The sequence below is a fragment of the Listeria sp. ILCC792 genome (genome assembly GCF_900186135.1).
GTDB lineage: Bacteria > Bacillota > Bacilli > Lactobacillales > Listeriaceae > Listeria > Listeria goaensis.
The window spans coordinates 173,015-230,685 of the sequence record NZ_FYBO01000002.1 but is presented as its reverse complement, the minus strand read 5'-3'; the positions used below and the strand labels follow the sequence as shown (position 1 = coordinate 230,685).

At 40.6% G+C, this 57,671-nt stretch carries 55 protein-coding genes and 1 riboswitch (2 of these 56 running past the window's edge); of the genes, 36 read left to right on the top strand and 19 right to left on the bottom strand.

Going from position 1 to position 57,671, the window contains the following annotated elements; genetic code table 11:
• The 9 genes from CFS60_RS03730 to CFS60_RS03690 all read left to right on the top strand — a co-directional run.
• A protein-coding gene (locus CFS60_RS03730; protein WP_088838845.1) for a VOC family protein crosses the window boundary here: on the top strand, positions 1 to 124 show its 3' end. It extends 728 nt beyond the left edge of the window; 124 of the gene's 852 nt are visible here — the last part of the coding sequence; its start codon lies off the left edge, out of view; the stop codon is at positions 122 to 124.
• Entirely contained in the window at positions 124 to 1,083 is a 960-nt protein-coding gene (locus tag CFS60_RS03725) for a ring-cleaving dioxygenase (RefSeq protein WP_088815388.1), read from the top strand. Before CFS60_RS03730 ends, CFS60_RS03725 begins: the two co-directional genes overlap by 1 nt.
• A gap of 4 nt (positions 1,084 to 1,087) precedes the next feature.
• Positions 1,088 to 1,699, top strand: coding sequence for an alpha/beta hydrolase (locus CFS60_RS03720; RefSeq protein ID WP_088809267.1), 612 nt, complete (start codon positions 1,088 to 1,090; stop codon positions 1,697 to 1,699).
• On the top strand, positions 1,696 to 2,310 hold the full coding sequence (locus CFS60_RS03715; RefSeq protein WP_088809266.1) for a flavin reductase family protein: 615 nt from the start codon (positions 1,696 to 1,698) through the stop codon (positions 2,308 to 2,310). The genes CFS60_RS03720 and CFS60_RS03715 overlap by 4 nt, the downstream gene beginning before the upstream one ends.
• A gap of 407 nt (positions 2,311 to 2,717) precedes the next feature.
• Positions 2,718 to 3,971 carry a GTPase HflX gene (hflX, locus tag CFS60_RS03710; protein ID WP_088809265.1) on the top strand — a complete coding sequence of 418 codons (1,254 nt, stop codon included), beginning with the start codon at positions 2,718 to 2,720 and terminating at the stop codon, positions 3,969 to 3,971.
• A gap of 65 nt (positions 3,972 to 4,036) precedes the next feature.
• Entirely contained in the window at positions 4,037 to 4,903 is an 867-nt protein-coding gene (locus tag CFS60_RS03705; protein ID WP_088825534.1) for a metallophosphoesterase, read from the top strand.
• An 80-nt stretch (positions 4,904 to 4,983) separates the two neighbouring features.
• On the top strand, positions 4,984 to 5,586 hold the full coding sequence (locus CFS60_RS03700; protein WP_088825535.1) for a PepSY domain-containing protein: 603 nt from the start codon (positions 4,984 to 4,986) through the stop codon (positions 5,584 to 5,586).
• A 159-nt stretch (positions 5,587 to 5,745) separates the two neighbouring features.
• A complete protein-coding gene (locus tag CFS60_RS03695; protein WP_088809262.1) occupies positions 5,746 to 6,504 on the top strand; it encodes a hypothetical protein in 759 nt (252 codons plus the stop codon).
• 36 nt (positions 6,505 to 6,540) lie between these two features.
• On the top strand, positions 6,541 to 7,191 hold the full coding sequence (locus tag CFS60_RS03690) for a GntR family transcriptional regulator (protein WP_088809261.1): 651 nt from the start codon (positions 6,541 to 6,543) through the stop codon (positions 7,189 to 7,191).
• A 94-nt stretch (positions 7,192 to 7,285) separates the two neighbouring features.
• Here the strand turns inward: CFS60_RS03690 and CFS60_RS03685 are convergent, their stop codons facing one another.
• Positions 7,286 to 8,269: an oxidoreductase gene (locus CFS60_RS03685; RefSeq protein ID WP_088809260.1), complete on the bottom strand. Its 984-nt coding sequence runs from the start codon at positions 8,267 to 8,269 to the stop codon at positions 7,286 to 7,288.
• Between the two features lie 132 nt (positions 8,270 to 8,401).
• Here CFS60_RS03685 and CFS60_RS03680 point away from each other — a divergent pair, with 132 nt between their 5' ends.
• The 4 genes from CFS60_RS03680 (at position 8,402) to CFS60_RS03665 (ending at position 11,405) form a co-directional block, all read left to right on the top strand.
• Positions 8,402 to 9,325 (top strand): diacylglycerol kinase family protein, encoded by a 924-nt coding sequence (locus CFS60_RS03680; protein ID WP_088809259.1) that lies wholly within the window; start codon positions 8,402 to 8,404, stop codon positions 9,323 to 9,325.
• A gap of 48 nt (positions 9,326 to 9,373) precedes the next feature.
• A complete protein-coding gene (locus tag CFS60_RS03675) occupies positions 9,374 to 9,706 on the top strand; it encodes a GRAM domain-containing protein (RefSeq protein WP_088809258.1) in 333 nt (110 codons plus the stop codon).
• 119 nt (positions 9,707 to 9,825) lie between these two features.
• Positions 9,826 to 10,959 (top strand): serine hydrolase, encoded by a 1,134-nt coding sequence (locus CFS60_RS03670; protein ID WP_159457880.1) that lies wholly within the window; start codon positions 9,826 to 9,828, stop codon positions 10,957 to 10,959.
• Between the two features lie 62 nt (positions 10,960 to 11,021).
• Positions 11,022 to 11,405 carry a hypothetical protein gene (locus CFS60_RS03665; protein ID WP_088809454.1) on the top strand — a complete coding sequence of 128 codons (384 nt, stop codon included), beginning with the start codon at positions 11,022 to 11,024 and terminating at the stop codon, positions 11,403 to 11,405.
• 50 nt (positions 11,406 to 11,455) lie between these two features.
• Here CFS60_RS03665 and CFS60_RS03660 read toward each other — a convergent pair whose 3' ends face one another.
• From CFS60_RS03660 to CFS60_RS03615, 10 genes are all read right to left on the bottom strand, one after another.
• Positions 11,456 to 11,641, bottom strand: coding sequence for a bacteriocin-like WGxF protein (locus tag CFS60_RS03660; protein WP_088838844.1), 186 nt, complete (start codon positions 11,639 to 11,641; stop codon positions 11,456 to 11,458).
• Positions 11,613 to 12,263, bottom strand: coding sequence for an ATP-binding cassette domain-containing protein (locus CFS60_RS03655; RefSeq protein ID WP_088838843.1), 651 nt, complete (start codon positions 12,261 to 12,263; stop codon positions 11,613 to 11,615). Before CFS60_RS03655 ends, CFS60_RS03660 begins: the two co-directional genes overlap by 29 nt.
• On the bottom strand, positions 12,256 to 14,394 hold the full coding sequence (locus tag CFS60_RS03650; protein ID WP_088838842.1) for a DUF1430 domain-containing protein: 2,139 nt from the start codon (positions 14,392 to 14,394) through the stop codon (positions 12,256 to 12,258). The genes CFS60_RS03655 and CFS60_RS03650 overlap by 8 nt, the downstream gene beginning before the upstream one ends.
• Before the next feature lie 141 nt (positions 14,395 to 14,535).
• The gene (locus CFS60_RS03645) at positions 14,536 to 14,673 is read right to left on the bottom strand and encodes a lactococcin 972 family bacteriocin (RefSeq protein WP_304441191.1); all 138 of its coding nucleotides are present in this window, start codon (positions 14,671 to 14,673) and stop codon (positions 14,536 to 14,538) included.
• A 179-nt stretch (positions 14,674 to 14,852) separates the two neighbouring features.
• The gene (locus CFS60_RS03640; protein ID WP_088809256.1) at positions 14,853 to 15,317 is read right to left on the bottom strand and encodes an Lmo0779 family protein; all 465 of its coding nucleotides are present in this window, start codon (positions 15,315 to 15,317) and stop codon (positions 14,853 to 14,855) included.
• Positions 15,318 to 15,423: 106 nt separating this feature from the next.
• On the bottom strand, positions 15,424 to 16,302 hold the full coding sequence (locus tag CFS60_RS03635) for a PTS mannose transporter subunit IID (RefSeq protein WP_088809255.1): 879 nt from the start codon (positions 16,300 to 16,302) through the stop codon (positions 15,424 to 15,426).
• Between the two features lie 18 nt (positions 16,303 to 16,320).
• Positions 16,321 to 17,136 carry a PTS mannose/fructose/sorbose transporter subunit IIC gene (locus tag CFS60_RS03630; protein WP_088809254.1) on the bottom strand — a complete coding sequence of 272 codons (816 nt, stop codon included), beginning with the start codon at positions 17,134 to 17,136 and terminating at the stop codon, positions 16,321 to 16,323.
• An 80-nt stretch (positions 17,137 to 17,216) separates the two neighbouring features.
• A complete protein-coding gene (locus CFS60_RS03625) occupies positions 17,217 to 17,696 on the bottom strand; it encodes a mannose/fructose/sorbose PTS transporter subunit IIB (protein ID WP_088809253.1) in 480 nt (159 codons plus the stop codon).
• On the bottom strand, positions 17,696 to 18,130 hold the full coding sequence (locus CFS60_RS03620) for a mannose/fructose/sorbose PTS transporter subunit IIA (RefSeq protein ID WP_088809453.1): 435 nt from the start codon (positions 18,128 to 18,130) through the stop codon (positions 17,696 to 17,698). The genes CFS60_RS03625 and CFS60_RS03620 overlap by 1 nt, the downstream gene beginning before the upstream one ends.
• A gap of 253 nt (positions 18,131 to 18,383) precedes the next feature.
• A complete protein-coding gene (locus tag CFS60_RS03615; protein ID WP_088809252.1) occupies positions 18,384 to 21,200 on the bottom strand; it encodes a sigma-54-dependent transcriptional regulator in 2,817 nt (938 codons plus the stop codon).
• Positions 21,201 to 21,502: 302 nt separating this feature from the next.
• Here CFS60_RS03615 and CFS60_RS03610 point away from each other — a divergent pair, with 302 nt between their 5' ends.
• The 3 genes from CFS60_RS03610 (at position 21,503) to CFS60_RS03600 (ending at position 27,042) form a co-directional block, all read left to right on the top strand.
• Positions 21,503 to 25,942 (top strand): 2-hydroxyacyl-CoA dehydratase, encoded by a 4,440-nt coding sequence (locus tag CFS60_RS03610; RefSeq protein ID WP_088838841.1) that lies wholly within the window; start codon positions 21,503 to 21,505, stop codon positions 25,940 to 25,942.
• Positions 25,943 to 26,006: 64 nt separating this feature from the next.
• Entirely contained in the window at positions 26,007 to 26,378 is a 372-nt protein-coding gene (locus tag CFS60_RS03605) for an iron chaperone (RefSeq protein ID WP_088809250.1), read from the top strand.
• 187 nt (positions 26,379 to 26,565) lie between these two features.
• Positions 26,566 to 27,042, top strand: a complete 477-nt coding sequence (locus CFS60_RS03600) for a hypothetical protein (protein WP_088809249.1) — start codon at positions 26,566 to 26,568, stop codon at positions 27,040 to 27,042.
• Positions 27,043 to 27,096: 54 nt separating this feature from the next.
• Here the strand turns inward: CFS60_RS03600 and ybaK are convergent, their stop codons facing one another.
• From ybaK to CFS60_RS03580, 4 genes are all read right to left on the bottom strand, one after another.
• On the bottom strand, positions 27,097 to 27,570 hold the full coding sequence (ybaK, locus tag CFS60_RS03595) for a Cys-tRNA(Pro) deacylase (RefSeq protein WP_088809248.1): 474 nt from the start codon (positions 27,568 to 27,570) through the stop codon (positions 27,097 to 27,099).
• Between the two features lie 17 nt (positions 27,571 to 27,587).
• Positions 27,588 to 28,505: an EamA family transporter RarD gene (gene rarD, locus CFS60_RS03590; RefSeq protein WP_162859610.1), complete on the bottom strand. Its 918-nt coding sequence runs from the start codon at positions 28,503 to 28,505 to the stop codon at positions 27,588 to 27,590.
• A gap of 87 nt (positions 28,506 to 28,592) precedes the next feature.
• Complete coding sequence (locus CFS60_RS03585; protein WP_088809246.1) at positions 28,593 to 29,174, bottom strand: hypothetical protein; 582 nt, start codon at positions 29,172 to 29,174, stop codon at positions 28,593 to 28,595.
• 177 nt (positions 29,175 to 29,351) lie between these two features.
• A complete protein-coding gene (locus tag CFS60_RS03580; RefSeq protein ID WP_088809245.1) occupies positions 29,352 to 29,882 on the bottom strand; it encodes a YceI family protein in 531 nt (176 codons plus the stop codon).
• A 213-nt stretch (positions 29,883 to 30,095) separates the two neighbouring features.
• Here CFS60_RS03580 and CFS60_RS03575 point away from each other — a divergent pair, with 213 nt between their 5' ends.
• A complete protein-coding gene (locus tag CFS60_RS03575; protein WP_088809244.1) occupies positions 30,096 to 30,524 on the top strand; it encodes a MarR family transcriptional regulator in 429 nt (142 codons plus the stop codon).
• A 172-nt stretch (positions 30,525 to 30,696) separates the two neighbouring features.
• Positions 30,697 to 32,046 carry a branched-chain amino acid transport system II carrier protein gene (gene brnQ, locus CFS60_RS03570; RefSeq protein ID WP_088838840.1) on the top strand — a complete coding sequence of 450 codons (1,350 nt, stop codon included), beginning with the start codon at positions 30,697 to 30,699 and terminating at the stop codon, positions 32,044 to 32,046.
• Between the two features lie 178 nt (positions 32,047 to 32,224).
• Here the strand turns inward: brnQ and CFS60_RS03565 are convergent, their stop codons facing one another.
• Both CFS60_RS03565 and CFS60_RS03560 read right to left on the bottom strand, forming a co-directional pair.
• Positions 32,225 to 33,079, bottom strand: a complete 855-nt coding sequence (locus CFS60_RS03565; protein WP_088815377.1) for an NmrA family NAD(P)-binding protein — start codon at positions 33,077 to 33,079, stop codon at positions 32,225 to 32,227.
• Positions 33,072 to 33,521, bottom strand: coding sequence for a MarR family winged helix-turn-helix transcriptional regulator (locus CFS60_RS03560; RefSeq protein ID WP_088815376.1), 450 nt, complete (start codon positions 33,519 to 33,521; stop codon positions 33,072 to 33,074). Before CFS60_RS03560 ends, CFS60_RS03565 begins: the two co-directional genes overlap by 8 nt.
• A 249-nt stretch (positions 33,522 to 33,770) precedes the next feature.
• Between CFS60_RS03560 and CFS60_RS03555 the strand changes: the two genes are divergently transcribed.
• Positions 33,771 to 36,464 carry an immunoglobulin-like domain-containing protein gene (locus CFS60_RS03555; protein ID WP_159457881.1) on the top strand — a complete coding sequence of 898 codons (2,694 nt, stop codon included), beginning with the start codon at positions 33,771 to 33,773 and terminating at the stop codon, positions 36,462 to 36,464.
• 63 nt (positions 36,465 to 36,527) lie between these two features.
• Here the strand turns inward: CFS60_RS03555 and CFS60_RS03550 are convergent, their stop codons facing one another.
• Positions 36,528 to 37,994: an amino acid permease gene (locus tag CFS60_RS03550; RefSeq protein WP_088809239.1), complete on the bottom strand. Its 1,467-nt coding sequence runs from the start codon at positions 37,992 to 37,994 to the stop codon at positions 36,528 to 36,530.
• Positions 37,995 to 38,101: 107 nt separating this feature from the next.
• Positions 38,102 to 38,289, bottom strand: a riboswitch (Lysine riboswitch).
• 602 nt (positions 38,290 to 38,891) lie between these two features.
• On the opposite strand from CFS60_RS03550, the gene CFS60_RS03545 reads away from it, so the two are divergent.
• The 17 genes from CFS60_RS03545 to CFS60_RS03465 all read left to right on the top strand — a co-directional run bounded on the left by CFS60_RS03545 (position 38,892) and on the right by CFS60_RS03465 (position 56,305).
• Entirely contained in the window at positions 38,892 to 40,781 is a 1,890-nt protein-coding gene (locus tag CFS60_RS03545) for an endonuclease MutS2 (RefSeq protein ID WP_088838839.1), read from the top strand.
• 147 nt (positions 40,782 to 40,928) lie between these two features.
• Positions 40,929 to 41,918, top strand: a complete 990-nt coding sequence (locus CFS60_RS03540; RefSeq protein WP_088809237.1) for a YeiH family protein — start codon at positions 40,929 to 40,931, stop codon at positions 41,916 to 41,918.
• A gap of 15 nt (positions 41,919 to 41,933) precedes the next feature.
• The gene (locus tag CFS60_RS03535; protein ID WP_088809236.1) at positions 41,934 to 42,755 is read left to right on the top strand and encodes a LysR family transcriptional regulator; all 822 of its coding nucleotides are present in this window, start codon (positions 41,934 to 41,936) and stop codon (positions 42,753 to 42,755) included.
• Between the two features lie 148 nt (positions 42,756 to 42,903).
• Positions 42,904 to 43,503, top strand: a complete 600-nt coding sequence (locus tag CFS60_RS03530) for a GTP pyrophosphokinase family protein (protein ID WP_088809452.1) — start codon at positions 42,904 to 42,906, stop codon at positions 43,501 to 43,503.
• 85 nt (positions 43,504 to 43,588) lie between these two features.
• The gene (locus CFS60_RS03525) at positions 43,589 to 45,628 is read left to right on the top strand and encodes a Na+/H+ antiporter (protein WP_088809235.1); all 2,040 of its coding nucleotides are present in this window, start codon (positions 43,589 to 43,591) and stop codon (positions 45,626 to 45,628) included.
• Positions 45,629 to 45,640: 12 nt separating this feature from the next.
• Entirely contained in the window at positions 45,641 to 46,201 is a 561-nt protein-coding gene (locus CFS60_RS03520) for a TIGR00730 family Rossman fold protein (RefSeq protein ID WP_088838838.1), read from the top strand.
• Positions 46,202 to 46,395: 194 nt separating this feature from the next.
• Positions 46,396 to 46,938, top strand: coding sequence for a helix-turn-helix domain-containing protein (locus CFS60_RS03515; protein WP_088809233.1), 543 nt, complete (start codon positions 46,396 to 46,398; stop codon positions 46,936 to 46,938).
• Positions 46,939 to 46,952: 14 nt separating this feature from the next.
• Complete coding sequence (locus tag CFS60_RS03510; RefSeq protein ID WP_088809232.1) at positions 46,953 to 48,047, top strand: ABC transporter ATP-binding protein; 1,095 nt, start codon at positions 46,953 to 46,955, stop codon at positions 48,045 to 48,047.
• Positions 48,047 to 48,856, top strand: a complete 810-nt coding sequence (locus CFS60_RS03505; RefSeq protein ID WP_088809231.1) for an ABC transporter permease — start codon at positions 48,047 to 48,049, stop codon at positions 48,854 to 48,856. The genes CFS60_RS03510 and CFS60_RS03505 overlap by 1 nt, the downstream gene beginning before the upstream one ends.
• Positions 48,853 to 49,659 (top strand): ABC transporter permease, encoded by an 807-nt coding sequence (locus tag CFS60_RS03500; RefSeq protein WP_088809230.1) that lies wholly within the window; start codon positions 48,853 to 48,855, stop codon positions 49,657 to 49,659. Before CFS60_RS03505 ends, CFS60_RS03500 begins: the two co-directional genes overlap by 4 nt.
• On the top strand, positions 49,656 to 50,729 hold the full coding sequence (locus CFS60_RS03495; RefSeq protein ID WP_088825540.1) for an ABC transporter substrate-binding protein: 1,074 nt from the start codon (positions 49,656 to 49,658) through the stop codon (positions 50,727 to 50,729). Before CFS60_RS03500 ends, CFS60_RS03495 begins: the two co-directional genes overlap by 4 nt.
• 299 nt (positions 50,730 to 51,028) lie before the next feature.
• Positions 51,029 to 51,730 carry a carbonic anhydrase family protein gene (locus tag CFS60_RS03490; protein WP_088809228.1) on the top strand — a complete coding sequence of 234 codons (702 nt, stop codon included), beginning with the start codon at positions 51,029 to 51,031 and terminating at the stop codon, positions 51,728 to 51,730.
• 59 nt (positions 51,731 to 51,789) lie between these two features.
• Positions 51,790 to 52,332, top strand: a complete 543-nt coding sequence (locus tag CFS60_RS03485) for an HD domain-containing protein (RefSeq protein WP_088809227.1) — start codon at positions 51,790 to 51,792, stop codon at positions 52,330 to 52,332.
• Positions 52,333 to 52,465: 133 nt separating this feature from the next.
• Positions 52,466 to 53,341, top strand: coding sequence for an ROK family protein (locus CFS60_RS03480; RefSeq protein ID WP_088809451.1), 876 nt, complete (start codon positions 52,466 to 52,468; stop codon positions 53,339 to 53,341).
• Positions 53,342 to 53,393: 52 nt separating this feature from the next.
• Entirely contained in the window at positions 53,394 to 54,323 is a 930-nt protein-coding gene (locus CFS60_RS03475; protein WP_088809226.1) for a nitronate monooxygenase, read from the top strand.
• Positions 54,324 to 54,491: 168 nt separating this feature from the next.
• Positions 54,492 to 55,310 carry an oxidoreductase gene (locus CFS60_RS03470; protein ID WP_088825542.1) on the top strand — a complete coding sequence of 273 codons (819 nt, stop codon included), beginning with the start codon at positions 54,492 to 54,494 and terminating at the stop codon, positions 55,308 to 55,310.
• A 20-nt stretch (positions 55,311 to 55,330) separates the two neighbouring features.
• The gene (locus CFS60_RS03465; protein ID WP_088838837.1) at positions 55,331 to 56,305 is read left to right on the top strand and encodes an AraC family transcriptional regulator; all 975 of its coding nucleotides are present in this window, start codon (positions 55,331 to 55,333) and stop codon (positions 56,303 to 56,305) included.
• A gap of 162 nt (positions 56,306 to 56,467) precedes the next feature.
• On the opposite strand, the gene argH is transcribed toward CFS60_RS03465, so the two are convergent.
• Positions 56,468 to 57,671, bottom strand: the 3' portion of a protein-coding gene (gene argH, locus CFS60_RS03460; protein ID WP_088838836.1) for an argininosuccinate lyase. 164 nt of this gene lie beyond the right edge of the window; 1,204 of the gene's 1,368 nt are visible here — the last part of the coding sequence; its start codon lies off the right edge, out of view; its stop codon occupies positions 56,468 to 56,470.

The window sequence follows — 57,671 nt, the reverse complement described above, 5'->3', positions numbered from 1 at the left end:
TGGCGTAAAGCCCGGATTCACATTGGATGAACCGGTAGAAGAACTCGGCACGCATTTTAGTTTGCCACCATTTTTAGAGGAAAAAAGAGCAGAAATTGAAACTTATTTTGGAGGGGAAAAATAATGATAAAAGATTTAAAAGGAATCCACCACGTAACAGCGATGACAAGTAGCGCCGAAAAGAACTATGAATTTTTCACAAACGTACTCGGCATGCGTTTAGTTAAGAAGACGGTCAATCAAGACGACATAGAGACGTACCATATGTTTTATGCGGACGATGCGGGAAATGCTGGGACTGATATGACCTTTTTCGATTTTCCGAATTTGCCAAAAGGCAGACCGGGGACGGATAGCATTTCAAAAACAAGCTTCCGCGTACCAAGTGATGCGGCGCTTGAATATTATAAGGACCGTTTCCAAAAATTAGACGTGCCGCATGAAGACATTAAAACATTATTTGGGAAAAAAGTGCTTGCGTTTCAAGACTTTGACGGGCAAGCCTTACAGTTAATTTCTGACGAACAAAATGAAGGAGTCGCGCCTGGCGTGCCGTGGAAGAACGGCCCAGTTCCCGAAAAATATGCGATTTACGGTTTAGGCCCAGTGTTCCTTACGGTTCCTTCGCTTGAAAATATGGATGCGGTATTGAAAGCGATTTTGGGCTTCCGTTTTGTTACCGAGGAAAATGGTTTGCACTTGTACGAAGTGGGTGAAGGCGGGAACGGCGCGCAAATTATTGTTGAAGAAAGAACGGACATTCCTAGTGCGATGCAAGGTTTCGGGGGTATTCATCATGTGGCTTTCCGCGTTGACAATCATGAGGAGCTCATGAAATGGATTGAGCGAATAAACAGTTTCCAAGCGCCGAATAGTGGTTTTGTGAACCGTTTCTATTTTGAATCGCTTTATGTGCCAGTGAGCCGCCAAATTCTCTTTGAATTTGCAACGGACGGTCCCGGCTTCACGAGCGATGAGCCCTACGAAACACTTGGTGAAAAGTTAAGCTTACCACCGTTTTTAGAAGGCAAACGGGCAGAAATCGAAGCACAAGTACGGCCAATCGATACAAAAAGGAGCTGAGCAAATGGAACACATTTTCATTCCCGGCGATAAAACGAAGAAGCCGCTACTTTTGCTGCACGGCACAGGCGGCGACGAACATTCTTTAGTGGAACTGGCAAGCCTTATTGCGAAGGGCGCACCAATTTTAGCATTACGCGGTGAAGTTTCAGAACACGGCGCAAATCGATTTTTCAAACGCTACAGCGACGGCAGCTTAGATTTAGCGGACCTCGCCGTACAGACAAAAAAATTGCTGCAAACAACACGCGAACTGGCGACAACGTATGATTTGGACTTCAGCGAACTTGTTGCGATTGGCTATTCAAATGGGGCAAATATTGCGGCGAATGCGATTTTGCAGGAAGTAGACGGCTTTCAAAACGCGATTTTATTTCACGCGATGCCAGCCGGAAATGCGCCGAAAAGTTTTTCCTTGGAAACGCGTCGCATTTTCCTAACGGCCGGTGTGAATGACCCACTTGTAAGCTTCGCTGCGTCTAAAAACTTGGTGGACCTGTTCCAAGCTCGCGCGGCACAAATTGAAACCGTTTGGACGGAAGCAGGACACAATTTGACGGCAGACGAAGTGCAGGCGGCAAAATTGTGGTATGAAAAATTGGGTGCGGAAGCATGAAGTTCTTGGCAGACGAGCTTTCCGAAAAAGAGAATTACAAGTTTTTAAGTGGTGCGATTATTCCGCGGCCGATTGCTTTTGCTTTGACGGTTTCTCCTGATGGTATCGTGAATGCGGCACCGTTTAGTTTTTTCAATGTTGTTTCGAGTGATCCGGCGATTGTGTCGATTGCGGTTCAGCGGCGGAACGGCGAAATGAAGGACACGGCGCGAAACGCGATTCAATCTGGCGAGCTCATGATTCATATTGTCAGCGAAGATTTTGTGCGTGATGTGAATGAAACGGCGGCGAACCTTCCGCCTGACGAGAGCGAGCTTGCGCGTACGAATTTACATCTTTCGTATGACGGGAATTTTGCGGTGCCGAAAATTGAGGAAGCCAAAATTAAACTGGCAGCGGCGGTCTGGCAAGTGCTCCAGATTCAAAATGATGCTCGTGAAATTACGGCTGACTTAATTTTAGCGCGCATTCTCGAATATGACATGGATGAGTCAGTTTTAAATGTGGAAAAAGGGTATTTACTTGCGGACGAAATCAAGCCCGTGTCGCGTTTAGCGGGCAGTGATTATGCGAAACTAGGCGAGCGTTTTAAGTTAAATCGCCCTAAATAAAAGTAATCAGCCTGATGGCAAACGGCAATTTTCGTTGTTAAAATCTGTACGTACTCGAATTTGCCAAGTTTGTTAGCAGGCTGATTTTTTTTGGCTTGAAGTTTATTAGTATGCATGTTATGATGGCGGTATCTAAAAGGCTAGGAGGCTCAGCGAATTATGATTTGGATTAGACTTCGTTCCGGAAACGGTTCTTGCAACTAATTAAATAGTGCGGAGACTTGCGTTTATTTGGCGCGGGTAACGGGATTTGTCTATTCACAATTTGCGTGGCTTTAGTTTGATACGGAAATTTTTTTGAAGAGGCGAAGTATGTGCTTCTTTTTTTGTACGCTTTTTTAGGCGCAAATCTATACAATTCCTGACCGCACTGGAAGAAAACTATTTTTTCAGGAGGTCATTTTTTTATGAGTAAAAAAGTAATTTTAGTTGGTGTTAGTGGTTCTGATAAGAATTTTGAGTACTCAATGGTTGAGCTTTACAATTTGGCAGAGGCGAATCATTATGAGGTCATAGATACCGTGAAGCAAAACATGGAACGCGTGCATAAAGCGACTTATGTTGGAAAAGGAAAGGTAGAGGAGTTAAAACAAATTGCGGAAATGCTCGGTGCGAATGCGCTTGTCATGAATGATGAACTTACGGCATCACAAATTCGTAATTTAGAAGAGGCGGTTGGGCTGGAAATAATTGACCGGACAGCGCTTATTTTGGCGATTTTTGCAGAGCGCGCGAAAACGCGTGAAGCCCAGTTGCAAGTGGAAATTGCGCGCTTGAAATATGAACTTCCACGCCTTGCTGGTGGTGACGACAAACTCGACCAACAAAGCGGCGCAAGCGGCATGGCAAACCGTGGTTCAGGGGAGAAAAAAATCGAGAGCGACAGACGAATCATTAAAAATCAAATTCGCCATTTGACGAAAGAACTGGAAGAGATTGTTCAGGAGCGCGAAACAAGACGGCGTAAGCGGAAGAAAAATGAAATTCCTATAGTATCGCTTGTCGGGTACACAAACGCGGGGAAATCGACGACGATGAATGGCCTGGTTGAGCGCTTTAGTAAATCCGCCCACAAACAGGTTTTTGAGAAAGATATGCTGTTCGCCACACTCGAAACAAGCATACGCGAAATCATTTTACCAGACAAAAAACAGTTTTTGTTAACAGATACGGTTGGTTTTGTGAGCAAGCTGCCGACGCATCTCGTGAAGGCTTTCCGCTCAACACTTGAGGAGGCGAAGGAGGCGGATTTGCTGCTACACGTCGTGGATTATTCGGACGAAAATTATCAGGCAATGATAGAAACGACCGAAAAAACGTTAGAAGCTGTTGGGGTAAAGGATGTCCCTGTTTTATTCATCTACAACAAGGCCGATAAAGTAGCAGGAGCCGAGTATCCCGTACTGCGAGATGGTGGACTCATCTATTCTGCGAAAGACGTTGCTAGTCTTGCGATGCTCACAGAGGAAATTAAAAAGCAGATTTTTGAAGACTACAAAGAATTAACGTTTCTCATTCCATTTGACCGCGGCGATATTATTTCGTATTTAAACGAGCATGCGAGGGTGATCATGCAAGATTATACGGAACAAGGAACCGAACTCCGCGCTGAAGTTAGTCCTGTCGATGCGGAAAGATTTCATGCCTTTCAAATGAAATAATCAGCAATTTACGTGTTAAAATGGTAAAATAAACCGAATAGGAAAATGCAAAGTGAGGAAATGACATGAAAAAAAACATTTTTGGAGTCGCGGCATTTGCCGGGTTTATGTGCCATTCGTATTATGCAACGAAAAAATTAGTCGTCACTGATTATGCGATACGCTCAAGCAAAATTCCTGAGGCGTTTGATGGGAAAACATATATTCAATTATCTGATGTGCACAGTTGTTCATTTGGTCGATTTAACCATAAACTTATTAAAAAAGTCGCTTTAATGGAGCCGGACGGTATTTTTTTAACAGGTGATTTAATTGATGGTGATGAGCCGCAAAATGTTGCCATTGCATTAGTTCGCAAACTAAAAAAAATCTGTCCGCTCTATTACATAAGTGGTAATCATGAGCAGAAAAGTGCTTTGTTTGAAGATTTGCTCCGCTCATTAAAAGAAGCGGGCGTTCAAATTTTGCATAATGAGCATTTGTTTTTGGAAGAAAATGGGGAACGAATTGCGCTTGCTGGCGTGGATGATCCGACTTTCCATTTGCCGGAAGAGGAGAAGCCTAGTTGGGCGGAGCATAAATTTGATATGAGCGGCATAGTGCAGGAGGAAATTGAACGTGCGACGGCGAAGATTCCGCGTGATGCGTTCACCATTTTACTCGCACATCGTCCGGAATACTGGTCGATTTACCAAAATATGCCAGTGGATCTTGTTTTGTGTGGTCACGCACACGGCGGACAAATTCGCTTACCACTCACAGAAGGGCTATTTTCCCCCGGACAAGGGTTTTTACCGAAATTAACGGCCGGTTGTCATTTGGCAAATGGGAAAGCCATGATTGTGAGCAGAGGGCTTGGAAATACAACGATTGTGCCGCGTATTTTGAACAACCCAGAAATTGTGCGCCTTTATTTGAAACGAGAAAATTAAGACTAAAGTAGGAAGTGTTTTAAAGTAATTCTCTTTATAATAAAAATATAAATGTATATTATTTTACAGGAGGGATTTGCATGAAAAACAGAAAAATGATTGGAATTGCCGCAACACTCGTTTTATCGCTCGGGGTTTTAGCAGCTTGTGGAGATAATGATGACTATCGTTCAAGTGATAATAAAGATGCTAAACAGTCTTCTTCATCAAAAAGTTCTTCCACACAACAAAATGATTTGAATGGAAAAACGTTTAATTTATCGATGGAAGATGTCATTAATAAATTCCAAGAAAAAAACAAAAACGCTGATTTGACGTCTGTAAAATTAGAATATGAGCATGGCAAAGTTGTCTATAAAGTAGAAGGTATGGACGACACGAATGAATATGAAATGGTGTTCGATGCTGATTCAGAAGAAGTGCTACAAGATTCGAGTGAAGCGCTTGATATGGACGACAAAAACGAACGTGCTAATGAAAAAATTGATGTAACAAATGTGATTTCAATGGATGAAGCGATGCAAAAAGCAGTAGCTGAAGTAGATGGCGCTGTAGAAAGTGTTGAACTAGATCGTTCTTACAACGATACGGTTTATGATGTATCGATTCAAAATGGTGCAAATGAATCCGAAGTGCGTCTAAGTGCTCAAGACGGTTCAATCATAAATGTTGAAAATGACTAAAAAGATTCCTCGCCTTGTAAAGGTGAGGTGTTTTTAATTTAAAACAGCGCATAAAATTAGTCAGCTCTTACCCCTAGTGCGAGCTAAGAGATTTAAACTTTCACAAGAAGCGCATCCATGGTAAACTAAGACTAGGCAAAAATAGAAAAGAGTGTGGCAATGGCAGTAAACAAATTATTTCATTTTTATTTTAAAAAACTGGGGAATTGGAATTTAATTTATAGTTTTATGAAGGGATACTGGGTGGGATACATACTTATTTGTCTTTTACTTAGTGGAGCAACAATCGTTAGCTTTATATATCTTTCAAATTCACTCGCGTGGGGCATGCTCAGCATAACGGTATTGCTAATTAGCCTGTTGTTTCACACGATGATTGTTAGAAAAGCTCGTAGATACATTAAATTAAACTATCAAATTCGAAATTTTAATGAGCTGGGAAAATTCAAACAATATCTTCTCTACGCATATTTAAAACGAAATGGCTTTATCACGCGAGAAGACTTGGATAAGTTAATTTTATTTATTCAATCACAGAATAAACAAGTTAACGAATTTAAAAAATGGAATTTGCTAGGAATCGTCATGAGTGTCTTTATTGCCGTTTTTTTAGCTATTTTTGGAGGAAGTTTCTTATTTCAAGTTTTTGATGGGAAAAGTAGAGTTATCGTTGCGCTTATCATTATTATTTTAGCCGTGGTATTTTATTATTTAGGAAAAATGATGGAACAATTGTTCCGACATTTCACTAAAAAAGAAGCGCGTTTAAGTTTTCACTTAGTGCGTCAGATTATTGCGATTCAAACCGTTCTTTTAACAAGTGAAAATACGGAATATAGTCCTTTTCTTGCGATAGAGAAAAAAGTGCAGGAAAATCCATTCTTACAGGAAATCATTCTTTCCAAATCCTTTTTGTGATACAGGTTACTAAAAACAGAGAGAAGAGGGTATGAGATGGAAAAAGGCCAAAAAGAGACAATGGAAACAAGATGTTACAAGGAAATTAAAAGGAGAATTCAGTCGGGGGAGTACGAATCGGGCACACGTTTAATTGAAACAACGATTTCGCGAGAATTAGAAATAAGTCGCACACCAGTAAGAAAAGCAATTGCAATGCTCACTGCAGATGGCTTTGTAGAAAATCTGGATTACCGCGGAGCTATCGTAAAGAGTAGCAAAATATCCAAAGATAATTATATTGAAATCTTAGATATTGTCGGTTTGTTTTTAAAGCATACGATTGAACGCATCGAAGCTAAAAAAATTAGATTTGATCAGCGAATATTGAGCCCTAAAAGAGTCGAGTTTGAATGGCAAGTGCGTAATGGTGACGAAACGGCTTATACGACTTATTGTCGTACGGTGGTGCTGGAACTGGTGAACTGCCTGAAAAATGATTATTATCATGAAATCTTAGTTAGTTATTTCGATAAAATTAATCAATTTGCAGATAATGAAGTTCTTCTTATTTTAGAACATTCGGGCCCTGAACTTGTCAACAAGTTAAATGACCTTATAAGTGCAATCGAATGCGAAAATTATCTTGAGGCTAAAATGATAGTAGATGAAACAACCGAATTTCAAATATTATCAGCCTACCGCTAAGGGGATTATTTCATAAATATAAAAAGCATAAATCTAGTATTCATGCCATTTTCAAAAATGGATTTTACTGGATTTATGCTTCTTTTTTTGCCCATCATTCAGCAATCTTGACTACATAGCGACCTGCAATGCCGCCGTCCATAATTTTGCGAAGCGCTTCCGGCAGTTCATCTAACGTAATTTCAGTTAACAGCGGAGGTAGTTTTGTGACACGCAAATCAGTTGCGATATGTTCCCAAATTTCCACACGCTTTTCATACGGGCAGTACACAGAGTCGATGCCGCGTAGATTTATGCCGCGCAAGATGAACGGGAAAACCGTTGTTTCCAATTTTCCAGAAAGTGCCATGCCGCATGCTGCAACCGTGCCACCATATTTTGTAGCGGACAACAAATAGCCTAGCACCTCACCGCCGACACAATCGACCGCGTGAGCGAAACGTTCCGTATTTAATGCCCGTTTTTTTTCGGGATTAAAATCTGACCGAGTGACAACTTGCGCTGCACCAAGTTCGCGGAGTAGCGTTTTGCTCCCCGAGTTTCCACTGGAGGCGACTACCGAAAAGCCTTTTTTAGCAAGCATGCCCGTTGCAATACTCCCAACGCCGCCTGAAGCCCCACTAACAGCAACAGCCCCATCGTCTGGTTTCGCGCCATCATCTAAAAGGGCTTGCACGCTTAGCGCCGCCGTAAAACCAGCCGTACCGTAACACATGGCTTCGCGTAACGATAAATTTTCTGGGAGCGGAACGACCCATTCTTTTGGTACACGAATGAATTCGCTGAAACCACCAAAATGGCTTACGCCTAACCCATAACTTGTGACGATAACTTGGTCGCCTTTTTTAAACAGAGAAGATTTTGATTCTGTGACAATACCGCTTGCGTCAATTCCTGGAATAAACGGGTAGTTTGTAACAATTTTTCCGTCTGGCAAAGTTGCGAGAGCATCTTTGTAGTTGATGCTAGAATAGTGTACGCGTATGGTTACATCGCCTTCTGGTAAGGCAGTGAAGTCAGTTTCAGCGACAGCGACATCTGCGTCTTGGTTTACGAATAAAGCGCGAAATTTAGACATAATGTTCCTCCTACTTTTAATACATATGTTAAATGTAACGAAAAGTGAAGCGTTATTCAAATGAAAATGGTTTTTAAATTACGTTTTGGGTATAATAAAAGAGGAATTGTCAGGAAAGAAGGTAAATGACATATGGAAAAAGTTCTTCTTATTGTAAATCCATCATCGGGGAAAGAAAAAGCGAAAGTCTACATGGAAAAAGCAGAAAAAGTTTTGAAAAATCGTTTTGAAAATGTGGAGGTTCGGCTCACGGAAAAAGGTGGCGACGCGACGGAATTTGCCTCTTTGGCTGCCGAAGAAGGTTTCCATGCAGTAATTGCTATGGGTGGTGACGGCACATTAAATGAAACGATTAATGGACTTGCCAAACATGATAAGCGCCCGGCGTTTGGATTTATCCCACTTGGTACAGTAAATGACTTGGCGCGTTCGACGGGAATCCCACTAAAACCAGCTAAAGCGATTAAAATGCTTGAAACAGCAGTTTTAAAACCGATGGACGTTGGAAAAATTGATGACCAATACTTCATGAATGTCTTAGCCATTGGCATGATTGCCCAAGCGGTCGATCAGGTGAGTGTGGAACAAAAAACGAAATTTGGTCCTGTTGCGTATTTTATTGAAGGGCTAAAGGCGTTTAATCGGCATGAATTGCTCCATTTTAAAATTCGGAGTGAGGAAGTGGATTTTGATGATCAAGCAGCATTAGTAGTTGCTGGGCTTACGAATTCAGTTGGTGGGATGGAGAAATGGGCGCCAGAAGCTGAATTAGATGATGGCTTACTCCACGTTTTCATCCTAACCAAGCTTGGTTTAATTGATGCGGCTAACATTCTTCCGCAACTTGTCATGGGAACGCTGAAAAATGCGAATGGTGTAGAGTATTATAAGATGAGTCATTTGGAGATTGAAGCGAGTGGGGAAGATATTTCTGTGAACGTAGACGGTGATCCGGGTCCAAGTTTGCCTGTTAAAATTGATGTTTTACCAAGTCATTTGGAGTTGTTTGTACCTGAAAAACAAAATAAGAAAAAGATGTTTGGTAGGCTATTTTAGCGGAAATTTGCTACAATAAAGGTGAGATGGTAAAAGGAGGCAATAGTCATGGAACAACTTGATGTGGTCTATAAAGGGCTTGCAAATTTAAAGATGAATTTTAAGGCTGTTCCGGGGAAACTTTATTTGACGCCAACTAAATTGGTGCATCAGCCAAATGAATATTTTGATGAGGAACTGGTTATTTCTTTTGACGATGTAGCTAAAATTCGCGGAGTAAAGACGAAAATTTTTGGTAAGGAAGTGATTCCTAATATCATTGAAATTCAACTAAAAAACGGGGATACTTACCAATTTGTAGTAAATAAGCAGAAAAAATGGCTTGAAGCGATTACAAAATTGTTTTCGGAAAATGGTCAGGCAGGAAAATTAGATAATTAGGGGTGGGGCTTACGACAAGTAGCCCTTTTTTATTTGTAAAATAGGCAATATGCCCTCTTTTAGTGAGTAGTTATTTTGTGATAAGATAGTTCAAATGAAAGCAAGAGGTGATGAGTTTCATGAGAGAAACACGTCTTGAGAAAAACAAACGCAAAAAGGCGAAATGGCATCGTAGAAAGAAGTATGGTGGTATAAGTCTTATTCTTCTTATTGGCATACTAGGCGGAAGTTTTTATTTTTACATAGATGATGTGAAGCAGACACCTAAAGAGCAAGTGACACCGTCTCGAGTGGTAGAGGCAAATGTGGATGCTGAAAAAGCGATTGATGTGTATCTACAAGAAATTGGTTTTAACGGCACTGTTTTTATTGAAGATAAGGGTAAATATGTGATGAATAAAGGATACGGCACTGCGGATTTAGTGACAGGAAAGAAAAATCAAACGGATAGTGTTTATTTGATTGGTTCCATGCAAAAAGCGATCATTGCAACGGCATTTATGCAACTTGTTGAGCAGGGGAAGATTGGCTTAGATGATTCTATTCAAAAATATTTGCCACATTTTCCAAACGGACAAGCGATTAAAATTAAAAATTTTCTAGGGCATACGAGCGGATTAAACGAACGTAAAAAGAGCAATGGTGCGGTTACACCAGATCAAATTGTGAAAGATATTGAACGTGCGGGAGTTAAAGAGAATCCGGGGAAATGGCATTATTCAGACGATAATTACGCGGTGATTGCTTACTTAATTCAGCAAATTTCAGGCATGAAGATGAGCGACTATGTGACACAACATGTATTTACGCCTGCTGGAATGACTACAGCGGGATTTGGCCCGAGCTTTTATAAGCTCTCGGCACATACGGCGAGTTATTATACGAAAAAGGGTGAGCTTATTTCAGCGCCGTTTACAGAAGATATGTCGCAGCTTTTTGGTGCTGGGGATATGTATATGACGGCAACTGATGTGAAAAAATTTGATGACGCATTGCTTTCTGGGAAGTTCATTTCGCAGGCAGGGGTTAAACGCCTTTTGCAAAAAGGGGCTGGAAAATATGGTTTCGGTCTGTATGATTTTGGGGATTATCATATTTCGAGAGGCGTACTTTACGGATATGAGTCTGCCAATGTTTTTACGAAAGACCATACAAAAACGATTATTTTATTAACAAATGCAAGAAATCCCGCGACTAAAACAGCTTTTTATGTGGATACGAGAAAAATTCTGGATATTATGGAAAAAAATTAGGCTGATTAAAAAAGTCGTGCTATAATAGTGTCAGAACTTGATGACACAGGAGGAAATAATTGGTGGAAATAACGGTTCGAAGTAAAATTCAAGACAATAAAGTGACTTTTTCAAGTGATTTTGGTGAAGGTGTCGGCACTTGGATGGACGAGGAGCCAGACCCGGGGAGGAAGTACACGGTAGAAGTGACAATTCCCGAAAAAATCACGTTTGAGTTTTTAAACGAAAGCGAAGAAAAGCACTGCTTAATTGAAATCGATGAAGATGAGAAAATCCATATTGTTGGTCAACTTGAAGATTATGAGGAAGATGGCTTTGCTGTTCTGCGCCTTGAAGAGAGCATCATTTGTTTCGACACGGATTTTGATGAGCAAATTGAACATTTGCACGGGAAATTCATAGATGTGATTGTTTCTGAGATTAGACTTAATAGTGTAGGTATATAAATAGAGAAAGAGGTCGGGGTAAATTCCCGACCTTTTTTTAATGCTCTAACTTATTTTTTATTTAAGAAAACAAGATTTGTCATTAAATTTAAAAGAAAATAGATAATAATAAAGATTCCCCAGTAAAAAATCAGGCTATCATAACCAAAGAGAAATAATCTAAATATAACTTTATGAATGACTACTGTTACAAGAATTAATAATGTATTAACGAGTGTGATGCTGAATATTTTCATCTTCCACTTCTCCTTCTTGGATGGTAATAATTCTATCTGCTTTTTCCGCAACTTCATAATCATGGGTAACGCAAATAACAGTTTTTCCTTCAGATTTTATTTTTAAAAGTAAGTTGATAATCATATCACGGTTTTTTTGATCCAAATTTCCAGTAGGTTCATCAGCGAGTAAAATATCAAAAGGTTTTAACAGAACTCTTGCAATTGCTACTCGTTGTTTCTCGCCTCCACTCAGTTGATAGACATATTTGGAAATATAGGTGCTATCTAAACCAACATCTTGCAAGAATGATAGCATCTCTTCTTTTTTTGTTTTTCTTGAAATATTTAGATTCGCTTGCACAGTTTCATTTTCCAATAATAAATAATTTTGAAAAATATAGCCTAAAGTATTTCTTTTTAGTTCACGTATCATTTTTTGCGAGGGGGTTTTACTATTATTAATAGTTACGCTGCCACTTTGGACTTCTTCAAGCAATCCCATAATATGGAGTAGAGTAGTTTTGCCACTACCGCTTTGCCCTAAAATAGCAACAAACTCACCAGGTGAAATTTGGAGAGATACATCTTGTAAAATAAATTTCCCATCTATTTTTTTGCTAATATTTTCTAATTTAATCATATTTTTCACCTTTTAATAAAATTTTTATATCTTTATTTACAATCTTCATTCGTATCGTATAAATAATCAAGCATTCTATAAGCAACATAATTATAAGAAAGGCATAGCCAACGTATTCACTACTTAGCCAAATAACAAGTGATCCACTAATAAAGCTGACTAAGAGGTTCATTAAAATAAGTGCTGAACTACTTTGCCAAAATGACTTACCAAAAACATGATTAATAGCCTGTTTATAAAGCATGTTTTGATACTGTGCTTTTGTAAAAATAATTGAAAAACAGATCATTATTGCTAGAATCAGCATAACGCTAATAGATTGCCTATAGAGTTTGCTTTTTAAAGCAATAATTTCTTCACTAATAGATTGGTAGACATTAAATACGTGTGTGATTTCTGTGGCTCCAGTGTCTTCTATAATAGGGGAAATCTTGTTAAAAGCTTGTCCCGTGTGGGTGCTCGTGAAAAACATAGAACTTGTTGTTAACGAACCGATGTAAGATGAGTCTAAATTATTTGTGTATATGATTGCTAGCGGATCTTTTATTTGGCTATCATTTTGAGAACCACTATTAATATCATAAGTAAAGTAATTTTGTTCATCTTGAACATAAATGCAGTTGATTTTAAGACTTTCTTTTGAAGTATTTAATTTTGAGAGCCCTAATTCTTCGCGATACATATTCGCAATCTCTATCTTTTGGAAATAAAACCAATCAACATAATTTTGAACGATAGCAGCTTCATTTGTTTTTTGCTTGAGTGGAATCAGTATATTTAAAGTATAGTCGTTATCAATAATTTTAGTTACGGCATCTTTTCCATCTATAGCTTTAATTGGATTTAGGTGTAAATAATTTAAGTCAATAGTGATGCTTTTACCATTCGGAGATAATATATCGTTCTTATCGTTCACCATTTTTAAATATTGAAACTCACCATTCTCTAATCTGCGAAAATTAGTTGAGTACATGACAAAAGCGTCATCTGTTTCCTTAGCTTTTTCATAAAAATTGCTAAATTTATTATTGATGGCATAATTTTTCTTTAAGTCGTTCCCGTTATCATCTAATAAAGTTCCCACTTGAACTTTATTAACATTTTTTGCATGGCTCCAAGTTGCAAAATTATTGACTTCATTAGTTAGTGCGGTGTAATTTTTAAAAAAAGTTACAAAAAGTAGCGTAAGTGAAAAAACTAAAATAAATTTTGTTATTAGATTAAAAATAAGTTGTTGTTTTGTAGTTTGATGTTTTATGTTAGAAAGAGAGACGGATTTTTTCTTTAGTTCGTGTCTTCCAAACAGATAAACGGATACCGTAATAAAAAGAAAAAGTAATATATTCACGAAAATCAAATAAGATAAAAAGGATATGTAATAAAACTGAACCCCTTTTATAAAGAGGGAGATAACCACAAAAGCTAATATTGCAAGGGCAATAAAAATACATTTTGAGAATTTAAATACTAGGGGTTTTAATATATCCCAGTTAGAGTATCCCCATAGTTGTTTAACTAGTAAACTTTGTTCTTGCTTCATATAATAAAATAGTATAATCCAATAAACATATAGACAAAGCAATAGAATACTGAGCATCGAACTATCAATAAAATCAATAATTTTGAAGTTCAGATTTTCAAAAGCTAAATCCCCATATTGTTCAAATTCTTTTATGAATGCTTCATAATTTAGTTTGTTATCAAGCCCCTCAACATAAAAAACACTACCTAAACTCACATTATTAACTTGATCAAATGAATAAATCTTAATATCCCATTTTTTAGTTGGAAAATGTAGTTCGGAATCATTTGACAGATACGCTTTCGTCGGCGATTTTCCTTTATTTGATGTATGGAAAGTATTAGAATCTTTAATATTTGAGGCGTAAATATTGATAGCTTGCTCCCCAACAAATGTATATTGCATAATGTTTAGATTGCACTTTTTAGAAAAGGTATCAATCGAGTGGATTAATTCTTTTTGGTCATAATTGACTTCATTTTTTATCTCTACTTGACTCACATTTCCGTATAAGGTTTTTGCAGTAAGCGAGGTCTCTAATGTGATAAAGCTCAAATAATTCCCTAGTAAAAAAATTATTAAAATAAGTATCCAAATAAATTTCCGCATGTAATCATCCCTTGTTGTTTATATAAAGAAAAAGCTTTTCAAACGTCACAAATAGTCTTGACTGCTTGAAAAGCTCTGTGCAATACAACTCTGTTAATTATGTCACTAATTAAATCACCTTGTTGCCCAGTTTGCTTTATTTCACCATAAGGATGATTTTATCCATGAGGTAGCTAACTGATTTTTTGGCATCCAAGGACTTCTTTCCGTGGCTCTATTATTCGATGCACTGGAACGATGCGTTCTAGTAGAATGCTTATAATAAGAATTGCCGCCCATTCAACCCAAATTGTGCCGCCTTCAGCAGACTGTTTAGCCTTCAAATTTGTGATGTAATGCACTTTCAAGTATATAAGGGGTAATCATAATTGTCAATAATAGTATTCAATACATGGGGATTAGGAATATTTAATCGAAAAAGGAAGCCTATCTATATAGCTTCCTTTACAGTCATCCATTTAACTATACATCGCCAAAACCTTCATCATCTTCTCTAAATCATCTTCTGACTTTGCGAAAAGCATGAGCCGTCTGCGGTCGGTTTCAATCACTAAAACGCCGTCTTCCGATAAATTCATTCGTTCGATTTTCGAGTAAGGGAAAAAGAGTAGGGCGTAAAATAAGCCATCTTCTTTAAAAACGACATTTGAACTGCGGAAAAAACTGATATAAATAAACAATACAGCCAAAATACCGAGTAAAACAGTCGTTGAGAAGGGACCGTTTCGCGAAATATTCATACCAAACAAAAGAATAATTAACCCGATAAATATGTACCCATCCCACTTTCCACGTGAACGAAGGCGGGCTTTTAGTTTTGTCTGACCTTTCCAGAAAGTGATAACAACGCCGTCATAGAGAATAAAAGCTAAGGCACCTATACTGAAAATAAGTAGAAAAATGTTTGTAGCCGTCCACTCCATTTATACTTCACTCACATTCTTTTAAAATTACTTCCTCATCATTGTAGCATAGAAAGAACAGACAAGGAACCTAGGACACCCCAGATTCCTCGCTGTTTTAAATGATTTAACCGAGTGGTGAATAATTTGCTGGTGGCAGACCGAGAATACCTGTCGCATAACCAACAATACCCACTACGAAAAGACCTAAAATGAGCCAAAGTGGATTGACTTTTTTCTTCAGAATCCACATACATAAGAAGGTGAGTCCTAAAGCTAGTAGACCCGGCATTAATTGGTCTAAAATACTTTGAACAGTCGTTTCTACTTTTTTACCATTGTCGTCGGTTGTTGTGTAAGCAACAAGTGGCACATAAATCGTTGTCCACTTGTTTACGAGCGCCCCCATAACGAATAGTCCGAGAATCGAAGCACCTTCCGTTAATTTTTGGAGTACACCGCCACTCATATCGGAAACAACATCGGTACCTTTTGTATAACCATAAAAGACACCCCAATAACGGAAACCAAGTCGAATCGCGTTAAAAAGTACGAAGAACAAAATCGGACCAATAATACTACCATCTGTGGCAAAACCTGCGCCTAGTGCGGCGAGAACGGGCCGAACAGTACCCCAGAAAATTGGGTCACCTACACCGGCAAGTGGCCCCATAAGACCAACCTTAATCCCGTTTATTGCGCCTTCGTCAATATCAGCTCCGTTTGCTTTTTGTTCTTCCATCGCGCTTGTTACCCCTAGAATTGGAGCAGCCATATACGGATGTGTGTTAAAGAATTCTAAGTGACGTTTAATAGCAAGTTCGCGTTCTGGACCTTTTTCAGGATATAAGCGTTTAATCACAGGGATAACAGAAAAACAAAATCCGAGTGATTGCATACGTTCAAAGTTCCATGAACCTTGGAAAAGATTTGAGCGAATGAAGACGCCCATTAAATCACGCTTCGTTAATTTTTTTTCACCAACTGTAACTTGTTCATTAGCCATGTTTATTATCCCCCTTTCTTAGTCGTCCAAGTCGTCATCTAAGTCATCATCTGATTGGCGTTTTCCGCCGCCACCGCCGTACTGCTCAATAGCCGCTTTAAGTTGGTATTTAGGATTGAGCTGAATGTAAACAATTGCTGCTACAAGTCCTAGAACACCAAGTGCTACCAAGTTGAAGGCAGTAAATGCCGCAACGACAAATCCTAAGAAGAAGAACGGCATTAAATATTTCGCTTGCATCATATTAATAACCATCGCGTAACCAACAACAACAATGAATCCGCCAGCTACGTTTAATCCATTTACGATAACATCTGGAATGGCATTCAACATATTTGTAACGGCATCAGTACCAACTGTTACAGCGACAATCATTGCAGGAATCGCGATACGCATCGCTTGCAGTAAAAGTGCTGTGACGTGAATCCAGTCGAGACTTCGGAGGTTACCGGCTTTTCCGGCTTTATCCGCCATATGTTGGAAAGCAACAGTGATTGTACGAACTAAAATGGTTAAGACTTGACCTAAAGCTGCAAGTGGAATGGCAAGTGAAATCCCAACACTAATATCTTGCCCTCCAGTAATAACTAAAATGGTTGAAATGATGGAAGCTAGCGCTGCGTCTGGCGCAACGGCTGCCCCAATATTCATCCAACCAAGAGCGATCATTTCAAGGGTACCACCAATAATAATACCAGTTGTTATATCCCCAAGAACTAGTCCGATGAGTGTACAGGCAATTAACGGACGATGCGTTTGCCATTCATCGAGGATACTCCCCATACCGCTGACACAAGAAACTAAAAATACAAGAACGAGTTGTATAGCAGTCATTATTTTCCCTCCCAGTTTTAATAAAATACATATAAGATCGATTTTTTTAGAAAAAAGAAGCGCTTAATTTGCACTATGACTTATTCTTCAATAAGCGGTATTAGTTGAACTTTGTTATCTGAAGCTACTTTGCGGATTTCAAGTTCGATGCCACGTTTGGCCAACTCACGGAAAGAAGTCTTGTCCTGTTCATCTACTGAAACGGCGTTCGTAATTTGCTTCTTGCCTTCACGGAATGCCATGCCGCCGATGTTGACGGACTTAATATCCACACCATTTTCCACCAATTTTAAAACGTCCGTCGGATTCGTAAATAACATCATAACGGGTGTAGTCGCATATTTCGGGTTGTTGTATACGCGAATTCCTTTGTCAACATCGACAACGCTTGCTTTAACACCAGGCGGCGCAACTTGCGTAAGTAAAGTTTTACGCACTTGATCTTTTGCAACATCATCATTGATGACAATAATGCGTTCTACATGTGTTTCTTTAGTCCATACTGTAGCTACTTGACCGTGAATTAGACGGTCATCAATTCTTGCTAGACGAATATCCATTATAAATCGTCCTCCCCTTCATTTTCATTTGTAGTTGGTAATGTTTGTTTTAATGATTTCACTCCCTCACTACCCGCACGAATCGCAATGTCAACTAAATCGCTGAGGTTAGCGCCAGCCCTCATTGCGAGGGTTTCAAGTAGCATGGGAATGTTCACACCTGTTACAACATCCATGTTTTCTTCCGGTAAGGCGATGGTACTGGAAGCGTTATAAGGACTTCCGCCAAAGAGGTCAACCATAAAGATAACGCCTTGCGAAGAGTCAATTAAATTCAGCTTTTCTTTATATTTGGCAATCAAAGTATCCGTGTTTTCACCGGGAACAAATGTAATGTATTCTACATTTTCCTGTTTGCCAATGATCATTTCAGCCGACTTTAATAATTCACGGGCTGATTCACCATGTGTGCCAATGATAATCCCTACTGGCATCATTTATCTCCTCCTTCTTGACGAATTTAAAATCCCGCAATCTTATAGAATGCAAGAAGCATGCCGATTTAGAGTATCCCCCCTTAATTCTTGATAAATCAGTGTAGAAAGCAATTGTCTGATATGTAATATATTGTGCCTAATACGCTAAAGAAGGTTTCCAATACACTAATTTTATTTTGACACATAAACTACATTACCCTGTAAAATTGGAGTGCAAACAAAAAAAGAGGCAAATCTTGCCTCTTTAGTGCTATGGTGTTTTTTGTAAATAAATATCTTTTAGAATGTCGTGGATGTAGTAAATTTCATCTTTTGTTAAAGAAAGATTCATTCGTTTTCTGACGGCTTCATTTGCTGCTTCTAGGGCAGTTAAAATGTGGGGGTCGAAGCTTTCTTTTGATTCACGATAAATCAAACTGTCGTTTATGACCATTCTTTCGAGGGCGCATCCGACGTGTATGAGAAGGTTGATCTGGTGGGCGCTGTCGATTTTTTGACCGAGATTTTCTACCAAAACAGAGCTGAAGGTATTTAAAATGTCAATGGTTTTTTTCGGGTTCAAATACGTGAGAAATTCATTCAGGCTGTCTTCCACGACTTCTTTTGTAATGCGGTTTGTTTCACTTTTTTGGACGAAAATATTTCGCTGTTTGACGAGGCTAACGAGGTGTTCCTCACCATCACTCGCGAATAAACGTTCAATCGGAATGAAGGGAATCGACATTTTGGGATCGGCAATCCCAACCGCCATCAGAATGTCATATTCGTTTTGAAGTTCTGCAAGGCGCGGCTGCATTTCTGCCACACTAATTGGGACAACGTGAATGTGCTCGGTCGTTATTGTATCTAAAATGTTTTCAATGAAAATTTGTAATTTCTCGGCCGTACCTTCACCAGTTGCGCAAATTGTCACGATCGCATGGGGCTTGCCAGTTGGGTCTTGCAAATCATTGTCGGAAGCATAGCCACCGTAGCCACGGAAGTCTTTTAGTGAGTCATAAATGCTGTCGATATCCATGTCTAAAATATTGGATTTCCGTACCGACTCGATGACCGTCGCCGTGGATACCATATCGATAGAGCGAACTTCAATTCCCGTGCGCTCAGCAATGACTTGTGCAAAACCAGTAAGGGAACCCATGTCAACGAGCAACAAGACGCCGCGTCCCATATCGAGTTCTTTGGCCCGTTCCGTTAGTTTATCAAGCACAACTTTAGGGCTTTGGTCGAGCGGCATGTCGATTCCTTCCACGAGTCCATCACCAAGCAGTTTTTTAGCAACGCCGACCATGCTGGTAGCCGTATTGTTACCGTGCGCCGCAACTAGGACTGCAACCCGGGCGTTCTCCTGTTCTTTTAAGAGCGAACTAATTAACAGCGTTAAGTACATCACTTCCATGTTGGGTACGCGAATGTGAAAGACAGCTTCAATTTCATCTTTTATTTCACAAGAAATCTCGTAAGCTTCCGGTTTATCGTTAATAACCGTTTCGATGTTCGTATATTTTAACGGCTTGTTACTTTCTACTCTTTTAATAAAGGAAGTTAAATGGAGACTAAACGCTAAAACAAATCGTTCGTTCAGCTTTTTGTGTAGGTGACGCTCGGCGCGTAATTTGATTTCTTCGGCGAAATTCAAAATGTCTTCATTGACGATTTTTAAAATGTTCTCACGCGTCTGAATCGTGTTTTTAAATTTGTTATAAAAGCTATTTAAATGAATGTCGATATCCATCGTAATAAATTTTTTAATATCATCATCTAAAACGCCTTGATCCATTAAAATAGAAGCTTTGTCTTCGATGATTTTATACAAATTAAAGTTCGGTTCATATTCATCAGTTGTGATGAGCGGACGAATTTGTTCAGGATAAATGGTCGTGTATGGCTCAAGATATTCCGATATTTCCTGTAATTCTTTACGGCGGCCACTAAAATGGAAGAAACCATCTTTAATTTCAATTGGCAACGTCTTAAAGTCAATTAAAATGGCATCATCTTGATCGAAACTATTTAAAAATCCTTGTGCGCAAACAAGTTGAATATTCGATTTTAGTTGCCCGATATTTCCGCTAGTCGTATTGCCAAGCAGTGCTTTCGCGGCTTCATCTTCAATCCGAATAGGTTTATTGACGCGGTGCGCTTCATTGGAAAGCAAGTGGGTGAGCAGTTCTACACGTTCTTTCGCCGTCCGCTCATCAAGTGAGGGAAGCGAAACTGTAATCGGAATGCGTCTTACAAACGTTTTTAATAGAGAAGATTCGGGGTTTTCGGTCGTTGCTCCGATAATTAAAACATTCGATTTTCGTTTGCGATCTGTTTCGCCAAGTTTATTGAAGGTGCCAGAATCCATCAGGTAGAAAATCATTTCTTGGCCTTCAGGAGGAAGGCGGTGAATCTCGTCTAAAAACAAAATGCCGCCGTTTGCTTTTTCAACGAGGCCTTCTTTTTCGCCGTCAGCGCCAGTGAAAGCGCCTTTTACGTGCCCAAAAATATGAGACATAAGCAGTTGCGGATTGTTATAGTAGTCCGCACAATTGAAGACGATAAACGGCGCGTCTTGCGATAAACGATTTGCATGATGGGCGAAACGATACATTAAATTGGCGAAGAGAGTTTTCCCAACACCCGTTTGTCCTAAAATAAGCGTATGAAGCCCATTTGGTGGATAAAGCATGGCTGCTTTCGCTTGTTCGACAGGTGTTTTCAAACTTTCGCTAGCGCCAATTAAGTTTTCAAATGGACTTTTTTTCATTGTGTCGGAAGTGAAGAGAGCTAAAAGATCTTCTGTCTGACTAAAGGTGAGTTCGTCTTCAGAGAGAGGGCGTTCGATTGCTTCTTCAATCGTTTGTCGAACGAAGTAAAGAACTGGTCGGCTGTTTACTTTGACAATTTTCCCTTGTCTGAAAAGTTCATTGAGTTCCATGCTGACATTATTTCTTAAAATATGTAAGTCATTCGCGATGATGGTTGCTGTAAAGCCGTCTTTTTCAGCAATTTGTTTGCGGATTGTTGTTTTGGAAGATAAATCCGCTAAATGTTGATAAATTTTATCAATACGCTTCAACTTAAACCCACCTTTTTAAATTTAATGGCATCGGAGTGTATTAGAAATAAATAATACACTAGCTCTTTCTGTATTAATTTTAGCACGGTTAATGAAAATGTCAATCTACTACATCAAACAGGTTTTTCCTTTACAAATAGAAGCAAAAGTGTAAAAATAAGGGTGTCTAATTTTATTTTCTATGCACTCGTCTTTTGAGTGAGTAATCACTCATTTTTTAACAACTATTAATTTGTGAATTAAGGTACAATCAAAAGAAGAAATGTGATATTTTGAACATGTAATGGGGAAGGATGAGAAAAATGATTCATGTCGGACTTGATGTCGGCTCAACTACAGCAAAAGCCGTCGCATTGAATGAAGAAGGAGAAATTCTATTTCAAACATACCGCAGACACTATTCGGACATCAAAAAGGTAACGCTACTAATTATGGAAGATTTAAAGGAAAAATGTTCAACAGACGAAATGACCTTTAAGATTACGGGTTCTTCCGGCCTTGCGATTTCAAAATTCTTGGAAGTGGATTTTGTTCAGGAAGTAATCGCTTGTACAGAAGCTGTAGAAAAAGTGATTCCAGAAACAGATGTCGTTATTGAACTTGGCGGGGAAGATGCAAAAATTATTTATTTTTCAGGCGGAATTGAACAGCGCATGAATAACGCATGTGCGGGTGGAACGGGTGCATTTATTGATCAAATTGCAACGCTTGTTCAAACTGATCCAACAGGCTTAAACGAATTGGCGAAAAACGCTCAAACTATTTATCCGATTGCCTCAAGATGCGGAGTGTTCGCGAAAACAGACGTTCAGCCACTTTTAAATGAAGGTGCCAGAAAAGAAGATATTGCGGCGTCCATTTTCCAAAGTGTCGTAACGCAAACGATTTCTGGACTTGCTTGTGGGCGTCCAATTCGAGGGAAGGTAGCGTTTCTAGGCGGGCCGCTGACGTTTTTGGATCAATTGCGCTTTCGTTTTACGGAAACACTTAAAATGAAGGAAGAAGATATTATTGCGCCGCTAAACGCGGAGTATTTCATTGCGCTTGGCACGGCGTTTACTGGGTTTGACAGTGAGGCCATTTCAATCGACAGTGTGACGCGCCGCTTGTCGGGCATGGATTTATCCAGCCTCGCAAAAGATACGGTGACGCTACCCCCACTTTTTACAAAAGCAGAAGATTTAGTGGCCTTTCGGACAAGACACGGTAAGATGAAGGCGCCACGTGCGGAGTTGTCGAGTTACATAGGTGATGCGTATCTGGGAATTGATGCGGGTTCAACGACGACAAAACTTATTTTGATGGGGACAAACAACGAAATTTTATATAGCTTTTATGGAAGTAATAATGGGAATCCGCTTCAGTCGGTCATTGATGCGACGAGTGACTTGTATGAAAAACTGCCGGAAGAAGTACAAATTGTGCAGTCGGGTATAACGGGTTACGGTGAATCGCTTATTAAGGCGGCGCTTAAAATTGATGTTGGCGAAATTGAAACGGTCGCGCATTACCGGGCGGCACGCGAGTTTTTACCGGATGTTGATTTTATTTTGGATATCGGCGGACAAGATATGAAATGTATGAAAATTAAAAATCGCGCACTGGATAGCCTGATGCTAAACGAGGCTTGTTCGGCTGGTTGTGGTTCGTTTCTTGAAACGTTTGCTCATACGCTTGATGTGCCAATCGAAGAATTTGCAGAGCGTGCGCTTAGTGCGAAGGAACCAGTTGATTTAGGTTCGCGCTGTACGGTCTTTATGAACTCAAAAGTCAAACAAGTTCAAAAAGAGGGCGTAACCCTTGAGGATTTATCGGCGGGGCTGGCGTATTCCGTTGTGAAAAATGCGCTCCAAAAAGTAATCAAACTGCGCAGTCCAAAAGATATCGGTGAAAAAGTCATCGTACAAGGCGGAACGTTTTATAACGAAGCGGTTTTGCGTGCTTTTGAACTCTTAACCGGACGCGAAGTTGTGCGCCCAGATATTGCCGGCATGATGGGGGCATACGGGGCGGCGCTAATCGCGCGTGAACATTATGAAACAGGCGAAGTGACTGAAATGCTTGTTTTGGAAAAATTACGCGAATTTAGTGCGGAGACATCGCAGTCCAGATGTAACTTGTGCAGCAATACATGTCAATTAACCGTGACGCGCTTCGGCGACGACCGCACGTTTGTAAGTGGAAACCGCTGTGAACGCGGCGAGCGTGTGGAGACGACTCGGAATTTGCTGCCCAATTTGTACGCGTATAAACTTAAACGCACGTTTGATTACAAGGCGTTGAAGAAAACCGAAGCAACAAGAGGTTCAATTGGTATTCCGCGCGCTTTGAATGTGTTTGAAAATTACCCGCTATGGTTTACTATTTTCAACCAGTTGGGTTACCGGGTTGTACTTTCCAGTAAATCATCGAAAAACCTATATGAAAAAGGCATCGAAACGATTGCGTCAGAAGCCGTTTGCTATCCAGCAAAACTAACGCACGGGCACGTGATGGATTTAGTGCGCAAAAAAGTCGATGCAGTCTTTTATCCATCGGTCGTGTACGAAAAACCCGAATTTGGTGAAGCCACAAACAACTTTAACTGTCCTGTTGTGGCCGGCTATCCAGAAGTGATTCGTGTGAATGTTGATGCGCTCGAGGAAAAAGAAATCCCAATGTTTAGCCCATTTATCGCGCTTGACAATGAAAAATCATTTATCGAAACGATGAAACTTACTTTCCCTGATATCCCAGCCGAAGAAATGGAACAAGCCGTTTTGGCTGGCCTTGCCGAAGCTGAAAAATGCCGTCTAGATATTCAAAATGAAGGTGAAGCGGCACTGGAGTACATGGCGAAAAACAAAGTGAAGGGTATTGTGCTTGCGGGTCACCCGTATCACATAGACCCAGAAGTGAACCACGGCATTCCAGAACTCATTACGATGAACGGGATGGCCGTTTTAACCGAAGATTCGATTTCGCACCTCGGCGAAATGGAGCATGATTTGCGCGTTGAAAACCAGTGGAAATACCACGCAAGACTTTACCGCGCGGCAAGCTTTACGGGGAAAAGGAAGGACTTGGAGTTCGTCCAATTGACATCATTCGGGTGCGGACTCGATGCGATTACGACGGATATGTGCCAAGAAATCATTGAAGGTCACGGAAAAGTCTATACACTTCTTAAAATTGATGAAATCAACAATTTAGGGGCGGCTAGAATCCGCGTGCGCTCTTTAAAAGCGGCGATTGACGAGCGGGATAGAAACGGCGTCTTGCCAACTGAAATGGCGCCACCAGAACCGAGAACGCTCTTCACAAAAGAAATGCGCAAAGCAGGCTACACCATTTTAGCGCCACAACTTGCACCAACGCATTTTGCCCTTCTTGAAGCGGCCGGTCGAGTTAGCGGTTATAACTTGGAAGTCTTGCCTGCCGTTACACCGCGTGCTGTTGACGAAGGTTTGCGCTACGTCAATAATGATGCCTGCTACCCAGCCATTTTAACCATCGGACAAATGATGGATGCGCTGAAACATGGCGATTATGATTTGAATAAAACAGCCGTTCTCATGACGCAAACAGGCGGCGGTTGCCGGGCGACCAATTACATTTCAATGCTCAAAAAAGCGCTCCGTGAAGCCGAAATCGAAGGCATTCCAGTTATCTCGCTAAACGCGAATGGACTTGAGAAGCAGCCTGGGTTTAAGCTTTCACCAAAACTATTAACGAGGTTTATGGCGGGGCTATCTATCGGTGACGCGCTAGATCGCATGTTGTACAGGACCCGGCCGTATGAAGTCACACCAGGCAGTGCGAATAAGTTGTATCACGAGTACCTCGGAAAAGCGAAGACACTCATGGAACAATATTCCTTTAGAGCGTATAAAGCTTTTGCAAAAGAAATGGTCGACGCGTTTGATAAGCTGCCAATTAGCTCGGAGAAGAAACCTCGTGTCGGCGTTGTGGGGGAAATTTTGGTGAAGTTCCACCCAGGTGCCAACAACAGTATTGTTGACGTCATCGAACAAGAGGGCGGGGAAGCTGTCGTGCCAGATTTGGTCGACTTCCTGCTATATTGCTGCTATGACGACCATTTTGCGGCCAATACGTTCGGTCGTTCAAAAGTGAAATCATTTGCGAAACAAAGCCTTGCGATTCCCGCCATCAATCAGTACCGCAAGCCAGTCACAGATGCGCTTCGTGCGAGCACGCGTTTTGACGCCCCAGAAAGCATTGAAGTTATCGCTGAAAAAGCGAGCCAATTGTTGTCACTCGGAAACAAAATGGGGGAAGGCTGGTTCTTAACGGGCGAAATGTTCGAGCTGTTAGATAGCGATGTGCCAAATATTGCCTGCTTGCAGCCGTTCGCCTGTCTTCCTAATCACATTACTGGGCGCGGCATGATTAAAGGGCTTAAAAAGCTCTATCCACATGCGAACATTATGTCGATTGACTACGATGCTGGGTCGAGTGCGGTCAACCAATTGAATCGCATTAAACTGATGCTTTCGATAGCCAAAAAAGGCATGGAAGATGTGCAGGAAGAAGGAAAAGTAAGCATGGAAGCGAAGCGCTTTAATCCCAAAAATGCCATTCTCGACAAAGCACGAAAAGTCCGCGAGAGCGCGCCTGCCGCAAAAATCGGCGAAACCGTGAAGCGCGCGAAAGAAAGTGTGCCCGCCGAAACGATTGCACAAGTCGCAAGGAGCGAGCAAGGCTGTTGCGGTGGAGGGTGTCAGTGCGATTGCCGTGAGTAACACTTGTAAATTTCGTTTCTTCCGTTACAATTAAACTAAACGCAACTGAAAGGAGGAAGCAAAAGTGGAAACATTCGAAGATTTTATTGGACAAATTGAGGTGCCCGAACAGCAGGCACGAACTGCTGAAGTGCTAGGTTGGGTGGAGAAGACGTTCCCAAACTTAGGTAAACGAATTGCTTGGAACCAACCGATGTTCACGGATCATGACACATTCATTGCAGGCTTTAGCGTTTCTAAAAAACATTTAGCCATGTCCCCAGAACTTGTTGGCATTGAAGCTTTTTCAGAAGAAATTAAAAAGGCGGGCTACAGCCATACGAAAATGCTCATTCAATTCCCATGGGATAAACCAATTGACTACGACTTATTACGACGGATTATTGAATTTAATATTGAAGACAAAGCGGGCTGTACGACGTTTTGGCGGAAGTAAAAAAAGCGGCATGAAAATTCATGCCGCTTTTCTTTACGGAGAAGTATGCATGTGATTGGTAAAAACAAAAATATGACTTTTTTAAAGTCTTTTTAATTGAAAATACACAAAATTTACATATTTGTGAGTTTGCTATCGTGATATGATAAGAGTGTAAGACTAAACAAAAAAGAATGGAGGAAATGAGATGAAAAAATTGGTTTTAAAAGTTTTTATTGCTAGTATGCTTACGGTTGGGATTATTGGAACATTTGGCTTTTCGACGGGAGATAAAGCTGAAGCCGCGTTTAACCAAACGAATTCTTCATCAGGGCAATATGGTTTTGTTGATGAATTAAGGCAAACAAATTGGTCAATTAAAACATCTGGATGGCATGGTAACAGAAGTGGATATCCTAGCTACGCTTATATCTTTATTATGAATCGGGATACAGATTTGGAGCTTGGAAGGTATAAAATTGCTAGATCTTACAGACCAGATGTAACAACTGCGTATGGGAATTCAGTAATAGGCTGGGGTGGATTTGGATTAGAAGTTGGTAAAAGTAAGTTCCGCGGAAAACGAATTTACATTATGTCCAGATATACATCTGATCCTAACGGTAATAGAGGCGTATTGTGGGCAGATAGATATTACAATGAAACATGGATAAATGTATGGTGAAAATTAAAAAAAGCAGTGTCCTGTTTGAAAAATCAAACAGGACACTGCTTTTTTTTACATTGAAATATCCGCAAATTTCCCCCGACAAACCAAGAGCAAATCATTCGCAGCGAGTTCGATTTGCAAGCCGCGTTTGCCTGCGGAAATGAAAATCGTATCGAGCTTTTGTGCCGCTTCATCAATGAATGTTGGGAAGGCTTTTTTCATGCCAACGGGGGAACAGCCACCACGAATGTAGCCAGTCACTTTTTCTAAATCATTCACATGAATCATCTCCACTTTTTTATTGCCGCTGATTTTCGCAAAGGCTTTTAATTGGAGTGTTTGATTCGCTGGAATGCACGCCACGTTGTACCCCGTTTTATCGCCAACCGTCACGAGCGTTTTATAAATTTGTGCGGGATTCCGACCCGTTTCCGTCGCAACATGAACCGCATCTAAGTGGGTTTCATCGACCACGTATTCATGGAGCGAATAGGAAATTTTCTTTTGATCAAGCATTCGACACGCGTTTGTTTTGTGTACCAAAATTCTCACCTCAAAACTTATTTTGAAGCCGCCGATTTTAGTTGCTTCGTTTTAGCGTTTAAATAAATATGAGAAATCGTAAAGACTAAAATTGCCGCCCAAATACAAATAAAGGCCATAAGTTGTACCTTGTCAAAACTTTCTTTATACAGAAGAACGCCTAAAATCAGCATCAATGTTGGCCCGATGTATTGCAGGAAGCCAACCATCGTATAGCTGATTTTCTTCGCTGCCGTCGCGAAAAGTAGGAGTGGAATCGCTGTTACAATCCCAGCGCCAACCATAATGAAATCGATGCTTACAGAATAACTCATAAAGAAATTTTTGGAGAAAAATAGTAAATAAATAAGTGCAAACGGCGTTATAATTACTGTTTCAAGAGTTAATCCCGTCCATACTGAAACCGAAATAAATTTTTTAATTAAACCATACAGACTAAAGGAAATCGCCATGCCTAGAGCCGCATAAGGCACCGTGCCCTGATGGTACGTCAAAATGGCAACACCAATAAAAGCGAGCGAAACCGCAATGACTTCCCCGCGACTTAAACGTTCTTTCAAAAAAATAGTCGCAATGAGCACATTGACGAGCGGATTAATATAATAGCCGAGACTCGCTTCTGTCACGTGACCACTATTGACTGTGAAAATAAAAATGAACCAGTTGACTGTAATTAAAACAGCCGCGAGCGTAATGAGTGTAGCTGTTTTTGGTCTTTTAAAAACAGCTTTGATTTCAAGGTAAACCTCGTTTGATTTGCGCAAAATCGCAATTAAAAACACCATGAAAACAAAGGACCAAACAATGCGATAAGCTAAAATCTCCATTGCCGGAACTTCCGTTGCGAGTTTCCAATACATCGGCAAAATGCCCCATAAAACATAGGCGAGCGCCCCCGCAATAACGCCGATTAATTTTTCGTTTTTATTCATAATGTCCCTCTTTCTCTAAAAAATAGCAATACACCATTTTAACGCATTTTTGGGAAGAAAACTAGGGACCTGCTCATAAAATTGGATTTCCTATGCTTCAGCCTCAGCCAAAACAAGCGAATCTAAGCCAGCAATTAGTAAAGCAACGCCTTCGATGTAAGACTTGATTTGGTCGATATTTTTAAGCAAAAGGTCTGTAGAAGCAGGGATGTTTTGCCAGTCCGATTCAAAGGACCCTTTAGGTAGGATATTTTTCAAATCTGCAAGCGAGTGTTTTGCTAAAATATCAGCCGATTTAATATAGAGTAAATAGGCCGATTCTAAGCGGTGAGAAGCTTCCAAATTAAGCGCTTCTTGATAAAAAGAAGCAAATTCCGGATTTTGTTCATGTAAATCATTGATGAAAGGCTGATTTTGGGAGTCATGCACGGTTAAATAAGTGGTTTTTAATTCATTATCTACTTTTTCAATTTGGAATTTTTCTAAAAATACATCGTGACAGGATAAGCATTCTATGAGCAAGCCTAGCACTTCATCTTTGGAATTTAATGTAGAAGAAAGCACGGTTAAATGTTTACTTGAATGACATGACGGGCAAAATGTTGGGAAATTTACACGGCAAGTTTGAAAGCTTTTTGATTGACTCAGTTGAACTTGAAAAACGTAATTCATTGATGGGGTACAGCTCCTTTTTCTTTCTAATTATTAGTTTTTAAGTATAGCACAAAGAGGAGCGTACTAAATTGCAAATTGGTGATTATGAAGCGTTCTTTTTGACAATTTAAAGAACTTTTTAGTTAATAAATGAAATCCCCCCTGAAAGAATTTTCTTTCAGGGGGGATTTGTGCTTATTTAGAAGCTTCAATTTGAATATTTAATTTGACTTCATCGCCGATTAGAACGCCGCCAGTTTCAAGCGCTGCATTATAGTTTAGACCAAAGTCTTTACGGTTGAATTTGCCTCGTCCTTCAAAACCGGCTACGATATTTCCAGTATTTGGATCTTTTCCAGAACCTTCAAATGTAACGTGTAGTTGCAACGGTTTTGTAACATCGCGAATAGTTAAATCACCTGTTACTTCATATTCATTGTCACCATCTGGCGTGATTTCAGTTGAAACAAAAGTGATGTGTGGGTATTTTTCTACATTAAAGAAGTCATCACTTTTTAGATGTCCGTCACGCTGTGCTTGACGAGTATCTACACTTTCTGCGTCAACAGTAAATTTGATTTTGGCATCAGTTAAGTCTTCAGGATTCATTTGAACGTCTGCTTCAAATTTTTTAAACACGCCTTTCACTTTTGATACCATCATGTGTTTCACTTGAAACTCAATTGAAGTGTGTGCAGGGTCAATATTCCATTTTTCTACTGTCATGTTTGTCATTCCTCCATTTTTTTCTATTTACATTCTTTGTATTCACTTAAAAAAGTGAGTTTAAACGTAAAATGTTATTGTTTATAAATAAACTATATCACACTTACAAAATATAAGCAACTAATAAAACGTAAAATTGTTTTTTAGTTAGGATTTTGTAAATTTCCACTTAAATGCTTATTTTTCCTTTAAAATAAAGGTGGAGGTGCTACTATGCAAATAAAAGAAAGTAAGGTTGAGCAAATGAAAGAACTTGTTTCTAGTTATATGCGCGTACAAAAAGCAATGAAAGCATTAACGAGAGAACATCAAAACAGCATGGGCATGTCATATGAACAACTCCGAATTTTAAAAATTTGTGCAGAACATGAAAAGGTCCTTTTGCGCGAGATTTTGTATGAAGTAAAAGGCAAACATCAGATTATCGCGGCTAACATACGTGGGCTAACTGAAAGAGGCTTACTTCAAGTAAGAGATTTTCAATTAACTTTAACGGAAAAAGGAAAGATGATTTTACGTGAAGATGAAATGAATACTTACATTTACAAAGCTTTTATGAAAATTTGTACAGAACTTAAAGAAGAGGAGCTAGAAAATATGTGGCGCTATAATCAAAAAGTTGTGGATTTATTAAATCGCTAATTTTCTGACAAATCTGCTTTTTGAAGAAAATAAATGAAATTGTCCCGATTTGTTCGAAAATAAAGCTGTTCCAAGCATTACAAATAGGCTAAAATGACTGTTTGCTATTGCTTTTGACCCAGATAATCTGTATGGTAGAGGAACAAGACAGATTTTGAAAGGGAGATATCATTTGAATAAACAGCTATCATTTTCGGCCTATTTCTTTATTGGCCTCATGCTTTTCGCATTATTTTTTGGAGCAGGTAACCTGATTTTTCCAGCTCATTTAGGACAGTTAGCGGGAACTAACGTATGGGTGGCGATAACAGGATTTTTACTTACTGGGGCTGGCTTACCACTTCTTGGTGTGCTAGCAATTGGCATTTCGGGAAGCAATGATTTGCAAAGCTTAGCAAGTCGTGTGCACCCTATTTACGGCATTCTATTTACAGTCGTTCTCTATTTAACAATTGGGCCATTTTTTGCTTTACCTCGTACGGGGACAGTTTCTTTTGAAATTGGAGTGGCACCATTTTTAAATGAAGGAAGTCATACGTTTGCGCTTTTCATTTTCACGCTCATCTTTTTTGGGATATCATTGTGGCTATCACTTTCGCCATCGAAAATTGTTGATCGTGTTGGGAAGTACTTAACACCAGCACTACTCATTTTTATTTTCATTTTAATCGTGGCGGCGCTCGTGAAACCACTCGGAGAGCAAACTGCGCCAACAGGTGAATATATGACTTCACCATTTTCCACTGGTTTTGTTAGTGGCTATAACACGATGGATGCGCTCGCTTCACTTGTGTTTGGGATTATTGTTATCAATGCAATTAAATCGTACGGGGCAAAATCAAAACGCGAGATTGCGGCAGCCTGTTTAAAAACCGGACTTATCGCGGTAGGTTTTTTGGCCGTCATTTATATTTTTGTAGCTTATATCGGGTCCATGAGTGTGGACCGCCTCGGACTTTTCGATAACGGAGGACCTATTTTATCCGGAGCGGCTTCGTTCTATTTTGGTTATTTTGGTAAGATTTTGCTAGCGATTATTATTACGCTTGCGTGCTTGACGACGAGTATTGGGTTGATTACAGCTTGTTCGAGTTACTTCCAGAAGCTGTTTCCGAAACTTAAATATCAAACATACGTGATTGTATTTTCAGTGTTTTCCTGCCTTGTTGCAAACGTTGGGCTTGCGAACTTGATTGAGTTTTCGTTACCTGTACTTATGATGATTTATCCGCTAACGATTGTGCTCATTCTGCTCACGTTCCTTAATCCTTTGTTTAAAGGGCGCCGAGTGGTTTATGTGACCACGATTTGTTTTACAGCCGTCATCTCGATTTTGGAAGGGGCAAAAGCGATAGAACTTCCTATTGATGGCATTCACGCGTTTTTCAGAGGTTTCATTCCGTTTTATGACATTTCGATGGGCTGGTTAACGTTTGCGGTAGTTGGATTTGTTGTCGGAGTCATTTTAGCGCTTGTTACAAAGCCAACTGTGGAGCCTGTTCATAACGAGATTAACGTGTAAGGAGATAAGATAATGTTTTCAGTTGTACTTAGCATTATTCTCATTGCAACGCCATTTTTATTAATTTGGCTAGGTCTCTCTATTTTTAAAAAGAAAAATGGATAAAAAATAAGCATGAATCCAGTAATAGTCATTTTTAAGATGATATTATGACGGGATTCATGCTTATTTATTTTGCTTATTGAAAGTACGCTTGATAATCTAGAGCATACTGTTCGAAAGAAGTGGGTGTTCTGCCAAGTAATTGTTCTAAATCTGTCGTCACTTTTTTCGCGTTCCCTAATTGCGTAATAAAATACAACATCACCATAACATTAACAAATTCTTTCGGTTCGCCGCGTTTAATCATTGTAGAACGGAATTTTAATAAGCTCGGTTTGCTATAAGTGATAGCCCGGCCTAGCGTCTTCGTCAAAATTTGAGCTATCTCCTCATAAGTTAGCGCTTTAGAGCCAGTTAAGTCAAAGGCTTTCCCCGTATATTTGCCAGTGTCAAGGAGACAGATGGCTGCCGCTTCCCCAATATCACGTGTATCAATGAAGCTCGTTTTCGCTTTTCCAGCCGGAATAAACAAATCATCCCGTTTTTGAATATCTTCTAGGTGGGTCGTGTTTAAGTTTTGCATGAAGAAGCTTGGACGCAAAAACGTATACGGTAGCTCTAAACGCACCATTTCTTTTTCGATTTTATGATGCGGCGTGACAGGATTTTTTTCAACCCCGAGTAACGAGACAAATACAACATGTGAAACCTTTTTTTCTTTTAAAAAAGATAGGAAAGGAAAAATTTCTTCCTTCGGTTTAGCAAGCTGTGGCGGCCTGATGAAAAAAACTTTTTCCGCTTTTCCTAAAGCGAATTCATACGTTTCTGTTCGCAGAAAATCGAAATGGACGTGCGTAATTTGATCCGTAGGTGCAGGCAAATTGTTCTCTTTCGAGGTAGCTGCGCGAACGTGAATATTTTCCTTCATTAAAGTGCTAACAACCGTTTCACCAATATTCCCACTTGCACCAATAACTAATATTTCAGTCATCATGATCACCTCGTTTTATTTGTTTTTCAAGCAATTGGAGTAGCGCATATTTTTCTTCCTCCGAATAGGGACGCAAAAATTGTTTCATCACTTCTTCACTCTTTTTTTCAAAAAAGGGGAGGTTGTTGTGTGCTTTTTTTGTGAGCGTTAGAATTGTTGCGCGTCTGTCCATTGGATGTTCCGTCCTTGTAACCCAGCCATTTTTTTCAAGCCTTGAGACAATACCTGACATTGTTGGTTTATCAAAACCTAATTCGTCAGCAAGGAAAGAACTTGTTTGTTTTAAGCGTAATTTTTCATTTTCAGAACCCCATTCAAGCTGTTTTAGTACGGCCCACTGCGCGCTTGTAATGCCGTATTTCTCTAAACTACTTGATAAATCATAGCGCAATTCCTTAGCGGTTTTCATAAGTAGATAGCCGATATGATTAAGTGTATGCATGAACTCCCTCCTTATATAGTTAGTATACTAACTATATAGGGAAGAAGCAACTATTTACGAGTATTGGGATAACTATGAGTACTATATTTGCGTAAAAAAGATAAAAATACACTCATTTTGATACTTTTCTAGATTGTTTGTCACAAAATCGTCAAAAAATCAAAAGTGATTTGTATAAATTCCCCACGGGTAAAGCAGTGGTTGATTGTATGATTAACGTATAGTATTTGAATGGAGGAATTAAATCTAATGACGAAAAAAAAGAAATTAAAGAAAAGTATGTTAGCTGTTTCTTCAACGATATTTTTAACTAATTTAATCATGATTCCTATCAGTTCTGGAGTAAAGGCTGTTTCGAATCTCCCTACGACAAACCTTCAAGCTTCACCTGCTGTAATTTCATTGGTAAACGGCGATTTTGAGAACCCTCATTTTACAGCAAGTTATAAGTTATATAATCAAAGTAGTGTACCTGGATGGCAAACAACTGCTAGTGATGGGAAAATTGAATTACAACGAAATATTGATAATACGAAACCACAATCTGGCACACAGTGGGCTGAACTGAATGCCTATGAAGCTAGTGCGTTGTATCAAGATATTCCCACTACACCAGGTGTTACAGTGCACTGGCAAGTGTATCATAAAGGGCGAATGGGTGATGATACGGCAGTCGTAGAGTTTGGTGCACCAGGAGGAACTATGACTCAGCAAGCGGAAATGACAGACGGAAATACAGAATGGGGACTTCACAAAGGCACATACACAATTCCAGAAGGCCAAACGACAACCCGTTTTCAATTCCGAGCAGTGTCTTCAGCGGGAGGAAATAAAGCTATAGGAAACTTACTAGATAATGTTCAGTTTGCGACGCAATCTGTGCTTCAAGTAGAAGGAGCTTTTTCAGAAGCAAGTACGAAAGTTAATAAAGATGTTAATTATAATATAAAGGCTACGAATGTTGGAGGAATGGCAGCTACAAGTAATACATTTTCTGTCAAAATCCCAGAAGAATTAACCTATACACCAGGAAGCTTATCATCGTCAGACACAAGCATAACTGGTGAAAGCTATGATGAGGCGACCCGCACATTAACTTTCACAACAGGGAAAGTTGAAAATAATACCTCAATAAACATTACGGTTCCTTTAAAAGGTGCGACGGAAGTATCTTCGGTTACACCTGATACGACAGTAGTGTACCATGATGAGAATTTTGAAGAGGACACGTATACGGCAGACGGAACCGATCAGTCTGTAGCAGTCACAAGTAATGATGTGCCTGTCATTCAAGGTGAGCAGGAAACTATTATCCAACCCAATGTTGAGTTTGATCCGATGAAAACAATTCAAGCGACAGATAAAGAAGATGGCGATTTAACTAGCCAAGTAAAAGTAATAGATAATCCAGTGAACACAGGAGTGTCTGGAACTTATGAAGTCACTTATGAAGTCACAGATAGTGATGGAAATAAGGCAACATTTACTCGTCAAGTTGTTGTGGAAGGGGCACCCGTTTTTTCTGGAAACAATGAAGTACGCTTAAATCCAGATGATACATTTGATCCATTGGCAGATATTCAAGCAACAGATAAAGAAGATGGCAATGTGACAGATAAAATAAAAGTGACAAGTAATCATGTAGAGGAAGGTATTCCTGGCACGTATGAAGTGACGTATGAGGTGGCAGATAGCGCTGGAAATATCACGACCTACACGCGTACAGTCATTGTGACCGAGGCGCCTCAAATTACAGGAGAAAGTACGACTCGTTTGAATCCTACTGATGAATTTGATCCAATGAGTACAATTCAAGCGACAGATAAAGAAGACGGCAATCTTACAAACCAAGTCAAAGTAACGAGCAACTCCGTAGAAAAAGGCGTTCCCGGAACGTACAAAGTAAGTTATGAAGTGACTGATAGTGATGGTAATAAGGCTTTGTTTGACCGTTCAGTTACCGTGACAGAAGCACCTGAAATTACAGGAGAAAAAGTGACACGCTTAAATCCGAATGATGAATTCGATCCAATGAGTACGATTCAAGCAACAGATAAAGAAGACGGTGAAATGACAGATCAAATCAAAGTGACAAGCAATACGATTAACAAAGCGGCATCAGGGACGTATGAAGTAAGCTACGAGGTGACCGATAGTGATGGAAACAAGACGACTTTTACTCGTACGGTTATTGTGACTGAAGCGCCCGTAATGACAGGAGAAAAAGAAATTCGTTTAAATCCAACTGATACATTCGATCCGATGAAAGATATTCAGGCAACAGATAAAGAAGATGGCGATGTTACCGAACAAATCAGAGTCGTAAATAATGAAGTACAACAAGGAAATCCAGGAACCTATGAAGTGACGTATGAAGTCATTGATAGTGATGGAAACAAGACAACATTTGATCGTACAGTTATCGTAACAGAAGCACCTGAAATCACGGGAGAAAAGATAATTCGTCTACAAGAAGGCGATGCGTTTGACCCAATGAGCGATATACAGGCGACAGATAAAGAAGATGGCGATATTACGAGCCAAATGAAAGTAGTGAGTAACGAAGTTGATACAAGTAAGCCAGATGCTTATGAAGTGACCTATGAAGTCACAGATAGCGATGGAAATACAACAAACTTCCAACGAATCGTTATCATTACAGAGCTTCCTGTTAATCATAATGATGACACTGATTCTTCAAAGCAAGATAAGAACAATACAGATACAGAGGACCCGGCAGAAGTGATTAAAGCAGGTTTAGGCAACACGAATCCCATTTCCATAGAGCAAAGCCAACCAAAAGCATATAGCAGCACACCGACAGTTAAAGAAGTCACAAAAGATGCTTTGCCTAAAACAGGAGATAGTGAACCTGCTGCAGCTGGATTAATTGGGCTAGGATTACTAGCTATCGGAAGTCTGTTCTTTTGGAGAAAAAAATAAGTGTAGCTAGATAAAATGAAAATCACCCTTATCCTAAGATGGAGGGTGATTTTTTTATGTGATTTACATTTTCTTGTGGTCAAATTCGGCTTCTTCAAGCGGAATAATTTTGGTCTTCTTCGTCAATTTGTAAGAGAGCCAGAAGATGAAGAAAATGGGTAATCCAATATAGGAGATGCCGATTTTTTGCCACCAGGCGGCGCTTGTGAAATCAGGATTTAAAAAGGAATTGTAATCTTGACCGATGATGACTAAAATACATAAAATGAGCGCGAGTATCGGTCCGAATGGGAAGAATTTCGCTCGGTATTTCAGTTCGTTTAAATCATGACCTTGTTTAATAAATGCACGGCGGAAGCGGTAATGACTAATGGCGATACCGACCCAGGCGATGAAGCCAGTTAAGCCAGATGCGCTAAGCAGCCATGTATAAATGACCGTCCCATTTTCACTTAAAGTAGTGACAAAAGTAAGTGCCCCAACAATTGTTGTTACTACAAGGGCAGCCATTGGAATACCACGGTGGTTTACTTTAGACAAAAATTGTGGCGCTTTGCGGTCTTTTGCCATCGACCAGAGCATACGTGTTGAAGCATACAAGCCAGAGTTTCCAGCGGACAAAACGCTCGTTAAAATAACGGCATTCATGACAGACGCCGCAAACGCTAAACCAGCTTTTTCAAAAACGAGCGTAAACGGACTAATCGCCACATCAGTTGCCTCACCGCCAAGCAAATTCGGGCTCGTATAAGGGATAATCAGGCCAATCACGAAAATCGCAAAAATATAAAATAGCAAAATCCGCCAGAAAACTTGTTTAATCGCCTTCGGAACGCTTTTTTCTGGTGTTTCACTTTCCCCAGCTGCAATACCAACAAGCTCTGTCCCTTGGAAGGAAAAGCCGGCGATGAGGAATGTTCCAAGTATCGCGAAAAATCCGCCTTTAAATGGTGCCTCTCCAACTGTGAAGTTTTTAAACCCGATGAATTCCCCGCCAAGAATCCCAAAAATCGTCAAAACGCCGACGATAAGGAAGACAATAACGGTGGCCACTTTGATAATGGAAAACCAATACTCGGATTCCCCGTAAGCCCGTACAGATAAGGCATTTAATCCAAAAATAAGCACTAAGAAAATGGCACTCCAAAGCCAAGCTGGCGTATCTGGTAACCAAAACTGCACGATGAGTGCGGCCGTTGAAATATCGACGGCGAGTGTAATTGCCCAGTTAAACCAGTAATTCCAGCCGAGCGCAAAGCCAAAAGCGGGATCAACAAATCGCGTGGCGTACGTGCTAAAAGACCCCGATACGGGCATATACGTAGCCATTTCGCCAAGACTTGTCATCAGGAAAAATACCATCAATCCAATGGCTGCATACGCCACAAGCGCCCCGCCTGGTCCCGCTGTCGCTATCGCATTTCCACTTGCAAGAAACAACCCAGTTCCAATGGATCCCCCAATCGCAATCATCGATAAATGTCGTGTTTGAAGAGAACGCTTAATCTCCCCACTTGATTTTTTCTTCAATTATAAAACTCCTTTTTTGTCTAAATTTCGCGCTGTATCAGGACTTTCTAATCATATAAAAAACCCCGTCTTATGGCTATAAGGCGGGGATAACATACAAAGCATCCTTGTCAGATAGCGCACCTACTAAAAAAGACTATTTTAGTAGCAGTCCAGCCGCTTTCGCAAACCGTCCCAGCAAAATAAACCGCAAAAATTCATTTTACTTCGGCAAATCTCCTTTTCCATTTCTATCAATAGCGTTTCGCGCGCTTCAAGAAATCTACTTGTGATCTTTGCAACCTCTACCTCACCAGTGATGAGGATTTTATTTAATTACTTGTACTATCTTAAAGGAAAAAGCCTAATAAATCAACCCTTTATTGAAAGTAAATGAAAGAGCGAAGGTTGACAAAAAACCCCCTACCTTGTATTCTGTTAGAGAAAGAAAGTTTAGCGTCCAAACAAATAATCGAGGTGCTTTTTGTGAGTGTAGTTATATCTTAAATTAGGAAATGAATCAACCAATTAAATTTTTCAAAAACGAAAGTTTATTTGGTTTGCCTATGAAGATACCTAACTCTTTCAAAACATTTACGATTATGACTATCATAATTTGATATGTTTATGAAACTGCAAAGGTGTTTGCAGTTTTTTGCTGCACCTCTTAGCACTTCAGTGCTTAGAGGTGCAGTACAAGGTTGAGCAAAGCGAAACGTTGCTCCAAAGTCCTCTTAGCACTTTTAGTGCCTAGAGGTGCAGTACAAGGCCGAACAAAGTGAGGCGTTGATCCAAGGATTCTCTTAGCACCTTCAGCGCTTAAAGACGCAAGCAAAGCGAAACGTTTTAAACACCTAAAACCAAAATTCAGGACGCACCAAGGTATCTTCCACTTTTAAACAAAGGAGATTGGAAGAAATGAATACAGAAACTTATCAAAAACTAGGCTTTAACGAATTAATGACACGCCTAAGTGAAAACTGCGTGAGCAACGTTGCAAAAGAAAAAGCGCAGGAAGGGCATATATATAGAACGAAAAAATCCATCGCGCATAAATTAGCGGAGACTTCCGAAGCGCGGACAATTTTAAATAGTGGACAAAATTTGCCGCTTGCGGGCGTTAGCCATATTGACCAGCTCATCGGGAAAATCGACCGGGGGCAGGAACTGATGCCGCAAGAGCTTACTCTGATAGCTGATTTTTTGCGGAGTACAAGACGTGTGAAGCAATTTATGGAGAAAAATGAACATGTTGCGCCGATTTTAATGGGTTATTCGGGGAGCATTGAAAGTTTCATGGACGTAGAAGATGAAATTTATGCGGCGATTCGAAATGGCGAAGTGGTGAATGAGGCGAGCCGTGCGTTACGGAAAGTTCGGAAAGCGATTTTAGACACACAAGAGAAGATTTCTGAACGGCTTGAAAAATTCATGAAGAACAGCCAAAACCGCAAATATATCCAAGAATTTTTTGTGAGCAAAAAAAATGATCGCTATACGGTGCCAATTAAAGCGAGTTTCCAAAAATTTGTTCCGGGTGCGATTGTCGAATCGTCTGGGAAGGGAACGACGGTTTTTATTGAGCCAGAAGCGGTGCGGAAGCTAAATGACGAACTTGTTGGCCTTTACGCATGGGAAAGCGCGGAAGTTTATCAGATTTTGATGACGTTAACTGGAAGTATCATTGAAAAACTAGACGGTATTAAGCATAACAAAGATGTTATCGCCGAATTCGACTTTATTTTTGCTAAAGGGAAGCTCTCTAGACAAATGGAAGGCATTTCACCGAGCATCAATGAAAATGGCATTATTCGGCTGAAAAATGCACGGCATCCGTTTCTTTTAGGGACAGATCATGTGCCGCTGCAATTTGAAATTGGGGAGAATTACCGAAGTCTTGTCATTACAGGGCCAAATGCTGGCGGGAAAACGGTTGTGCTGAAAACCATTGGGCTGCTTACGCTAATGATGATGGCAGGCTTGCACATTCCGGCAGATGAGGGGGCGGAAATGGCGATTTTCGACGGCGTTTTCGTGGACATTGGCGACAACCAAAGTATCGAAAATGCGCTCAGCACGTTCTCTTCGCATATGCGCAACATCGCGGACATCGTGTCACGCACGAATAAACAAACACTGCTTCTTTTGGATGAAATTGGAAGTGGGACTGAGCCGAATGAAGGAGCGGCACTCGCGGTCGCGATTTTAGAAGCGTGCTACAAAAAAGGTGCGACGACCATTGCGACGACCCATTATGCGGAAATCAAAAAATATGGCAGCGAACATCCCGACTTCATGAATGCGCGTATGGCGTTCAATCAGGAAACGCTCGAACCGAAATATCAGCTCATCATTGGCGAATCTGGGGAAAGCAATGCGCTTTTCATTGCCAAAAAAATGAATTTGGATGACAAAATCATTCGCCAAGCTTCGCGCTACATGACATCAAAAGATTACGTGTATGAAAAAATCACGGTCCGAAAAGTCGAACAAGACGTGCGCGAACCACAAATTGAATTTGCGAAAGGCGACCGAGTTGAGCTTTTAGAAACAAAAGAAGTTGGCCTCGTTTACGCGCAGGACAAAGATGACGTGACCGTTTTTGCGGGCGGCAAGCAAGTTGTTGTACGCGCCAAACGACTGGCTAGACTCGCTAAAGCAAGCGACCTGTACCCGGCCGACTACGATCTGGACTCCCTTTTTACATCTTTCGCTGAACGCAAAGAAGCACGCGATTTCGAACGTGGCTCCAAAAAAGCGCTGCGGAAAGTGCAGAAGGAAATAAAGAGGACAATTGATAACGATTGATTGTGCGTGTAAAGTTAAGAGCAATCTAAAATGATTGCTCTTTTTTTGTTATTAAAATACTTAATTAAAATCATTTATTATTACTATTTTATTTAATCGTAAAAATCTTTTATACTTAAAGTAAGATATTGAACGAGGAGGATAAAAATGATTTTTGCGAAACAAAGTTTTTGGATTGCGGCGGCAGTGACGCTTATCTGTTCGCTTGCGGGGAAATATTTGGCGCTTTTGCCAGGATTTAGTTTGGTGGGGGCGCTTGTAATTGCGCTTTTGTTTGGAATGCTTTTTCAAGTGAGTCGGCCGGTCATTCAGAAGAGCGAAATTGGGATGGCGTTTATCTCCAATAAATTTTTGCGGCTGGGAATTATTTTGTTGGGGTTTCGGCTCAACTTAAAAGTGCTTGCTGAATCAGGCGTGAAGACGATTTTACTGGCACTCGTTGTGGTTACTGGAATGATTTTTTTAACCTACTATTTGTGTCGGTTGTTTAAAGTGGATGAGAAGCTCGCCATTTTAACGGCAAGTGGCTGCGGGATTTGCGGAGCGGCGGCTGTGATGGGCGTGTCGCCGGAAGTGAAGGCGAATAAAGATGATTCGGTGCTTGCGGTCGCGGTCGTTTGTATTTTAGGCACAGTGTTTACGCTCATTGAAATTGGTTTGAAGCCGTGGCTTGGTTTGTCGCCGACGCAATTTGGTGTGATGAACGGGGCGTCTTTACATGAGATTGCTCATGCGGTGGCAGCGGGGAGTTCAAGCGGGTCTGCGGCACTTGATGCGGCTTTAATTACGAAGTTGTCACGCGTCATTTTGCTAGCACCAGTCGCGATTTTTGTTGGCATGTGGTTCGGGCGTAAGGAAAGCCGGGCAGAAGGGAAGCGCAAACTCCCAATCCCGTGGTTTATGGTTGGCTTTTTGCTCGCGAGCGTAGCGGGAACGTTTTTACCACTTGGCGATGCACTATTAAACGGGCTTGTGAGCGCTGCTTATATTTTTCTTGGCATGGCGATGGCCGCGCTAGGCATGAGTGTGAATTTCAAGGTCATTCGGGCACGTGGGGGCAATGTTTTTCTAGCGGCAAGCATTAGTTCAGCTGTGCTGTTCGGCTTTTCATTTTTGGCAAGCAAATTCTTTTTTTAATCAGGAGGAGAAGTGATGTTTCAACTTTTAGAAACGTTTACGACTGTTTATGAGGAGCAAAATTTCACGAAAGCAGCGAAAAAACTTTATATTTCGCAGCCAACGATTTCCGTGCATATTGAAAAATTAGAACAGGATTTGGGAATAAAGCTGTTTTTGCGAAGTGGTAATAATCGCATTACGCCGACAAAAGCGGCTGATTTCTTATATGAAAAAGCCACGCAAATGAAAAACAACTGGAGCGGGATACTAAGCGAACTTGCGCGTCTTGATGGCGGCGAGCGCAAAAAGTTCAAAATTGCCGCTTCGCAAACGATTGGTGATTTTCTCTTACCGCAAATTTTAAAGCCGCTCACAGATCAATTTCCGCACGTCGATTTCAACTTTTTTATCGAAAATTCGAGTCACGTGTTTCATTCGGTGCACATGCTAGACGCCGATATTGGTCTCGTGGAGTCGCCGGAAATTGTGCCAGGCGTGGAGCGGGAAATTTTCATGTGGGATGAAATGGTCGTTTTTGGCAGCCCGGAAAATAAGACGTGGATTTTCAGAGAAAAAGGGTCTGGTATTCGGGCGTATACAGACCAGTATTTACTAGAGGAAAATATCCAACCTGAAGAAAAAATGGTAATTAACCATAACGCGATGATTCACCAGGCGATTGAGCTTGGACTTGGTCGCACGCTGCAATCAAAATTCGTCACGCACTCTGAACAGGTGACGCAAGAAAAAACGGATTTGAATCGACCGTTTTATTTGATTACAAGCGAACAAAATCGAAATTTAGACTTAGAGATAAAAGAATGTGTTTTTAAGCTTTTAGGGGATTTAAAGTAAAAATCTCATGAGAAATATATAAGTTTTTTTACATTTTGGCACTACTTCCCGAGAAAATGTAGTAACATAGAGGGTGAGAAGTTTGAGAGGAGATTAAGTGGTGGAACAACAACCTTCAGTAAACGAACTAAAAGAGTGGCGGGACCTCATGTTAATGCACCGTTTTGCGCTTGAGGAAGTCAATACAAAGCTTAAAATTTTAAATGAAGAGTTTCAGTTTTTGCATGATTATAATCCGATGGAGCATATTAAATCGCGTGTGAAATCGTTTGAAAGTATTGGGGCAAAACTCGAAAAGAAACAAGTGGACATTACGCCAGAAAACGCTCGCAAACATGTACACGATATTTCAGGGATACGTGTGAGTTGCTCTTTTGTATCAGATATTTTTAAAATTAAAGAGATGCTTGAAAACCAAAATGATTTGAAGATTTTACGCGAAAAAGATTACGTTACGCATCCGAAGCCGAATGGCTATAGAAGTTTACATTTATTATGTGAGGTACCGATTTTCTTAACAAACCGTGTAGAAAAAATTGTCGTTGAGATTCAAATTCGCACCGTTGCGATGGATTTTTGGGCGAGTTTAGAACATAAGATTTATTATAAGTACAAACAAGAGGCGCCGGAGCGTTTAGTAAACGAGCTTCGTGCGGCGGCGAAAATTGTGACGGAACTTGATGATAAAATGAAGAATTTGAATGATGAAATTGAAAAATATAAACTAGAACAAGAAGAAAATAATTAGTTTAACGCGTGAATGATTAACTCGGTTAATTGTTTGCGCGTTTTTGTGTTTTCATGCATAATGTGTCTAGAGGAGGAGAAGTAATTTGGAGATATTTCTATTTGTATTACTACTATTAGTCGCTATTTTTATATCCAATTTACTAAACCGGTTTATACCATTTGTTTCGGTTCCACTTATTCAAATTGGACTCGGTATATTAATCGCTCTCTTACCGATTGGCGCAGAACTAAAACTTAATCCAGAATTGTTTTTAGTCATGTTTATTGCACCACTTCTTTTTAATGATGGAAAAAGAACGGATAAGAAAGCGCTTTGGCGACTTCGGACACCAATTTTGGTACTGGCTCTAGGTTTAGTTTTTGCTACTGTACTTATTATCGGCTACTTTGTGAACTGGATGATTCCAACTATTCCACTAGCTGCGGCTTTTGCACTGGCGGCATCTCTTGCGCCGACTGACGCGGTTGCAGTTGGATCACTTTCAGGGCGCATTCATTTGCCGAAACGAATTATGAATTTATTAGAGGGAGAATCATTAATTAATGATGCTTCGGGTCTTGTTTCGTTCCAATTTGCGATTGCAGCTATGGTGACGGGGACATTTAGTTTGTTGAGTGCTTCATGGAGTTTTCTTGTCATTTCGATTGGCGGCGTTTTAGTTGGGCTAATCCTTAGTTTTCTGAAATTCCAATTTTTAAAATGGGTGCGCGGACTAGGCATGGAAGATGTAACGTTTCATATGCTAATCCAAATTTTAACCCCGTTTTTAATTTATTTAGCCGCAGAAGAATTACATGTTTCGGGCATTTTAGCAGTTGTGGCTGCGGGTGTTGTTCACGCTGTTGAAGGAAAGAAAATGGATCCGCAACAAGTGAAATTAAATGTTGTTTCAAAAAGTACGTGGTCGGTAATTGTATTTGTTTTGAATGGACTTGTCTTTTTAATTTTAGGGACGCAATTGCCTTCTATCGCGGAAGTGGTTTGGCGCGATTCGGGTATTAGTAATGTGCAAGTGACGGTTTACATCTTACTCATTACGGCGGCGCTCATTTTATTACGCTTTGTTTGGGTATTTGGTTTTTGGCAATTTGACCACTCGCGGAAAGCGAGGAAAACGAAGCAGCGACCTGCGTTACGGACGGCTTTATTGACAAGCCTTTCTGGGGTTCGGGGAGCTGTGACGCTTGCTACCGCCTTATCGATTCCCTTTTTCTTAGACAATGGCGAGCGTTTCCCGCAAAGAGATTTACTTATTTTTATCGCTTCGGGTGTAATTCTTTGTTCGCTTCTGATTGCGACGTTTATTTTGCCGATTTTGGCGCGTGGGGGCGAAGCGGACGTTGGGGATTTGCGGCTTAGCCGTGCGGTGCAAATTAAGATTTTGCGAAATGTGATTCGCGGGTTGCACGCCCAGATTACGCCGGAAAATAAGGCTGTGACTGAACTTGTTATGCAGGAATATCGCGGTCGAATTCATGATCTTCAGCAAGGTGAGGCCCATCATAAAATGTCGGATGAAGAGAGAGCGAAGCGGCTTGAAATTATTGGCTGGGAACGCGAGAACATGAAAAAAATGCGCGATGAGGGACAAGTTAGTGCGAGCACAGTTTACCGCTACGAAAGCTATCTTGGTATGATGGAATCGGCTTTAAAACAAAAATTCCTTGCGCGGACTAAAACTTTTTTGATGTTTGCGAAACGCGCGCTACGGCTCGTGTTACATCCGAAGAAATTTAAGAAGATGCAGCAAAAACTTGGAAATACGAAGGAAAAACAAAAAGAGGCTTTTGCTGAAATGCAACTTTTACGTGAGGAGAACGAAAAGTTAACGATTCGTCTTTTGAAATCACAAATTACGGACGACAATACGGATTTAATTGGTCCGCTTATTACGGAACACAAAATGTTCCTTGATCGTCTTAGCGAGAATCGTGTGCGTCCAAGTGAACGACCGAAATCAAATCAAAAGGTTCGCGAAATCGAATTGCTTGGTATTCAAATGGAGCGCGACAACATTCAAAGTATGTTTGAAAACGGTAGTATTTCACGTGATTTGGCGCGTGATTTGAGGCAAAATCTAAATATGCTTGAAATCTATACAGTGGAAGAAGAAATGGCGTAAGGAGAGATAACGTTGAATATTGCAGTTTATTGCGGGGCTAGCGTTGGTGAAAACGCGGTTTATGCCGAAAGCGCCGTACAATTAGGTGAGTGGCTAGCCAGTTCGGGGCATAGTCTTGTATATGGCGGTGGCAAAGTTGGCTTGATGGGCATTGTCTCAAATACAGTTTTAAATGCTGGAGGAAAAGTGTATGGTGTGATGCCCCAATTTTTAGTGGACCGTGAAATTGCCCACGACAAATTGACGGAACTTGTCATTACAAAGGATATGCATGAGCGGAAAAGGAAGATGATGCAACTTGCGAACGCTTATATAGCACTTCCAGGCGGACCGGGCACGCTTGAAGAAATTTCAGAAGTCGTCTCTTGGGGTCGAGTTGGGGAGCATCAAAATCCGTGTATCTTTTTTAACGTCGGAGGCTACTATGATTTCGTGCAAATGTTTTATAACAAAATGGTAGAAGATGGCTTTTTGACGGCGGAAGACCTCGCCAACATTTTATTTAGCGACGATTTTGCCGAAATTGAAGCGTTTATGGCTAATTATAAGGCGGCGAGTGTTAGACAATATTAATGGTGAAATCCCTTTCGGGAGTTAGTTTTTGATTAACTTTCGGCGGGGATTTTTTTATTTGAAAAAGCTATTGAAGTTCAAAATGCTTTGTTGTATAATGAGTCTTGCTGTTACTAAACCTAAAGTTTAATTTTACTAAACAAGTGTGCTTTAGAGTTTAGAATAACTAAACTTCACGAAAGGGAGATGCGCGGATGGAAATTGGAAATCGAATTAAAAATTTACGACTGAGTAAAAATTTAACGCAAGAAGAACTAGGCGAGCGAACGGATCTTACGAAAGGGTATATTTCGCAATTAGAACGTGATCTTAGTTCACCTTCCATCGAAACGCTTTTCGCTATTTTGGAAGTTTTAGGACAATCACCAAAAGATTTTTTTGACGAAGAAGAGCGGCAGCAAAAGGTGATTTATGGTGAAGAGGAACGGACTTTTTATGAGGATACGGAGAAAGGCTACCGAATTGAGTGGCTTGTGCCGGAATCGAATGAAAAGGAGATGGAACCTGTTTTGCTCGAAATTAGCGCCAGAAGCTGCTTTAAGCAATTTGAACCGTCGCTTTCAGAAACGTTTGCTTATGTGTTGAAAGGGACTGTGACAGTTCTCCTAGGCGATAAAACGTATGAAGCAAAACAAAATGAAACGATTTATTTTCATGCAGCAGATGAACACCAAATAATGAATGACGGAGAAGAAGCTGCAACGCTCATTCTAGTTGCAACAGATTCGTATTTGTAAGGGAGGAAAGACGTGTGCAAGATACAATTATTCGCTTTGAAAATGTAACGAAACAATTTGATGACGATGCGCCAGTTTTGGACAATGTCAGCTTTGAAATAGAAAAAGGTAAATTTTACACGCTGCTCGGGCCATCAGGTTGCGGGAAAACAACGATTTTACGTCTCATTGCTGGCTTTTTAGAGGCAACAGACGGCGATATTTATTTAAACGAAAAGAAAATTAATGCGATTCCAGCAAATAAGCGCCCAGTTAATACCGTTTTTCAAGATTATGCGCTTTTCCCGCATTTAAACGTATATGAAAATGTCGCTTTCGGGCTAAGAATTAAAAAATTAGCGAAAAAGGTAATCGACGAGAAAGTAAAAGAAGCGCTTCGTTTCGTCAATCTCTCCGGCTACGAAAAACGCGAAATCAGTGAAATGAGTGGCGGCCAGCGTCAACGTGTTGCCATCGCCCGAGCTATTGTCAACGAGCCAGAAGTTATTCTTCTCGACGAGCCACTTTCCGCGCTCGACTTAAAGCTGCGGACGGAAATGCAATACGAGCTTCGCGACCTGCAACGCCGTCTAGGCATTACGTTCATTTTTGTTACGCATGATCAGGAAGAGGCGCTTGCCATGAGTGACGAAATCTTTGTTTTGAATAAAGGGGAGATCCAGCAAAGCGGGACGCCGATTGATATTTATGACGAGCCAATTAATCGCTTCGTGGCGGATTTTATTGGCGAATCGAACATCGTCCCTGGAAAAATGATTCAAGACTTCGAAGTCGAATTTGTCGGCCGTCATTTTGAATGTGTCGACCAAGGTTTTAACCCAAACGAAACCGTGGAAATCGTCATTCGTCCAGAAGACTTGGAAATTACCGCCGCCGATAAAGGACAGCTTCGCGTCAAGGTAGACTGGCTTTTATTTAGAGGTGTGCACTATGAAATGGGTTGTATCGATGTAGACGGCAACGAATGGCTCGTGCATACAACTAAAAAAGCAAAAATTGGCGATGAAATCGGTTTAACCTTTGATGCCGAAGCCATTCACGTCATGCGACTAGGTGAAACCGAAGCAGAATTCGACAAACGCCTAGAGAGCTACGACGAGGTAGAGTAATGACCAGACGCGCAAGAAACATGTATCTCGTCCCTTACGTCCTCTGGATTGTGCTGTTCGTCATCGCGCCAATTCTCCTCATCGTTTACTACTCATTTTTCGATGTGGACGGCAACTTTACGTTCGGCAATTACGTCCATTTTTTTACACCCGTTTATATGAAAATGACGCTAAGTTCTTTCTGGTACGCGTTTTTGATTACAGTTTTTACACTTTTGATTTCGTATCCGACAGCCTATTTACTCACAAAACTCAAACATAAACAGCTGTGGCTACTTTTAATTATTTTGCCAACATGGATTAATTTACTCTTGAAAGCTTACGCGTTTATTGGGATTTTCGGCACATACGGCGCAGCCAACCAATTTTTGGAACTCATTGGCATCGGGCAAAAACAAATTTTGTTTACCGATTTCAGTTTCCTATTCGTATCAACCTATATTTTTATCCCATTCATGATTTTGCCGATTTTTAATGCGCTAGAAGAACTCAACCCATCTCTCATTCAAGCATCTAAGGATTTAGGAGCATCTAGCTTTACAACATTTCGGCGCGTCATTTTGCCACTGACAGCTGACGGGGTAAAATCAGGTTGCCAAGCCGTATTCATACCAGCACTATCCCTTTTCATGATTACCCGACTCATCGCAGGGAACCGCGTCATCACACTCGGAACCGCGATTGAAGAACATTTTCTCGTCACACAAGACTGGGGTATGGGCTCAACAATCGGCGTCTTTTTAATCATCGCAATGATTTTAATTATGTTCTTAACAGGCTCAAAACGGAAGCGAGGTGCCCGTAAATGAAGAAGCGAAATTATGGTAACATTTATCTCATCATCGTCTTTATTTTGCTTTATGCACCGATTTTCTATTTAATGTTTTACTCGTTTAATTCTGGTGGCACAATGCATGGTTTTAAAGGCTTCACGCTCGGCTACTACAAAGAAGTTTTCAGCGATACAAGACTCCTAATTATCGTCTTAAACACATTCGTTATCGCGTTACTTTCATCGGTCATTGCAACGGCTATCGGCGTTTGCGGCGCACTGGCGATTAAATTTATGCCACGGCCATTTGGTAAGAACTCACTTTTAAGTTTAAATAATGTCCTTATCGTAAGCCCTGACGTTATAATTGGCGCAAGTTTTCTAATTTTCTTCACGATTTTAGGTATTCGACTAGGCTTCATTTCCGTTTTAGTTTCACACATCGCTTTCAGTATTCCTATCGTCGTTTTGATGGTCTTGCCGAAACTACAAGAAATGAGTCCAACGCTCATCGATGCCGCTCGCGATTTAGGCGCCAGTCAGTGGAACGTCTTGTCGAAAGTGATTTTGCCATACATTGCACCAGGCGTACTTGCCGGCTTTTTTATGGCCCTCACGTATTCACTCGATGATTTCGCCGTCACCTTTTTTGTCACAGGAAACGGCTTCTCAACGCTGTCCGTTGAAATTTATTCGCGCGCGCGCCAAGGGATTTCCTTATCAATTAACGCGCTTTCCACTCTAATCTTCCTCTTCACCATTTTGCTCGTCATCGGTTATTACTTCATTAACCGTAGAAATGGCAATAAAGGAATTCGATCGGGGGCGACAAAAGAATGAAGGCTTTACTAAAAATTTTCATTCCAGTTCTCATTCTAGCTTTTGGTATGATGATTTTAGCAACAATGATGAATCGCTCCGAAGGGTATGCAGGCGGGAATACGCTTACGATTTATAACTGGGGTGACTATATTGACCCTACTTTAATCAAAAAATTTGAAAAAGAAACTGGCTTGAAGGTCATTTATCAAACTTTCGATTCGAATGAAGCGATGATGACAAAAATCGAACAAGGCGGCACAACGTTTGATATCGCGGTGCCAAGTGATTATGCCATCAATAAAATGAAGCAGGAGAACTTGCTTATTCCGCTTGACCACACTAAACTGCCAAACGAAAAATATTTAGATCAGCGGTTTATGAACCTTTCATTTGATGAAAATAACGAGTATTCCATGCCATATTTTTGGGGCACACTCGGCATAATTTACAACAAAAAAATGTTTCCGGATAAAAACTTTGATAATTGGGATTCGCTCTGGGACCCAGAACTAAAAAACCAGATTCTACTCATTGACGGTGCGCGTGAAGTCATGGGGCTCGGCTTAAATAGCCTCGGCTACTCGCTAAACGACACAAACGAGGAACATCTACAAGAAGCCCTTCAGAAGTTGAAAAAAATGACGCCAAATGTGAAGGCGATTGTTGGAGATGAAATCAAGCTTTTGATGGCCGATAATGAGGCTGGCGTGGCTGTTACATTTTCAGGCGAAGCTTCCGAAATGCTGAGTGAGAATGAGGATTTAGATTACGTCATTCCAAAAGAAGGATCCAATTTGTGGTTTGATAACATGGTTATTCCAAAGACTGCTAAAAATGTAGACGGCGCACATAAATTCATCAACTTCATGTTAAAACCGGAAAACGCCGCAATTAACGCGGAATATGTCGGCTATGCGACGCCAAACGAGGCAGCCATTAAACTTTTACCGAAAGAAATCTCACAAGATAAGCGCTTTTACCCAAATATGAATGAACTTGATAATTTAGAAGTTTACGACAACCTCGGCAAGCGCATGCTTTCGCATTATAATGAACTATTTTTGGAGTTTAAGATGTACCGGAAGTAAAAACCTGTAAACTACACAGAGAAGAGAGAAATTACAGATCTGGCTATTTTGTTATAAAAAAAGCGGTTAAAGACGCCATTATTGAAATAGAAAAATAAGAAACGCAGCGGTCAAATTATTTGGCCCTGCGTTTTTTTGTATTTTAAGTTGCATGAAAGATATGCGGTAAAATACCTTTAAAATGACTGCTTTTTACTCAAGTGTATGTCTTTTTTGTGAAAAGTTAGAGCATGCGAATTGTAAATTAGTAAACTTTTTTGCTACAATACTTGTAAGTTCTTTAGAAATGGGGGATATTTATGCCTGCTTATGAGATAAATTGGTCGTACAAAGGCGAAAAAGGACCTGCAAATTGGGGACATATTTGTTCCGATTTTGAAATAGCGCAAACTGGGGAAAAGCAATCGCCAATTAATATTCAGACAGAAGAAGTTCAAAGCGTAGAAGGAAATCCAATTGATTTTCACTATACAAATACAAATTTCACAATGAAACGTGTTGAAAATTCCGTGCATCTTTTTCCGCACGAAGATAATCAATATGTGACATTCCGTGATGATAAATATACGCTCCAAGCTTTCCATGCGCACATGCCAAGTGAGCACCATTTAGACGGAGAAAGCTACCCAATTGAGTGGCACTTCGTTCATGAAAATGCGCGCGGTGAGAAATTGGTTATTGGGGCTTTTATGGAAGTTGGCACGAACATTTCCATCGATTTAACGAACGTCAGACGTGCTTTTCCAGAAGTTTTCAAGGAATTTGGCGTCGAGCGTGAGCTGACACTAAATGTTGACGATTTTTTACCAGAAGAAAAAGCCTTTTTCTCTTATGAAGGGTCGCTAACTACGCCGCCAACTGTGGAAGGGATTACGTGGATTGTGCTTAAAAACAGACGTGTATTTGGGCACGTGGCGCATAAGGCACTGGAAAAAGTAATCGGTGGCACGAACCGCCCGATTCAAGAATTAAACGGACGCAAAATTACGTTTCATAAATAAAAGGGTAAGACGCAGCAATCGCTCGCGTCTTATTTAGTACAGAATGAGGATGATGACAGATGTATGAAAAAGCTGTAAAAATGGCTAGAGAAGCTCATGAAGGACAAAAACGTAAAATTACTGGTGAAAAGTACTTTTCGCACCCACTAAACGTTGCGCGCATTTTGCGTCAGGCTCAGCTGCCTGAATACGTTGTCGTTGCTGGGCTTCTTCATGATGCAGCCGAAGACACGGCGCTTACGATAGCGGATATTGAACGAGAATTCGGGGGAAAGGTAGCTAGACTTGTTGCGGCTCATACGGAGGATAAATCGCTTTCTTGGGAAAATCGGAAAAGTCATACCATTCATGTCGTCGAAACAGGCGACCTAGAGGTGAAATCCTTAATTGTTGCCGATAAATTAGATAATCTAACCTCAATTAAATATGCCCTTAGCTCTGAAGGAAATCAGGTGTGGACGTATTTTAAACGTGGTTACAGCGAGCAAAAATGGTATTATATGAGTGTTGCGGAAGTGATGTATAACGGAATTTCAAAAGATGAAGCACCAGCTTTTTTTGCCCAATATGATCGGCTCGTAAAAACGGTTTTTCGGCGGTAAATTTTTAAATTAAATTATCTGACTTTTTAGGTATAAAGAATCTAAAACGCTAATTTTCTAAAAATAATCTTGTGTTTTTGGAAAAATGAGGTAAGATGTATTTGAAAACGTTTTACATAGGAGGAAATGAATGATGGTTTTTGGAGCGATTGAAGCAGGTGGTACAAAATTTGTTGTTGCGGTTGGCGATGAAAAAGGTCGAATTATTAAACGAGAAACTTACAAAACAACGGAACCCGCAGAAACGATGCAACAAGTGATTCAATTTTTCAAACAATATGAAAGCGATTTAAAAGCAATTGGTGTCGGCTCGTTTGGTCCTATTGACATTCGGAAAGACAGCGCAACGTACGGTTACATCACGCATACGCCAAAACTTGCTTGGCGAAACTACAATATTATTGGGGCGCTTAAAGCGGAGTTTAGTGTACCGATGGGCTTTACAACCGACGTAAACGCGGCGGCACTTGGTGAAGTGACACTTGGCGCGGCGAAAGGATTAAGCAGTTGTATTTATGTGACAATCGGCACTGGAATCGGCGGGGGAGCAGTCGTTCGCGGCGAAATTTTAGAAGGATTTTCGCACCCGGAAATGGGGCATATCATGGTAAAACGCCATAAACACGACCGTTTCACAGGAAATTGTCCCTCACACGATGACTGTTTGGAAGGGCTCGCGGCAGGTGGTGCTATTGAAAAACGTTGGGGGCAAAAAAGCGTCTTGCTTGCTGAGAACGAAGAAGTCTGGAACCTAGAAGCGCATTATTTGGCGCAGGCTGTTATGAATTACAGTTTAATTCTTTCGCCTGAGCGAATTATTTTAGGTGGCGGCGTCATGAAACAGCGCCAATTGTTCCCACTTGTACGTCAAAAGCTCAAAGGCCTCATGAATCAATACGTGCAACTACCAGCGCTTGATGAGTATATCGTTCCGCCGCTTTTAGAAGATGATGCGGGCATTACGGGCTGTGTGATTTTAGCCGTTCAAACGTACGAAAGAGAGTTTTAAAGCGACCATATTTTTGGTATAATGTGAGCAAACACACATTTGGAGGATTACTATGTCAATTACAACTTTACTGGGAATTAAATACCCTATCATTCAAGGTGCGATGGCGCAAATTGCGAAGGCACCCCTAGTTTCTGCCGTATCAAACGCCGGCGGGCTTGGCATCATTGCGTCTGGCGGAATGAGCGCGGATGATTTGCGGGTTGAAATTCAGAAAACGAAGGCGCTCACGGATAAGCCATTTGGCGTTAATTTAATGCTAATGATGGAAAATATTCAGGAACTTACGGACGTCTTAATTGAAGAGGACGTTAAAATAATTACAACAGGCGCTGGCACACCAAAAAGTTTCATGCCGATTTGGAAAGAAGCGGGCATAATTGTGATGCCAGTTGTGCCGTCTGTCATGATTGCTAAAAGGATGGCGAAGCTTGGGGCGGATGCGATTATTGCGGAAGGCACGGAAGCTGGTGGGCATGTTGGCGAAACGACGACGATGGCCTTGTTACCGCAAATTGTAGATGCTGTCGATATCCCCGTTGTCGGGGCTGGTGGCGTTGCAGACGGGCGGGGAATTGCGGCTTGTTTTGCGCTTGGCGCAGAAGGCGTTCAGGTTGGGACCCGCTTTTTAGCCACAGATGAATGCCCTGTACACCCTAACTTCAAAGCTGCGATGTTAAAGGCAAGTGATCGCGATACGACGGTCACGGGTAGAAAAGCGGGCGCGCCTGTGCGTTCGATTAAAAACAAAATGATTAAAGAATACTTGCGTTTGGAAGAAGAAAATGTCGACCGCGATGCCCTAGAAGCATTGACGCTTGGCTCGCTAAGAAAAGCGGTTTTAGAAGGCGACACGGAAAACGGCTCCATCATGGCCGGTCAAATTACGGGTATGATAACGGATATTAAACCGTGCGCGGAAGTCATTCAAGATATGATGCGCGAGGCAAAACGTGTTGCGGGGAATTTGGTGGTTGAATAAAAGAAGAGAGCCAGAGGAGGCTCTCTTCTTTTATTCATGTTTTCCTACTTATATAGAAAGTTCTTCTCTTATTTGGCGCTTATGGTTAATATAATGGCGTGTATTGCTATTCTTCTCTTGATTAAATCGTTGTATACTTTAGCTATACAATTTTTAGGAGGAGTTATCATGAGTAAACAAGTCATTTTAATTACTGGGGCAACAAGTGGAATTGGGTATCAGACGGCAAAATTTCTAGCAGAACAAGGGCATAGGGTATATGGTGCTGGTCGCAGGATTGAAAAAATGGACAGTTTAAAGAATATAGGGGTTACGAGTATACAGTTGGACGTAACAAATGAGGAATCCATGAATAAAGCTATTCAAAGTATTATAGAACAAGAAGGTAAAATTGATGTATTAGTTAATAATGCTGGCTATGGCTCGTACGGAGCAGTGGAGGATGTTACAATTGAGGAGGCAAAAAAACAGTTTGAAGTAAACCTTTTTGGTTTAGCTAGACTAACGCAACTAGTACTGCCCCATATGAGAGCACAAAACTATGGTCGCATTATTAATACCTCTTCAATGGGTGGCAGACTTACAAGTTTTATGGGTGCGTGGTATCATGCTACAAAATATGCGCTTGAAGGGTTCAGCGACGCTTTGCGAATGGAAGTCAAGCAATTTGGCATTGATGTTGTTTTGATTGAACCAGGAGGCATTAAAACGGACTGGGGATTTATTGCTGCCGATCATTTAGAAAAATCGGCTCAAGAAGGGGCTTATGCAGCAATTGCAAAGAAAACGGCACAAGGAATGAGAAAGCAGTATAGCGGAAATCTCATGTCAAATCCACTCATTATTTCAAAAGCGATTTCAAAAGCAATCAATAGTAAGAGGCCTAGGACACGTTACTTGATAGGTTTTGGCGCAAAACCGCTAGTATTTCTACATGCCATTTTACCAGATAGAGCTTTTGATTTTCTAATGATGCGCGCGAGTTAAAATTAAAAGAAGGTGATTAAGTGAAGTTGACCATCACAAAGCAATTTCAAGCGTTTCTTAGTAATCAAGGACTAGTATTAGAACACCTTTTACAAAAAGCGGACATTCCCAACTTACTGTGGAAGGAAGAGCTGGTTGTAGATGAACAACAATACTATCGACTACTGAAAGTTTTTGATGAATATATATTAGATGAACAGCTGCTGGCATTTAGCGAAGTAGAAAATATTAATATGTTTATGCCTCCCATTTATGCTGCCCTTTCTGCCAAAAATGGAATGGAAGCTCTCGAACGTTTTATAACTTTTAAAAAATTAATTGGACCAATAACTATTGGTATGGAAATTTTTGAAGATACGGTACAAATTCGTTTCTCCTTTCTTTTTCCAAGTCAAGAGTTGCCGAGGTTTGCTTTACTAAATGAACAGCTTTTACTGGTGAGCCTTTTACGGAGAGGAAGCGAGAAGGAAATTTCGCCCATGCTTGTAAGCGGGCCGTTTGATTACGGAGAACCTATTACGCAATATTTAAAATCTACACCAAATAAAAGCCAGGGAAACATGCTTGTCTTCAGGCGAGAAGATTTAGAAATCCCTTTCTATACACAAAATAATAGTATGTGGCAATTCATTGAGCCAGAATTGAAAAATCGACTATCTGCCGTTTCTAAGCCAACCACCTTTGTGGAAACGATTCAGAATGAATTGTTTAAGGCTATTCCTAGCGGACACTTTTCATTATCAGATATAGCCCGGAAAATCGGCGTAAGCGCTCGTACACTTCAAAGAAACCTGCAGGCTGAAAATACGACATTTAATCAACAGGTTAAACATGCACAAATGACTTTAAGTCTGAATTTCTTACAAAACAAAAATTTGACAACAACAGAAATTGCCTATTTAGTAGGATTTTCTGAAGTGAGCTCTTTTTCACGAGCATTTAAAAAATGGACAACCAAAAGCATCACTCAGTATAAAGAGGAAATGACCAAGTAAATCTTTAAGATATATTTTGCAGAAAATTTTTGTGGAAGATGAATAGACATAATAAACCCCGAAAGTTAGATTTTTGATCTGATTTTCGGGGTTTAGTACAAATTTCTTTTTTTGTAGTTCCATTTGATAGCTCTACACGCATCAATAGAAGCATTGAGCAGGCTATTTTTCTTTCGCTCGTTCTATTGCTTGTCGCACCGAATCAAAACCAGTTCCGCCGTATGAAGTTCGTTTTTCCACAGCAGTTTTGGAGGACAAGCTTTCATAAATATCGGCTTTGATGAACGGGGAAACTGCTTGAAAATCTGCGAGTGAGATATCTTGCAGGAAAATTCCTTTTTTCGTGCAGTCTAAAACGAGTTTTCCAACGATTTCATGCGCTTCTCTGAAAGGCACGCCTTTTTTAGCTAAATAATCGGCGAGTTCGGTCGCGTTTGAGAAATCTTTTTCGGTCGCTGTTTGCATGCCTTTTTCGTTTACGCTCATCGTATCAATCATTCCGGCGAAGATGGCTAAACTGTTCGTCACCGTTTCCACTGTATCAAACATGCCTTCTTTGTCTTCTTGGAGGTCTTTATTATAGGCGAGAGGGAGGCTTTTCATGACTGTAAGAAGCGAAAATAAATTCCCATAGACTCGTCCCGTTTTCCCCCGAATAAGCTCTGCCATGTCGGGGTTTTTCTTTTGAGGCATGATAGAACTGCCGGTTGAAAAAGCATCGGTTAGTGTGACAAATTGAAACTCGTGGCTCGTCCATAAAATAAGCTCTTCGCAAAAACGCGAGAGATGCATCATTAAAATTGCCGAATGGCTTAAAAATTCGATAATGTAATCGCGGTCGCTTACGGCATCCAAACTGTTTTCATAGACGTTCTCAAATTCCAGTAGCTCTGCGCTGTATTGGCGATCAATTGGAAAAGTTGTGCCAGCAAGCGCGGCGGCTCCGAGCGGTGAATAGTCGATGCGCGTTAGATTTTCTTGAAAGCGCTCCGTGTCACGCGAAAACATATCATGATAGGCGAGCAAGTGATGGGCGAACGAAATCGGCTGCGCGTGCTGCAAATGCGTATAGCCGGGCATAATCGTCTCCACATGCGCCTCTGCTTTTTGGATTAACACGAGTTTTAAATGTTTAAGCGCCTTTAAAATGTCGTTTACCGCGCGTTTTAAGTACAAATGCATATCCGTTGCCACTTGATCGTTGCGACTTCTCGCCGTGTGCAGCTTGCCTGCTGTCGCACCAATTTCGCCGTGCAGTAATTTTTCCAAATTTAAATGGATATCTTCATTTTGCGTTGTAAACTGAAGTTTTCCTTGCTGCAATTTATGTCGCAGTGACTCCAAACCAGAAATAATCAATTTGGCG

What these genes read in the sequence shown, in the direction of transcription:
- CFS60_RS03655 (WP_088838843.1), bottom strand. Translation starts at nt 12,263, where the DNA reads ATGATTAAATTAGAAAATATTAGCAAAAAAATAGATGGGAAATTTATT.
- CFS60_RS03700 (WP_088825535.1), top strand. Translation starts at nt 4,984, where the DNA reads ATGAAAAACAGAAAAATGATTGGAATTGCCGCAACACTCGTTTTATCG.
- CFS60_RS03725 (WP_088815388.1), top strand. Translation starts at nt 124, where the DNA reads ATGATAAAAGATTTAAAAGGAATCCACCACGTAACAGCGATGACAAGT.
- CFS60_RS03580 (WP_088809245.1), bottom strand. Translation starts at nt 29,882, where the DNA reads ATGACAGTAGAAAAATGGAATATTGACCCTGCACACACTTCAATTGAG.
- CFS60_RS03470 (WP_088825542.1), top strand. Translation starts at nt 54,492, where the DNA reads ATGAGTAAACAAGTCATTTTAATTACTGGGGCAACAAGTGGAATTGGG.
- CFS60_RS03635 (WP_088809255.1), bottom strand. Translation starts at nt 16,302, where the DNA reads ATGGCTAATGAACAAGTTACAGTTGGTGAAAAAAAATTAACGAAGCGT.
- hflX (WP_088809265.1), top strand. Translation starts at nt 2,718, where the DNA reads ATGAGTAAAAAAGTAATTTTAGTTGGTGTTAGTGGTTCTGATAAGAAT.
- CFS60_RS03640 (WP_088809256.1), bottom strand. Translation starts at nt 15,317, where the DNA reads ATGGAGTGGACGGCTACAAACATTTTTCTACTTATTTTCAGTATAGGT.
- CFS60_RS03670 (WP_159457880.1), top strand. Translation starts at nt 9,826, where the DNA reads ATGAGAGAAACACGTCTTGAGAAAAACAAACGCAAAAAGGCGAAATGG.
- CFS60_RS03485 (WP_088809227.1), top strand. Translation starts at nt 51,790, where the DNA reads ATGTATGAAAAAGCTGTAAAAATGGCTAGAGAAGCTCATGAAGGACAA.
- CFS60_RS03625 (WP_088809253.1), bottom strand. Translation starts at nt 17,696, where the DNA reads ATGGATATTCGTCTAGCAAGAATTGATGACCGTCTAATTCACGGTCAA.
- CFS60_RS03535 (WP_088809236.1), top strand. Translation starts at nt 41,934, where the DNA reads ATGTTTCAACTTTTAGAAACGTTTACGACTGTTTATGAGGAGCAAAAT.
- CFS60_RS03660 (WP_088838844.1), bottom strand. Translation starts at nt 11,641, where the DNA reads ATGAAAATATTCAGCATCACACTCGTTAATACATTATTAATTCTTGTA.
- CFS60_RS03515 (WP_088809233.1), top strand. Translation starts at nt 46,396, where the DNA reads ATGGAAATTGGAAATCGAATTAAAAATTTACGACTGAGTAAAAATTTA.
- CFS60_RS03475 (WP_088809226.1), top strand. Translation starts at nt 53,394, where the DNA reads ATGTCAATTACAACTTTACTGGGAATTAAATACCCTATCATTCAAGGT.
- CFS60_RS03695 (WP_088809262.1), top strand. Translation starts at nt 5,746, where the DNA reads ATGGCAGTAAACAAATTATTTCATTTTTATTTTAAAAAACTGGGGAAT.
- CFS60_RS03630 (WP_088809254.1), bottom strand. Translation starts at nt 17,136, where the DNA reads ATGACTGCTATACAACTCGTTCTTGTATTTTTAGTTTCTTGTGTCAGC.
- CFS60_RS03620 (WP_088809453.1), bottom strand. Translation starts at nt 18,130, where the DNA reads ATGCCAGTAGGGATTATCATTGGCACACATGGTGAATCAGCCCGTGAA.
- CFS60_RS03490 (WP_088809228.1), top strand. Translation starts at nt 51,029, where the DNA reads ATGCCTGCTTATGAGATAAATTGGTCGTACAAAGGCGAAAAAGGACCT.
- CFS60_RS03530 (WP_088809452.1), top strand. Translation starts at nt 42,904, where the DNA reads ATGTTAATGCACCGTTTTGCGCTTGAGGAAGTCAATACAAAGCTTAAA.
- CFS60_RS03505 (WP_088809231.1), top strand. Translation starts at nt 48,047, where the DNA reads ATGACCAGACGCGCAAGAAACATGTATCTCGTCCCTTACGTCCTCTGG.
- CFS60_RS03480 (WP_088809451.1), top strand. Translation starts at nt 52,466, where the DNA reads ATGGTTTTTGGAGCGATTGAAGCAGGTGGTACAAAATTTGTTGTTGCG.
- CFS60_RS03675 (WP_088809258.1), top strand. Translation starts at nt 9,374, where the DNA reads ATGGAACAACTTGATGTGGTCTATAAAGGGCTTGCAAATTTAAAGATG.
- CFS60_RS03685 (WP_088809260.1), bottom strand. Translation starts at nt 8,269, where the DNA reads ATGTCTAAATTTCGCGCTTTATTCGTAAACCAAGACGCAGATGTCGCT.
- CFS60_RS03585 (WP_088809246.1), bottom strand. Translation starts at nt 29,174, where the DNA reads ATGAATTACGTTTTTCAAGTTCAACTGAGTCAATCAAAAAGCTTTCAA.
- CFS60_RS03720 (WP_088809267.1), top strand. Translation starts at nt 1,088, where the DNA reads ATGGAACACATTTTCATTCCCGGCGATAAAACGAAGAAGCCGCTACTT.
- CFS60_RS03650 (WP_088838842.1), bottom strand. Translation starts at nt 14,394, where the DNA reads ATGCGGAAATTTATTTGGATACTTATTTTAATAATTTTTTTACTAGGG.
- CFS60_RS03500 (WP_088809230.1), top strand. Translation starts at nt 48,853, where the DNA reads ATGAAGAAGCGAAATTATGGTAACATTTATCTCATCATCGTCTTTATT.
- CFS60_RS03715 (WP_088809266.1), top strand. Translation starts at nt 1,696, where the DNA reads ATGAAGTTCTTGGCAGACGAGCTTTCCGAAAAAGAGAATTACAAGTTT.
- CFS60_RS03545 (WP_088838839.1), top strand. Translation starts at nt 38,892, where the DNA reads ATGAATACAGAAACTTATCAAAAACTAGGCTTTAACGAATTAATGACA.
- CFS60_RS03690 (WP_088809261.1), top strand. Translation starts at nt 6,541, where the DNA reads ATGGAAAAAGGCCAAAAAGAGACAATGGAAACAAGATGTTACAAGGAA.
- CFS60_RS03495 (WP_088825540.1), top strand. Translation starts at nt 49,656, where the DNA reads ATGAAGGCTTTACTAAAAATTTTCATTCCAGTTCTCATTCTAGCTTTT.
- CFS60_RS03705 (WP_088825534.1), top strand. Translation starts at nt 4,037, where the DNA reads ATGAAAAAAAACATTTTTGGAGTCGCGGCATTTGCCGGGTTTATGTGC.
- CFS60_RS03600 (WP_088809249.1), top strand. Translation starts at nt 26,566, where the DNA reads ATGAAAAAATTGGTTTTAAAAGTTTTTATTGCTAGTATGCTTACGGTT.
- CFS60_RS03645 (WP_304441191.1), bottom strand. Translation starts at nt 14,673, where the DNA reads ATGGGCGGCAATTCTTATTATAAGCATTCTACTAGAACGCATCGTTCC.
- CFS60_RS03560 (WP_088815376.1), bottom strand. Translation starts at nt 33,521, where the DNA reads ATGCATACACTTAATCATATCGGCTATCTACTTATGAAAACCGCTAAG.
- CFS60_RS03540 (WP_088809237.1), top strand. Translation starts at nt 40,929, where the DNA reads ATGATTTTTGCGAAACAAAGTTTTTGGATTGCGGCGGCAGTGACGCTT.
- CFS60_RS03565 (WP_088815377.1), bottom strand. Translation starts at nt 33,079, where the DNA reads ATGACTGAAATATTAGTTATTGGTGCAAGTGGGAATATTGGTGAAACG.
- CFS60_RS03575 (WP_088809244.1), top strand. Translation starts at nt 30,096, where the DNA reads ATGCAAATAAAAGAAAGTAAGGTTGAGCAAATGAAAGAACTTGTTTCT.
- CFS60_RS03555 (WP_159457881.1), top strand. Translation starts at nt 33,771, where the DNA reads ATGACGAAAAAAAAGAAATTAAAGAAAAGTATGTTAGCTGTTTCTTCA.
- CFS60_RS03610 (WP_088838841.1), top strand. Translation starts at nt 21,503, where the DNA reads ATGATTCATGTCGGACTTGATGTCGGCTCAACTACAGCAAAAGCCGTC.
- CFS60_RS03680 (WP_088809259.1), top strand. Translation starts at nt 8,402, where the DNA reads ATGGAAAAAGTTCTTCTTATTGTAAATCCATCATCGGGGAAAGAAAAA.